The following is a 57,671-nucleotide window of genomic DNA, read 5'->3' on the forward strand; positions in this document are numbered from 1 at the left end:
CTGTGCGATACCAAAGAGGTGGATACAGCAGTTAGTGCTGCTCAAGATGCTTTTGAAAGTTTCAGAAAAACACCTGCATATGAGCGCTCACAAATACTAGATAAAGCAGCCAATCTAATTCTAAAGCGCAAAGATGAAATAGCAGCTGTGATTTGCAAAGAAGCAGGCAAAGCCTGGAAGTATTCTCTAGGGGAAGTAATAAGAGGCTACGAAACATTCAAGTTTGCAAGCTGCGAAGCCATACGCATACATGGTGAGACTGTGCCTTTGGATGCAAGCGCATCTGGGACAAACAGGGTGGGCTACTACATAAGGGTGCCAATGGGTGTGATTGCAGCTATTACACCATTTAACTTTCCCTTAAACCTCGTTGCACACAAAGTAGCACCAGCTATTGCCTCAGGCAATACAATTGTACTAAAGCCAGCTTCAACTACACCTGTTACGGCTTTGATATTAGCTGAAATTTTAGAAGAAGCAGGGTTGCCAAAAGGGGTGTTTAATGTGGTAATTGGCTCTGGCTCAAGCATAGGTGATTATCTTGTATCCCACCCAATGGTAAAGAAGGTAACATTTACAGGCTCACCTGCAGTAGGTGATTCAATCATTAGAAAAGCTGGCATAAAGAGAGTGACTCTAGAGCTTGGCAACAACTCAGCTACAATAATAGAAAAAGATGCTATAATAGATAAAGCTATCCCGCGATGCATTGCAAGTGCTTTTTCAAACTCAGGCCAGGTATGCATATCACTGCAGCGCATATATGTGCACAAGGATATAGCAGATGAGTTTAGCCAAAAATTCAAGCAAGCAACGCAAGCTTTAAAAGTAGGAAACCCTCTAGATCAAGACACAGAGCTTGGACCTATGATTGATGGAAAAGAAGCGCTAAGGGCAAAGTCTTGGATAGATGAAGCAGTCTCTCAAGGTGCAACGCTTGTATGTGGTGGAAAAGTCGAAGGCAGAACTTTATACCCCACAGTGCTGAAAAATACAACAAAAGACATGAAGGTGATGTGCATGGAAGTATTTGCCCCAATAGTATCTATTGTAGAGTATAATAGCTTTGAAGAAGCAATAAAGCATGTAAATGATTCAGACTACGGGCTTCAAGCAGGCATATACACAAACGATATAAGAAAAATACACTATGCTATAGATAACCTTGATGTAGGCGGTGTAATGATAAATGATACTTCAATATTTAGAGTAGATAATATGCCATATGGCGGCAATAAACTCTCTGGTATTGGCAGAGAAGGTGTGCGCTTTGCAATTGATGAGATGACAAATATAAAGATGGTAATGATAAATTTAGGATAAGTAAAGTGGAATAGATGAGAAGAAATGAATTTGAAGTTACAGATAAGACTAAAATAGAGAAAGTGCTTAATGAGTGTCCATTTTGTACGATTTCGTTCGTTGATTTTAACAATGAGCCATATGCAGCAACCGTGAATTTTGTTTATTACAGGGAACATATCTATTTTCATAGTGCAAATTATGGAAAGAAAGCTGATATTATCAAAATACGACCTTTGGTTTACTTTACAACATTTAAGGCTTATTCTTCAATTCCTTCATATTTTAAGAGCAAAAATATGGCTTGCTTTGCTGGACAACTCTTTGCTTCTGTTCATATAAAAGGAACAGTTAAAACAATACAAGATAACGATTTTAAATCAGAAATACTTATAGCTTTTATGAATAAATTCCAGCCAGAAGGTGGGTTTGAGCTTATTTATCCAGACAATGATTTGTATCAAGAAATGTTCAAAAAGGTTTCGGTATTAGAGATTGATATGATTGATATTAGTGCAAAATTCAGGTTCAATCAACATGAACCATACGAAGCCAAATTAAGTCTGTTGAAAAATTTAGAAAAAAGAGGAAAAGCAATAGATATTGAAACAGTCAAATTTATTCGGGAAAATAATTTGTATTGATTGGCCAAACAAAAATTTTAAAAGTTTTTAATAAGGAGGAAACAATAATGGCTTTTAAAAATGATGTATCATGGTCTAGCTCCTACACCCAGCTCTTAGACCAAAGCGGTATTAAAGAGTCCTATCTTTCATACTTCAGTGATGACTACAAGCTAAACATTGAGCCACAAGAAGCATTAATTGATACACAGGCAATTTTGGATGTAATCGCAAACCAAAAAAAGCAGGTAAGGTTTTTTAAGCAAAACGAAGAGATATTTTTTAAGGTTTACGCATTCTGCAAAATACCATTATACGAAGTACTGCCCATATTAAAGAACTTAGGCTTAAATGCACTCTATGAAGATTTCTTTGAACTAAACATTAAAGATAAAACGGTGCTTATCCAAAGGTACAACATAGAAAAGAGCTTTGAGTTTGATATTGAAAAAAACGCCCATCTTGTAGAAGAAAACTTTCTTGCAGTAATTGATAAAGTTGTAGAAAACGATGAGCTAAACTCACTTACTACAAAAGAGCTGCTTGACTATAAACAAATAGACTTGCTCAGAACCCTTGGCAACTATCTAATGCAGGTAGACTTTAGCGTCAAAAGAATCTCAATGCTTGGCTCACTTGTGAAGTACTCACACCTATCAAAACTCTTTATTGAAGCATTTGACCAGAAGTTTAACCCAACCATACAACAGCGCAACACAAAAGAAGTATTTGATAGGGTCTCAAAAGAGTTGGAAACAATAAACAACATACAAGACTATAAAATATTGAGCTCTATATTTAACATAATTGATTCAGCAATAAGGACAAACTTCTACAAACAAAAAACCTACCATTACATCTCGCTAAAAATAGACTCTTCTAAAATCTCAAAGATGCCTCTTCCAAGGCCGATGTATGAGATATACGTCCACTCTTTTTTAATGGAAGGCTGTCACTTAAGAGGGGGCAAAGTAGCAAGGGGCGGTATCAGGTGGAGCGACAGAAAAGACGACTTCAGGCTAGAAATCCTAGAGCTTATGAAAACGCAAATGGTAAAAAATGCGGTAATTGTGCCTGTAGGCTCAAAGGGCGGGTTTATCATAAAAAACACAAATGGCCAAGATATTCAAGAAAAAGCTATTGAGTCCTACAAGACACTCATTAGAGGTATGCTTGATATTACGGATAACTACTCAGGCTCAAAAGAGCAGCTAAGGCCAAATGATGCGGTGTGCTACGACGACTTTGACCCTTACTTGGTTGTAGCAGCAGACAAAGGCACGGCAAAGTTTTCAGATACAGCAAATGATATAGCGCAAAATGAGTACAGCTTCTGGTTAAAAGACGCTTTTGCCTCTGGCGGAAAGTTTGGCTACGATCACAAAGAACTTGGTATTACTTCAAAAGGCTCCCTTGTATGCACAAAAAGGCACTTTAGTGAACTAGGCGTCAAGCTTAACTCCACACCCATAAGCGTGGTTGGTGTTGGCGATATGGGCGGTGATGTGTTTGGCAATGCCATGATTGAGCTAAAAAACATACAACTAAAGGCTGCTTTTAACGATAAAGAAATATTCGTTGACCCAAACCCAGATATTGAAGCTTCGTATAAAGAAAGAAAAAGACTATTTGACAATGCCCTAACCTGGACTTTTTACAACAAAGATACACTCTCAAAAGGCGGCTTTGTATGCAAAAGGGATGAAAGAACCATTGTCCTTTCATCTGAAGCAAAAGTGTTTCTAAAAACCAGCCAAGACACAGTCTCATCAGAAGAGCTCATAAAAATGATCTTTAAAACAAATGCAGATCTTTTGTGGATGGGTGGGGTTGGCACTTATGTAAAAGCAAGCGATGAAACAAACGAAGATGCAGGCGATAAAACAAACGACAATGTACGCATAAATGCCAATGAAGTAAAAGCAAAAGTCGTAGGCGAAGGTGCAAACCTGGGCTTTACACAGAAAGCGCGCATTGAGTATGCACTGCTTGGTGGTAAAATTAACACAGACTCTTTAGATAACTCAGCAGGCGTGGATCTATCAGATCAGGAAGTAAACCTTAAAATTCTCTTAAACGACCTAATGGAATCTAAGACAATCAAAGACTTAGATGAGCGCAACAATACCTTAAAAAAACTAACCCCAGAGGTTATCCAAAGGGTGCTAGATCACAACTACATGCAAAGCTTAGCTGTATCGCTTGATGAGATAAGATCTAAAAAAGAGCCAGAGATATTCTATGAGCTTGTTGAGTTTTTTAAACAAAAAAAGCTATTTAGCGAATCTGAGTACTACTTTCCAAACAAGATAACACTGGCTTCCCGCATTGACTCTGGTGTTGGCTATACCAAACCAGAGCTTTCTATCATGCTGTCTTTGCTTAAGATATTTATCTTCACAAACCTCCTAAAAGAAACAAACTTTGACAAGTACCTTATAGATAAATACGCACTGCTTTATTTTCCGCCTTCTACAAGAGAAATTTACAAAGAACACATTCAAAGGCACCTTTTGAAGAAAGAAATAGGCTCAACCTACATTACAAACCTCATTGTAAACAGCAACGGCGTAGGCTCTCTAATTAAGATAAACATGCTTACAGGCCAGCCTTTTACCTCTATAATAAAAACGCTTATATTTATATACGATCTCTTAGATGTACAAAGCATAAGAAACGAAATATTCTCGCATGAGGGTAAAATCAATCAAGCAGTCATCTACCAAACAATCATTGATATGTTTTATGCAGTAGAAAGGCTTGCAACAAATCAACTGTACCTCTTTGGCGATTCAATCATAGAGTATGTCTACAAGCAAGAAATTTTGGGCTACATGGGCTACTATATAGACAATGCTATAAAAGAAGGCGTATTTAAATCAAAATATGAAGAAAAAACAAAAGAACTCTCTGCGTACTTTTCAAAAGAACTGTCTGAGAAAATTGCACAAATCTACTTTATAGATGATTTTATACTAGCCTACTATATAACCAGAAAAACGGATAAAAACTTCATCCAATCTGTCCAAACAATAGAAAAAGTAAACGAAACCTTTGGGTTCCAAAAAGTAATAAACTACATAAGCTCAATAAGGATTGTAAACGAGTGGGACCGATTTGCTCAATTTTCTATGATAAAAAAGTACACTATGTCTTTAGTAAAAATCACTATAAAAATACTTAATGACTTTTCAGGCAATACTGAGGCACTAATTGCTGCCAAAAAAACACTCTTTGACAGCTACATAAGTCAGCTAAATGACATATCCAAACTTGCTGCAAACAATTTGCACCCTATAGTGCTGCTGTATGATAAACTGGAAAGTTTGGTGTGAGGGGATTGAAAAATCTTTTTATTATGATACAATTCTTCATTGAGTAAAAATTCATTATATGTGTGAGGTTTTGATAAAAGCGTCATTTCTTTAGCAGCTATTTGTTGTGCTTCTTTTTTGGCTTATGGGTGCCCCACAGCACCTAAAAAGCCACTTACGAAAAAACCAGCACTACCAAAACAAAAAAGTCTAGAAATTTACCTAAAAAGATGTATATTTAATATAGTATGGTTGAGTTTATTCTATTTATTTTTGTAATGAGCTGTATAGGTTGTTTGATTATAATGGGTATAATCTACATATTTGTTGGCTTTTCCAAACTTATTAAGAAATTACTTTTTATCGCAGACATTCGCAAATTAAAAATTATTCATAAAGTTGGCAAGATTTTTTGCATTAAGAATTTAAATTTCAACAAAAGGCCTTTTCGCAGACACAGTTTATAGAGAAGATATTCAAACAGAAGATGGATACTTTAAATGGTTTAAAAACCATTTAAAATAGAGGTTATAATATTCGCTAAACTGTTGATATTTTGATTTTGTTTAATTGCTTGCTTCTAATCTCAATCTTAAGTCAAACATGGTAGATAGTTTTATCGTTCCTCCCACGTTTTTTGCTTTGATTAACGTATATATAATTGAATTTATTAAACTATGTTTCTTTTTTCTTCTTTTTTCTTCTTTTTTCTTCTTTTTTCTTCTTTCTTTTTCATTCTGTCAAAGCAGTCTTTCACTAATCAATAGGTCCACAAGGTAAACCATAAATCACCTTATAGTTTTTTAAAAAAATGATTTTCTAAAATTCTATTTTTTAAGGGTTTTATTTTATATTGACAAAATTGGTAAAATATAGTATAAGGGCTTCGTGTTTGAGCCCCGATAGCTCAGAAGGATAGAGCACAGGATTCCTAATCCTGGTGCCGCAGGTTCGATTCCTGCTCGGGGCACCAAATTTGAATCTTTTTTACCATCAAAAACATTATTAGTAATGTATGGGGAATATATCTTTAGATTTACTAAACACATATTCTAGATAAAAGTATAATTGTTATGACTGAATATATTCGTAGGTTTTTATTATTAGCGATCAAAAATTATTTTTAATTTAGTCAAACTCAGGGTTATCTTGTATCTTGTATTTTATTTGAATTTGGTTAAAAAAAAGATAAAATATATATAAGTCGAGGCTTTAGGTAGCTAAAGCGCGGGGGACCCAATTTAATATGGGGCGAATTCCTCAGTTTGAGGATAAGGCACTCATAAGCTCGAGCCCGTCAGCTAACCTCGTAGACTTTTATGAGGGTGCAAAATTAAACATTTCTACATGCCCCTCTAAGCAAAAAAGGAGGGTTTTATGTTTTTATCTTCATCATTTTCCCTGTTTGTGGTCAATTTTATAGGCTCTTGTTTTCACTTAATAAATATAGAAGTAAAACAGCGCAGATTTTGTTTTTTAAACGCTAAAATTAAGACTTAAAATATATAAGATAATGAATAATAGAGGTGATTTATGCAAATTGCTGACATTGTTGAGTTTGTAGTTTTCGTAGTTTTATTAACAGCTCTAGTAAAGCCTCTTGGTAATTATATAACTAAAGTATTTGAAGGCGAAAAGACATTTTTATCTCCAGTTTTTCAACCAATAGAAAATTTAATTTACAAAGTATCTGGAATAGATCCTTCTCATGAAATGGACTGGAAAGAATTTGCTATTTCAATGCTTATTTTTAATGCTATAGGTTTTGTGGTTTTGTTTTCAATCTTAATTTTTCAACAATTTTTACCTTTAAATCCCCAACATTTTAAAGGTTTTAATTTAGATTTAGCATTTAACACAGCTGTAAGTTTTATAACAAATACAGACTGGCAAGCTTATTCTGGAGAATCAACTGCAAGCTATTTTTCTCAGATGTTAGGACTTGCTGTGCAAAATTTTCTTTGTGCTGCTTATGGGATTGTTATATTACTAACTGTAATTAGGGGTTTTGCAAGAAAACAAACTTCTAATTTAGGTAATTTTTGGGTAGATTCCACAAGAACTACACTTTATATTTTACTGCCTTTATCAATTATTGCTGCAATTGTTTTGATGAGCCAGGGCGTAATACAAAGTTTTAGCCATTATAAAACAGCCCAATTAATTGAAGCCTACACCAATGGGGCAAACATTGTAAAAACACAAACTCTGCCAATGGGTCCAGTTGCTTCGCAAGAAGCCATAAAGCTACTTGGGACAAACGGCGATGGATTTTTTAACGCAAGCTCAGCACATCCTTTTGAAAACCCTACACCTTTTACAAATTTTTTTGAAGCTTTTTTAATTATTTTAATCCCTGCAGCCCTTACATATGCATTTGGAAAGATGGTAAAAAATAAAAAGCAAGGTTGGGCCATCTATTTTGCAATGTTATTTATGTTTGTTGTGTTTTTAGGGATTCAGTATGCAGCTAATATTGGGCAAGATCCTCTTGTGTCTGCCCTGGGTGTATCTGGTCATTATATTGAAGGTCAAGAAGTAAGGTTTGGTGTAGGTGGCACCACGTTGTTTTCAACTACAACTACAGCAACTTCATGTGGTGCAGTTGATGCTATGCACGACTCGCTTTTGCCTATTGGAGGAATGATCCCAATGCTTTTGATCCTGCTTAGCGAAGTAGTTTTTGGAGGTGTGGGATCTGGCCTTTATACAATGATAGCTTTTATCATCATAGCGGTATTTGTGGCTGGTTTGATGATTGGGAGAACGCCAGAGTTTTTAGGTAAAAAAATAGAAGTAAATGAGATGTGGATGGCAGTTATTGTAGCTTTAACATCTGGGATAATAGTGTTAATTTTTACTGCCATTGCCTTAGTTACAAAATCCGGTGTAAGTTCAATATTAAACCCAGGCCCACATGGACTTTCAGAAATACTTTATGCTTATGCTTCAACAGCAAATAACAACGGAAGCGCCTTTGCTGGATTAAATGCAAATACAGCGTTTTATAATATAACTACTGCGCTAGCTATGCTAATTGGCAGGTTTGTGCCAGCAGTAGCTATTATTTATATGAGTGGGCGTTTAGCACAAAAAAAATACACACCACCAAATGTGGGTACTCTGCCAACAGAAAAGTTGCCATTCATTTTATGGTTAATCCTTGTGATAATTATTGTGGGTGCATTGACATTTTTTTCTGCTCTAGCATTAGGTCCATTTTTGGAAAATATTTTAATGCTTAGGGGTGTATAGTATGGAAGTAGAGAGGACTTCATTATATAGCTCTGATTTATTTAAAACAGCTGCTATTAATGCAATAAAAAAATTGAATCCAAAAAGTTTAAAATCAAACCCTGTAATGTTAGCTGTAGAAATTGGAAGCATATTAACTACAATAGAGTTTATAATGGAATTAATTGGAATAAAAGGTGGGTCTGTATGGTTTACTGGATGGGTGTCGTTATGGCTGTGGTTTACTGTAATTTTTTCAAATTTTGCCGAAAGTTTATCTGAAAGCCGAGGAAAGGCGCGTGCAGAAACTCTGAAAAAGACAAAAACTGAAATCATTGCTCACAAATTAAAAGAAGCAAAGCTTGATGCACAATATGAAGACATGTCTTCCACACAGCTTGAAAAAGGTGATTTTGTGCTTGTAAAAGAAAATGAGTTGATCCCAAGCGACGGTGAAATTGTTTTAGGTGCTGCCCTTGTCAATGAATCTGCCGTAACAGGCGAATCTGCACCGGTTATAAGAGAAGCAGGTGGCGATAGAAGCGCTGTTACTGGTGGCACTAAGGTAGTTGCAAACTCTATTGTGGTAAAAATAACTACAAACCCTGGAGAGACATTTTTAGATAGAATGATTTCTATGGTTGAAGGTGCAAAGCGCAGAAAAACACCAAACGAAGTGGCACTCGGAGTACTGCTTATTTCTTTGACAATTGTATTTTTGCTGGTAGTTATAAATTTAAGAGCCTTGTCTGTATATTCGCTAAATTCTATCGGTCATGGTGAGCCTGTTTCATTTGTAATACTGATTGCATTGTTTGTGTGTTTAGCGCCAACTACCATCGCTGCGCTTTTGCCTGCAATTGGTATAGCTGGTATGGATAGGCTTTTTAGAAAGAATGTCGTTGCGCTTTCTGGTAAGGCAGTAGAAGCAGCTGGGGATGTAAATGTACTGTTGCTTGACAAAACTGGTACTATAACATTGGGCAACAGACAGGCTTCAGAATTTATACCCGTTGATAACCATACTGAAGAAGAGTGCGCAAAAGCAGCCCTGTATTCATCCATAGGGGATGAAACTCCAGAAGGCAGAAGTATAATAGTACTGGCAAAAAGAAAATATAGCCTTAGGGCTAAAACGCTCACAACTGGTACTAAAACTATACCTTTTAGTGCTCAAACAAAAATGAGCGGGGCTGATATTGATGGTCATGAATACAGAAAAGGTTCCTTTGAAGCTATGAAAGATTATATAGTGCAAAATGGTGGCCAAGTGCACAAAGAACTCGAAGAAATTGTAGAAAAGACTGCAAAACAGGGTGCAACACCATTTGTTGTATCGGTTGATAATAATATTTTTGGTGTGGCAGTCTTAAAAGATATTTTAAAAAAAGGTATTAAAGAGCGTTTTGCTCAGCTTAGAAAAATGGGTATCAAAACTGTCATGATAACAGGAGATAACCCTCTAACAGCAGCAACTATTGCAGCAGAAGCTGGAGTGGATGATTTTTTAGCCGAAGCCAAACCGGAAGACAAATTAGGGTTAGTAAGAGAGTATCAGTCTCAAGGATTAATGGTTGCCATGACAGGTGATGGTACAAATGACGCCCCCGCTTTAGCTCAAGCCGATGTGGCTGTGGCCATGAATACTGGCACTCAAGCAGCAAGAGAAGCTGCAAATGTGATTGATCTTGATTCAAACCCAACTAAACTTTTAGATATCGTAGATATTGGTAAGCGCATTTTAATGACAAGAGGAGCTCTTACGACATTCAGCATATCCAATGATATTGCAAAATATTTTGTTATTATACCAGCAGCTGTGGTATCAATATACCCGCAATTAAATGTGCTCAATATATTGCATCTTGCAAATCCATATTTAGCAATTCTCTCAGCTGTAATATTTAATGCCGTAATTATACCTATACTTACGCCACTAGCTTTAAAAGGTGTGTGGTATAAACCAATGCCTGCAGAAAAATTGCTTATATATAATTTATTGATTTATGGCGGTGGTGGTTTAATTTTACCATTTATTGCAATCAAATTAATATATGTACTTCTAAGTGTATTCATTTGAGAGGTTTGACATGAAAAATATTAAACAAGGATTCATAGTATTTGTGTTTTTATTTATAATAACAGGCGTTATGTATCCTATGATAATAACATTAATTGGTCAAATTGCCTTTAATAAACAGGTAAACGGTAGCTTGATTTATAACAATAACCATATACCAATTGCATCAGAACTTATTGGACAACCATTTCAAAGCCCAAATTTTTTCTGGCCAAGACCATCTTCAACTCCAGATTTTCCATACAATGCTTTAGCTAGTGGAGGTTCAAACCTTGGTCCAACAAATACTGAACTAATAAAGCGTGTGCAAGAAAGAATAAAATACTTAAGAGAAAATGATTTAAAAGGTCGGGTACCCTCTTGTCTAGTTTTAGGATCAGGCAGTGGCCTTGATCCAGATATTACACCTTCTGCAGCGCTTGCTCAAATACCAAGAATTTCTAAGTATACGCATATACCTAAAAATGTATTGACTGAATTAGTTGAAAAACATATTAAAAAAAGACAATTAGGATTTTTAGGCTCAGATAGTGTAAACGTTGTTGAATTAAATTTAGCACTAATTGGGGCAAAAAAACAATATGGCAGAAGATGATATAAAAAGACCTTCTCCAGAAGAATTATTAGAAGTTGCCAGCAAGGAAACAGATACGCAAAAAAAAGGCAAGCTTACGATATATTTAGGTTATGCTCCAGGTGTTGGAAAAACATATGCTATGCTGTATGATGCGCATTTAAGAAAAAAAGAAGGTGTGGATGTTGTAGCAGGCTACGCAGAAACACACAATAGACAAGAAACAGAAAAACTACTCAAAGGACTAGAAGTAATAGAACCTTTAATTGTTGACTATAAAGGACTTAAACTGAAAGAGGTTAATTTTGAAAAAATTTTAAAACGCAAACCTCAGCTTGTAATAATTGATGAGCTTGCCCACTCAAACCCCCCAGATTTTAAAAACGCAAAGCGCTATCAGGATGTTGAAGAAATTTTAAATGCTGGTATTGATGTCTATACAGCATTGAACGTTCAACACATAGAAAGTCTTAATGACTTGGTATTCCAGATTACAAATACCGCTATAAAAGAAACAGTGCCGGATAAATTTATAGAACTAGCAAGCGAAATTAAATTATTAGATTTAACTCCAGAAGAATTATTGAAAAGGCTCAGTGACGGCAAAGTGTACGTAAAAGATATGGCCCAGGCTGCTGTCAAAAAATACTTTAGATCGGGAAACTTACTTGCTCTTAGACAAATTGCACTAAGAGTGGTCGCTGACAGTGTAGATGATAAAATGCGCACATACATGAAGCAACATGCTATAGCAGGGCCCTGGTCCGTTAAAGAAAAGGTTCTTGTAGGTATATTTGCAAGCCCTTATGCAGAACAGCTTGTAAGAGCCACATACAGGTTTGCTACAGAAATAGAGGCCCAATGGATTGCAATTCATATTGAAACTCAAAGAAACCAAAACTTTACAGAACAAGAAGAAGCCTGGTTAAATAAAGCGTTTGATTTAACAAGGAGTCTAGGTGGACAAATTGTATGGATAAAAGGTGATGATGTAACAACAGAAATGATAAATTATGCAAAATCTCAAAATGTTACCAAAATTGTTATTGGTAAACCAAGAAAATTTAGTATCTTTTCGCCGTCAATTCCAGAAAAATTAATAATGCAAACCGAATTTATAGATGTTTACCTTATCACACCAAAAGAAAAAAAAGCTCAGGAATTTTTGAAAAAGAAAAAATACAGTTTTCAAAAAATCAAACAGTATTTTTACTCCACAGCAAATATAATCTTAGCCACAATTTTAGGTTTAGCTTTAAAAAATCACTTAAGCCATTCAAGTTTAATGGCAATATTTTTGGCTGCGCTTTTTAGCAATGCTCTTATGTTTGGAATTTCTCCAGTGATTGCATCTATAGTATTGAGTGTATTGATATTTGATTTTTTCTTTATACCTCCAGAGTATACTTTTTATATTTTTAACTTCAATTATTTAATTTCGTTTTTGGTTTATGCTGTAGTTATAGTTTCTGTTTCAACTCTTGCTACAAAACTTAAAACCAAAATGAAACTTTTAAAAGAAATCCAACTTAGAGAATCAAGCCTTTATGAGTTAAGTAATAACCTTGTAATGGCCAGCACAAAAGAGCAAGTGTTATCTATCCTGATAAACCGCATAAAAAAACTATTTAATACTGAATCGGCAATATTTGTTGCAGATGAAAACAATAAATTAAAATTAGGGGCAAAAACTAAAACTTTTGATATAAACTCTGAATCTCAAGGTATAGCAAGCTGGTGTTTTATTAATAAGAAAAATGCAGGTTTTGGTACAGAAACTATAGCCAACGCAAGCGCACTCTATATACCTATGATTACAACAAACGCTATATTTGGAGTAATAGCGATAGAATTAAAACAGATAAACAAGCATTTAACAATTGATGAAAGGGTTGCACTAGATGCCATATCGCACCTTGGGGCAATAGCTCTTGAGAGGCTAAAACTAATGCGCTGTAGTTAAGTTTGTAGTTTGAATTTTATTTTTATTAATAATTTTTGAGAGCTTTTCGTGTATATTCGGTATATTTATTACAAAAATGTCTTTGTATTGCTTTTGCAGTTTGTCCTGTGAGCTTTTTAGTAAAAAAATTAAAATTTTGTGATTATTTTCCTCTGCAAAATCTGCAATTGCCTCACAAAGTTTCATTTTAGTTAATACTCCGTAATTTTTACCCATTACAATCGCGCTTAAGTTTGTCTTGCTATTAGACAAGCTCCAAGTGCCCCAGTAAAGCTTGACAATTCATGAGTGGCAATAGGCGAATTAATTTGATTTTCTAAGACTTTCAAAACCCCTATATTTTTAGCTACTCCACCTGTTAAAACAACTTTTGGTTTACCACCGACTCTTTTATACATACTTGCAATGCGTTTTGCAATAGACTCGCAAAGGCCAGCTATGATATTAGCTCTATCTTCTGACTTTGCAACCAATGAAATTACTTCTGACTCTGCAAATACGGTGCATATACTGCTTATATTGGCAGGTTTTTTTGACTGTAGGGCGAAATTGCCAAACTCCCCAATATCACACATTAAAGCTTTTGCCATAACATCTAAAAATCTACCAGTACCTGCAGCACATTTATCATTCATAACAAAATTTACAACATTTCCGCTATCATTTAAGACTATAACTTTACTGTCCTGGCCGCCAATATCTATAACAGTACTTACATCATTAATCAAAAAATGTACGCCTTTTGCATGACAAATAATTTCAGAAATAGCTTTTTTGGCAAAATCTATGCTTTCTCTACCATACCCGCAAGAAACTACATTTTTTATATCAGCTTCTTTTAAATTGTTTTTTTCTAAAATCTCTCTGTATATGGCTGTTGCAACCTGTTTTGAGCTGTATCCTACATTTGCAATCAGTTTATCTATTATATTTTTTCTTGGATCCATAAGCACAATTTTTGCAGTAGTTGAACCAATATCAATACCAATATACATTTTCAATTCCTTAATTGACTTATAACTTCCATAAATGAACTAATGCGGTTTTCCACTTGGGCCTGGGCAAATTTTCTCTCATCTGCCATGTCTGCTTCGATAAACAGCGTAGGAATGCCTCTTTTTTCCTGTATGATGCGCGCAATATCGTATTGACCAAAAGAATACGGTTTACAACTGCGATTTGAGTGCAAAACTACACCGTCAATAGAATATTTGTCGATGAGCTTAATAGCTGACTCTGCCATTTTATCCGTTCCAATATTTAAATAAACACGGGCGTAAGCTTCACCCATAGTTTCTAAGAAATTATTTTCATCGACATAATCTACCACACTACACCAGCTTTGTGTGTAAGTATCCGCAACTAATGCTCCGCCATATTTAGCAAATGTATTTGAAAGCCATCTCATCTTGTACCAAATTGGCAAATTATCCCATAAAAGCCTATATTTTTCATTTTCTACAGCGGGAATTTTATTTTTTATACGCTCTTTTAATTCCTCCAGCAAGGTTTGATAATAATCAACAACTATCTTCTTGCCTCTTAGTGTTACAATCAATGCTAAATGTATAAAAGCATCAAATGCGGTTAAAGGACTAGGCTTTTGCATTGCGCAATCTAAAACCTCCTGCCAGATTTTCATTGCTTTAACAGATAATTTACCAACTTCTTGCATTTTGTCGTAATCAAGTTTTTTCTTTGTTACTTGTTCTAAAAATCCTATGTATTCTTTGGTTTGAGACTTTAAATACTTCTTTGCAGAATCATCTAAATCTACATGACAAAACGGTGTATCGTATATAAAAAGTGGCACATTAAATTTTCTTGCCTGAATTTCGTACCATTTTTGTACCGTTGCGCATATGTTATTGCAACAAATTAACATATCAGGTTTTGGTAAACCACCTATAGGGCTTTGGCGTGTAATGGATGAAGTTATATCAAGTTTTGCGTAGGAACATACATCACTGGAGTATCCTAATCCTTCTGCGTATTCTGACAATTTAGCACCTATTTTTGATGCTCCAATCATAGCTCCATGATTTTCCGGGTATACTGGTATAATGCCAATTGCAATAAGCGGCTCCACAGGTCCACCGCTTGTAATCCATGCTATTTTTTTTCCAAAATATTTTGCATACTTTGCGCCTAAATAGTATTTTTTCATAATTTTTTTCATTTTGTCTACCGATTTTATTCTATTTTCCATTTTAATCCCCTAACATCTCAATAAAAGTTTCAAGTCTTGTTTTTGTTTGCTCATCAAAAACGTTTTGGTTTTCAATTTCTATCAAAATACTAGGAATACCGACCTTTTCTAATGTTTTTTTTTGATCGGGGTAATCAAACGAATGTGGTTCGCAAAACTTGATAAATAAAAATATTACACCATTAGCATTATGATTTTCTATTATTTTTTTAAGATAATCAAGTCTGTATGAAGGATTTACGTATTTAGTAGGACAAATTGGTCTTTTTATAAATCTATCGGCTAAAGCATTGATGGGTTTTCCAGTTTGCTCAACTAACTGTTCAAAAAACCTTGTGCCACTGCACAAATCATCCCATACGATTGATGCATTTTTATTTTCTATTGTACCAAAAATATCAGGATGCACACATATACTACCAGATAGAATAATACGTTTTGTTTTATTAGCTGGTGCAAGAGTAATGTTTTTAATAATAGATGAGCTTATATCTATGAATTCCAACGGATCCATAATAAAGGAAGCTTTAACTATTTTTGATAAATCAGCATAAGTTATAGCAAAAGGGCAGGTTGATTTAATATTATAAAGATCCAGCAAGTTTTTTCTTAGATTATTGTAAATCTGGATAGATTCATTTAATTTACCGGTGCTTATTTTAATGTTTTGCTCGCGCTCAAGTTTTGTTTTAAAATCTTCTAAAATATCTACAAAATACTCTTTTGATGATTGAGTGTTGAACTTTACAGGTAAAATTAAATCAAAATGTTTAAAGCTGAGTCTCATCCTAAATATGTCCGATAACTTTTGCATTGAGTCACAAGTATGCAAAAACAAAAAAGCATTTAAAAAATCAAGTTTTTTGGACAAGCTATCTTCAAGTAGCGTTCTTACTATAGCACAGGCGTAAGATTGCAGATGTATGTCAGATAGAGATATGTTACTGGATAGGCCTATAATTCTTGCTGGGTGAAAACCACCTGCATGTATAATCTCAAGCGGGGCATAAGTACAGCTATAGCCCATAATTTTTCTTGATTTTGATAAATTACTTAAATATTCATATGGGTTTTGTACGATAGAATCAATTTTTCCCATTATTTTTTTCATTCTCTTTTTCCTCTAATAATTTGCAGTCTATTTTACCAATTTTAGTACGTGGCAGCTGAGTAAATTCAATATCATAAGGCACACTCCATACATTTAAGTGTTTTTTACATAAAGCTATTAGCTCCTTTTTTAAAGATTCTGTATCGTTTATTTGATGCTTTAACTCAATAAAGGCTTTAATTCTATGCATTTTATAAGGATCTTTTACGCCAATTGCGCAGGAAAACTTAACATTTTCATGTAAGGTTAAAACGCTTTCTATTTCTGTTGGATAAACATTCATGCCAGAAACTTTTATCATTCTTTTTAGCCTTTGTTTAAAGTAAAAAAATCCATCTTCATCCATATAACCTAAATCTCCTGTATGTAACCATATTTTACCATCATTATGAGTTTTTAGTACATTTTTTGTTTCTAGTTCATTGTTTAGATAGCCCTTCATAACACACGGACCGCTAACACAGATTTCACCAATCTCGTTTGGTTTTAAGTTTTCAAGCGAGGCAGGATCAATTATCTTCATTTGCATATCAGGAAAAGGAATGCCTATTGAGTTTGACTTATATTTATCAAGAGGTATAGCCGCAATTGCTGTAACTGACTCAGTCAAGCCGTAGCCCTCTCTTAATTTAGCCGATGAGCCGCTTTTTTCTACTAAAGCATCAAAATCTTTCTTTATATGCTCTGGTAGCATATCAGCACCAGAAAAAGCTCCATTTAAAAAACTAAAATTGATTTTTCTAAAATCTTTGTTATCAAGCAAAGCTTTATACAAAGTAGGAACACCCACCAAAAATGTAGGTTTTTCTTTTTTTATCAGTTTAATTACATTATTTAAATCAAAATTCGGCACTAAAATTGCCTGTGCACCACCCATTAAAACGGCATTAATGCATACACTGAGCCCAAAACCATGGAAAATAGGCAGTATCGCAAGTATTTTATCACTTTTACTTAAATTTGCCCATGTGCTTACTTGTATAGCATTTGCTATCAAGTTGTAATTGGACAGCTCTATGCCTTTTGGTTTGCCCGTTGTGCCACCGCTGTACAAAATGACTGCTGTGTCGGAATATTCTTGTTTTGGTTTTATATCAATATTTAAATTTTTTTGTTTAATGGCACTTTCAAATGTGGTATTTGTATTAGCAATTTTTTTGGATTTTTTAAATACGTTATAGGCGATTTTTAGAAAAAACGGCATAAAAGTAGAAATATTTGTCTGCATAATAGTTTTTAATGGTGTTTTATTGTTTATAGGCAAAACCTTATTTGCAAATATATCAAGCGTTATAGCAAATGTTGAATTACTTATGTTTATATAATTTGTAATCTCATCCTCACTGGACAAAGGATGAATAAAACTTGCAATGGCGCCAATTTTGTTTATCGCATAAAAAGCTATTACAGCTTGGGGGCAAGTTGGCAATATAATGCTAATTCTATTATTTTTATCAATCCCAACTCCTTTTAAATAGAAGGCAAATTTATCAATGTAGTATAACAGTTGTTTATATGTAATAACTCTACCAAAATAACTAAAAGCGACACTATCTTTATGCGTTAAACATGAGCTTTGTATTGCTTCATACAAACTAATTTGTGGATAATTTAGACTTTTTGGTATACTACCGTAATGTTTTAACCAAATTGACATATAAATCCCCTTATCATTCTATCTGAAGCATTGTAAATGTGTTTTTTTGCTTGGATTTTGAAATATATAGCACCTCATTGGTTGTTAATTGCTTTATTGTTTAATGTAATGTTTTAATATCATCAATCACCACTATATTTAAAAAAATGCAAAGCACCTACATTAAAACCACTAATATTAACCTTTATTCTTGCAACAGCCAAAGCACTAAACAAAGCAATTATTATCGAAAACACCACATTTAGCACAAACACAAGCCTTGGAAATTTCAAAGCAATACTTTTAAATTTGTTAGTACTATCAATAACGTTAATGTTAAACTTTCTTGTTAAAAAAAAGAATAAAATAACGTATATGGCAGGCAAAAAACTCAGTTCGTAAAATGGAATAATTTTGTAAAAAGACACAATACCAATCAAAAACAACCAAACAGGCCATATTATAAATGATGCCACAAACATTGATAGTGCAATAAATATTGACTTCAAGCAAATTCCCCAAGTATAAAGTTAAGCTATTTGTGCTTTACTTCAAAAACACACTCATTAAAACCCTGGGTTATACACTGAGTCTTTTTTGGCTCCCAACTTCCTCCTAAAAATTCCTCAAGCATGCCAGCAATGGTTCCGCCAAGTGGCAAACATGTAGGTTTTTTACTTTCTATTCCTTCTGCAAAAACAGAGTGTTCTAATTTCAAGCTTGCCACTGATTCTTTTAAAGTAAATTCTTTAACTATGCATTGCTTTGATTCTTCAAAATAAGCTATTATGCATTCTCTTGCATCATCAATGCTTAAATTTTCCCCAATAAGTTCCTTTATATGGCTTGCTGCCTTTTTGCCCGCTTTTTTACCGCTTAAAATAAACATACCGCCAAGACCAAAACCAGCCAATTTTATCAACTGTGAAAAAAAATCCCTAAAAACATTTTTTGGTAAAATAAAGCCCTCTTGTTCAACGTACTGAGCTGTTTTTATCCTAATATCTTCTTTTTGCATAACCCCCTCCAAACAATGTAGAAGAAGTTTTAACTTCTTCTACATAAATCGATTGATTAAAATTTGTAGCCTACTTGAGCCCAAATACTATGATCTGTGCTATTTTTTTTGTCAAATGTGCTTGAATAGTTAATATTTGCAGATAACTTATTTGATATAAGCGCATCTACTCCTACTTTTACAACTCCCCAGTTTCTAGAATAATCTGGATATTTACTTGTTAGAGCTATAGAAGGCTCGTCTTGAAAATAGCTGTCAAATTCTCCGCCTGCACCGTTTAACTTGGATTTCATTTCTACAGAAACACTTGGAATGATCGTCATAGCCCCTAAACTTGCTTCATAATTAACTTTTAGTCCCACTGTGCCAAGCAATAAAGACAAGTTTTGCCTATCTACTGACATATTTAGTGCAGGATCCCCAGTTAAATCATATGAGTGTATACTAGTGTTTGTTGCGCTAATTCCAATACTTGGTATAAAGCTGAAATTATTCAACTTAAATATGTAACCACCGTTTGCGCTTAAGTTTAAATAGTTGCCTTTTACGCTTGAATTACTAATGCTGCTTATAACGCCTGGGTGTGATATTTTTGTAAAATCAGCTAGGCCGTAGTCAAGTTGAGCATTTAAGAAGAAATTATTGAGTTTATACAAACTGTATAAAGCAAGCTGATAAACATTTGCTTCTAATGTGCCAGCAGAATCATTTAAACTTGCATAGTTGTTTCCGTAACCAATTGATGCTCCAATCAAAAGATTTGGGTTTATCCAATAATCTGCACCTAAGGCAAAGGTGCTTATATTGTAGTTAAACCCTATTGTGGAGTCAGAATCATCTCTCCAACCTGAATTATAATTTCCTGTAATATAGAAGTTAGGTCCACCATTTTGATCGTTTAAATTTGTAATAGCTTGATTAGATGAATTATCTCCAATAAAAGTCTCAATTCTATTGTTAATTAGCGAGCTAAAAGCGTCCGCGTTTGCTTCAATTAGTCTTGCTGGGACAGTTAAAGAATAAAAATTTTTGACTGCGCTTGACACATATTGGGCAATTATGCTGTGTGTATAGGCAGTTGGATGCACGCCATCCCAAAATAAATAATAAGAGTAGTTAGGGTCTCCATTTAGATAGGCTTGCATACCTTCTTCGTTTATATTTACTATGCCGTAGGCTCCTGGATTACTGACCAGTTCCTTAAACAACACTTCACCATTGAGGGTTATAATATTTAGACCCGTTTGATTGTGAACGCTAGAGAGTGCTTGTTGTAAATAAGTATTATAAAGTTGAGTGTATCCAGCTGCTAAAGCTTGAGCCTGAGCTCCCCCTTGTATTGCAGAAGGCGTATCTTGTATCGGTGGAAGAGTCAAAACAACTACTTGTTTTGCCCCAAGCATAGACATTTCAGTTATGCCTTGAGCCACCTGAGGCACTGCGGTTTGCACGGCATTACCAATTAATATACTCATAGCTTTACTTACATCACCGGTTTGCGTGTAAACTGAATTTATTTGACTTAGCATGGTAGGAGAGATTCCAGAATTGATAACGTCTGATAATGTTGATTGGCCGGCTATATATTGTTGAAGAGTTGCCGCTTGATTTGCTGTTACAAAAAAATTATTTGCACCTATCCAGACACCAGCTAAATCGCTTGATTTAAATCTACCACCTGATGCTGCAAATTGTTGAATTTCAGTCAAAAAACTTGGCAACTGGGGAGTAGTAAACAATGGTGCAAAACTACTCCAAGCCGTGTTTTCAAGGTTATTAAATGTTCCAGGTTGTCCGTTTAAACCCTCAGCGCTCAAGGGTCCAGTAAAAGCTCCCCCAACGGAAAAATCGTTTGATGGTATAAAACTAAAGTTTGATACTATAGGGAAATCCTCTGCCCAAACAGGACCATTTGAAAATCTATTGCCTACATATGGCAATGGTGGTAATGGATAACCTGTTAGTTTTGGTATATTACCATTATCACTTAAACTATCCCCAAAAACATACCAATTTCCAAAAGCTTGTGCGTACTTAACATTAGCTAATATTAGAAAAATAAGCAAAAACACTATTAATTTGCTTTTATTTTTCAACATTTTCGTCACCTTTTAAAACACATACGTAACGTTTAAACCATATCCCCAAATGTGCGCTTTAGCATTAATATCTGTAGATTGTTGAGGCAATATACCAGGTATAGCATATGCAGCATTTAAGTTCTGAGAATTAGTTACGTTTCGGTTTCCTGCTGTGGTTGAATAAAACACATCTGTGTCAATTTTCCAGTGTTTAAAGTTTAGACCAACACCACCTGTAAACACATATTTATTAGCATCAGGCCACTGAGCATCAAATGTAGATGATGGAATTGGTGTAGGATCATAATAAAAACCGCCACGCAAAGCTAGCATTTCAATGGGTTTATACTCAATACCAAATTTGATTGTATTTGTATCACTCCAGTTTCTTGGAAAATACTCACTTGATTTAAGTCCAAATAATGGCTGACTAAAGTTTACGGTATACCCGCCAACCACACTCCACCTTGTCCACAGCCAATCAACTTCAAATCGTAACTTATCAGAAGGTTTTATGTTAACACCCAATTGAAACTGATCTGGTGCATCAACATAGGTTGAAGCGCTTAGCTGCTGGTTTAAAATACTTGCAGTAAGTGGGTTTGTGTATTGCACCTGCGCTGTTCCTGTTAGATGTGTGTGAGTCATGCTCCTGTATGTGGCGCCAAGCGTGAGCCAATCTGTAGGCTTATACATTACACCTAAATTCCAAGAAAAATTATGGTCATCAGCCAAGTTTGTTTTTACTGCAGCATTGCTTGTTAAAGGCAAACCAGTTTGGGCGCTTTCTTGTGCAGTTGCAAGCGGCACGCCAAATGCATATCTTTGAACACCGCTTTGTGTTGTACCAATATTTATAGTAGCGCCAACAAAGAGATTATCTGTAATTTTGTACCCAGCGCCAAAGGCAAATACCTCTCTATAATACCACGATTTATAAGAATCATATGAAAGTGGATTTAATGGACTGTTTGTAAAACTAATAGACAACCCATAGGGCACATAAACTCCAAAACCTAATGTGAGTTTTTTACTAACAGGCAAGGCTATGCCAAAATTTGGGATAGTCATTGTTGCGGAATTGTCTGTAAAAGACCCAAAAGATGTACCACCGGGGCTTACTCCAATTGGAGAGTTAGGGTTTGGTGTAGGGTAAACACCAAGAGGTTCTACACTCATACTGTTTACAGTTAAAAATGGTTTTACGTTTTCAAAGCCTAATGTAACTTCTGGCTTGTTTATTTGGGCAAGTCCTGCTGGGTTGTAGTATAAGGCAAACGGGTCATCTGCCCACGCTGCATAAGCACCACCCAAAGAAGTAGCTTTTGCTCCTATTCCGTATGTGTCAACATTGCCAGCAAATGCTCTTGATGACAGCAATAACCCAACTGCTGCAAGGATTGCAACTTTAGATAACCTTTTCATAAAACCCCCTATTAGATAAAATTTTAATTAAACTTATACAAAAAAATTTAATAAAAGTCAATAGTAACTTAATTATTCTAAATTAAACTATATCTTAAAAAATAATATTGACATTTACGTAAAAGATTGGTATATTTTATTAACATTGAAACGGGGAGGGAATTTATGGAGAGTTGGCCTTTTAAGTCGCTGCCAGATATGGTGAGGCAAAATGCGCTTGTCTTTAAAGACAAAATTGCAATAGCGTACAAAAAAGGTAATGGTGTAACAAAATTCACTTATGAAGATTTTTACAGGTTTACTTTGATGGTATCAAGGGGGTTGAGAAAATTAGGCGTAAATACAAAAGACAAAGTTGCAATTTTATCTGAAACTAGGCCTATGTGGTCTTTGGCAGATTTTGGTGTAATGAATTTAGGCGCTGTAGTAGTGCCAATTTACCATACAAACACTCCAGAGCAGGTAGCATACATTATAAATCACTCAGAATCAAAAGTTGTTTTTGTTTCTGACAAGACTCAGTACCTAAAACTGCTTGAAGTAAGAGACCAAATACCTACCGTAGAATTTGTTATAGCCCACGATAGGTTTTTAGGTGACAAAAAACTTCCGCTAATAACATTTTATCAGGTATCAGAAATATCGGAGCCACTCACTCAAAATGAACAAAATGAAATTGAGTCATTTATCAACAGTATAGACATTAGCGACACTTTCACAATAATTTATACATCTGGCACCACTGCTGAACCAAAAGGCGTGGAGCTTACACACAAAAACCTCATATCAAATATCTATTATATTAATAAAAAGGCCAAAGATTTAATCGATTCAAACGATATCTTTCTGACTTTTTTGCCTTTTAGCCATATTTTAGGAAAGGCTGATAGCTATTATTTGCCACTTGCTTATGGTGCTCAAATTGCTTTTGCAGAAAGCATTGAAAAAATTGCAGATAATATTTTGGAGTTTAAACCAACTATTATAGTTACTGTCCCAAGGCTTTTAGAAAAAATTTACTCTAAAATTTTAGATAGCGTTCATCATGCGAGTAATTTTAAAAAAAATCTATTCCATTCAGCGTTAACTGTAGCAAAACAATATGTAGATGCAAAATATGTAAATAAAAATCTCAGCTCAACATTAGAATTTAAATATAAGTTATATGACAAATTAATTTTTTCAAAAGTGCGCGAAAAATTAGGTTTAGTAAATTTTAAAACATTCGTTTCTGGAGGTGCACCTTTGGAAATAGAAGTAAATAAATTTTTTTGGGGACTTGGTATAAAAGTATTAGAGGGTTTTGGTTTAACTGAAACTTCACCCGTAGTGTGCGTAAACACCTTTGACCAAATAAAATTTGGCTCTGTTGGAACGTTAATAAACGAAACACAAGTAAAAGTAGCACCAGATGGTGAGTTGCTATTTAAAGGCCCACAAATCACAAAAGGCTATTACAATGCACCAGACTTAAATAAAGAAGCCTTTGACGAAGAAGGTTTTTTTAAAACTGGTGATATAGGTAAAGTCGATGAAGAGGGTTTTATACACATAACAGACAGGAAAAAAGAACTCATTGTTACAGCAGGTGGCAAAAATATTGCGCCAGCTCCTATTGAAAATGCGCTCAAACTCTCAAAGTATATATCAAATGCGTATGTTTATGGTGATAGAAAGCCGTATTTAGTTGCACTGTTTACAATGAATATTGAGCGAGTATTGGAGTTTGCTAAAGAAAATCACTTGCATTACTTTGATATAGCAGACCTTGCAAAAAATCAAAAGATTCTGGATCTATTTAAATCTGAAGTTGAAGTGGTAAATAAAACACTACCACGCTACGAAACCATAAAAAAGTTTTCCATTTTAGCTAGCGATTTTAGTATAGAAAGCGGTGAGCTAACTCCAACACTAAAACTAAAGAGAAGGATTATTTATAAAAAATATATGGACAAAATAGAATGTTTATACACAGAAGATGGCAGTTGTTTTAGTTGTTAAAAGGAGGTTTTTTTAGATGTATTACAAAAGGAGGTTTTGGAATGAGAGAAATTAATAAAGTCGCCGTCTTAGGCGCAGGTGTTATGGGTTCTACGATTGCTGCTCATCTGGCAAATGCTGGCATAGAAACACTATTACTTGATCTGCCAAGCGATGATGATCCAAACAAAATCGCAAATGTAGGTCTAAGTGCTACCTTAAAAGCAAAACCAGCTGCTTTTTATTTGCCAGAATACTCATCATTTATAAAAGTGGGTAATTTTAGGGATGATTTAGCAAAAGTTAAAGATTATGATTGGGTAATTGAAGTCGTCGTTGAAAGAATGGATATTAAAAAGGCGCTGCTAAACCAACTTATACCGCACTTAAACCCAAATAGTGTTTTTTCAAGTAACACAAGTGGCCTATCAATAAATGAAATGTCTGAAGTTTTGCCAGAAAATTTAAGAAAAAATTTTTTAATTACACACTTTTTTAACCCACCTAGATATATGAGGCTGTTAGAAATTGTACCATCAAAGTATTCTGATCCTCAAATAGTTAAAGAAATGGCAGAATTTATCTCACATAGGCTTGGCAAAGGCATAGTATATGCTAAAGATACGCCAAATTTTGTTGCAAATAGAATTGGTGTATATTCTATATTTAATGGTATAAAGCACATGCTTGAGATGGGCTTGACTGTTGAAGAAGTTGATGCTATAGCAGGACCAGCTACAGCTAGGGCAAAAAGTGCAGCATTTAGAACCTCTGATTTAGTTGGCACAGACACTATGGTGCATGTTGCAAACAATACTTATGATTTGCTTAAAGACGATGACGAGCGAGAAATTTTCAAAGTACCAGAATTTTTAAACTACATGGTAGAAAAAAAATTGCTTGGAAACAAAACAAAACAAGGTTTCTATAAAAGAGAAAAAGTAGATGGTAAAAATGTAAATTACTATTTTGACCACAACAAAAAAGAGTATGTACTTTCTCAAAAACCAAAATTTGCATCAATTGAAATGGGAAAGCAAATTGACGATAAAGTTAAGGCACTAAAAGCATTAATTACAGCTAACGATAAAGCGGCACAATATGCATGGAAAAATATACGTGATACTATCATATATGCAGCAAAACGCATACCAGAGATTGCAGATGATGTAGTTAATATTGACAATGGAATGAAGTGGGGATTTAACTGGGAGCTTGGACCATTTGAGATGCTTGATGCTATCGGCGTTAAGTACTTTGTAGACAGATGCGAGAAAGAGTCAATAAAATTCCCAGAATGGTTAAAAGGTATAGATCGCATATACAAAATCGAAAATGGTAAAAAATATTACTATGATTGCGTTGGCAAAACATACAAAGAATTAGATCTACCAAAAACACAAATTAGCTTAGAATTGCTAAAATCGGCAAACAAAGTTGTAGATAAAAATTCTGGAGCAAGTTTAATAGATTTAGGCGATGGCGTATTTTGTCTTGAATTTCATACAAAGATGAACGCAATTGGCGCTGAAATTGTAACAATGATAAATAAATCACTTGCAAGGGCTCAAAGCGATGGTATTGGTCTTGTCATTGCAAATCAGGGAAAACTATTTTCAGCTGGAGCAAATTTAATGCTCATTGCAAGTCTCATTGCAGAAGGTGATTTTGCACAAGTATCACAGGCTGTAAAAACATTTCAGAAAGCCTCAATGAGTATAAAATATGCAAAAGCGCCAGTTGTTGCCGCACCATTTAATCTAACATTAGGTGGTGGATGCGAAATCAGTTTACACTCAGATGCAATAGTAGCCCACGCAGAAACATACATGGGGCTTGTAGAAGTAGGTGTTGGTCTGATACCAGGTGGTGGTGGTACTAAAGAAATGGCACTTAGGGCAATAGAAGAAGCTGCTCTATACAGCACAGATGCGTCTGCTTTCACGTTTAAAGCATTCCAAAATATTGCCATGGCAAAAGTTTCCATGAGTGCCGATGAACTATTCCAATTAGGCTATTTAAGGCGCGGAGATTCCATAACAATGAATATCGATAATTTGATTTTTGATGCAAAACAAAAGGTCATTGCACTATCTGCAAATTACAGACCGCAAAAACCAAAAGAAAACTTAAGCGCACCAGGAAGAAGCGTTGCTGCAAGCGTAAAAGCACAGTTATGGAATATGAAAATGGGTGGTTATATAACCGAATACGAAGAATATCTAGGCGGACTTATTGCCAATGTAATGACAGGCGGTGATGTGCCAGCAGGTACATTAATATCCGAAGAGTATCTGCTAGATTTAGAACGTGAAGCATTTTTGAAAGCCTGTGGCAACAAAAAAACGCTTGAGCGCATACAGCATATGTTAAAAACCGGCAAACCATTAAGGAATTAAGGAGGAAAATATGAAAAGTGCATATATTTTAACAGCTTATAGAACAGCAGGTTGCAAGGCAAAAAAAGGCAAATTCAAAGACACAAGGCCAGATGATTTAGCTGCAGCTGCCATCAGAGGACTTATTGACAGAACTGGCATTGAAGAAGGCTATATCCAAGATGTAATATTGGGTTGCGCATTCCCAGAAGCAGAGCAGGGTATGAATGTAGCACGTATTGCTGCACATAAAGCGGGCCTTTCTTACGAGATTCCAGCTCAAACCGTTAATAGATTTTGCTCATCTGGGTTGCAGGCAATAGCTACAGCAGCAGAACGTATTATGGCTGGCTTTGCAGATTGCATAATAGCAGGCGGTGTTGAAAGTATGACAATGGTACCAATGGGTGGAAATAAATACAGTGCAAACCCATCTTTAGTGGAAAGTTGGCCTCAAGTTTATGCTGCGATGGGTATAACAGCAGAACTTGTTGCAGAAAAGTTTAATATCTCAAGGGGAGATCAGGATATTTTTGGCTACAATAGCAACATGAAAGCTGCTGCTGCCATAGAAAAATTTAAAAAAGAAATAATTCCAGTAGAGATTGAAAAAGTTTCGATAGTAGACGGCAAACTCAAAAAAGAAAAAGAAATCGTGGATATTGATGATGGTGTGAGATCTGATACTACTCTTGAGGGTTTACAAAAACTAAAACCTGCTTTTAAAGTAAACGGCACTGCAACAGCAGGCAACTCTTCACAAATGACAGATGGTGCTGCAGCTGTATTTGTAGTATCAGAAGATTTTCTTAAAAAAATAAATAAAGAGCCAATGGCCAGGTTTGTGGGATACGGTGTAAAAGGTGTACCGCCAGAAATTATGGGTATTGGACCAACAGCAGCGATACCAGAAGTTTTAAGGTTAACGGGTTTATCATTAAACGATATAGGTCTAATCGAGTTAAATGAAGCTTTTGCTTCGCAATCAATTTACTGCATAAGAAAACTTGGGCTTGATGAGTCAATTGTCAATGTTAATGGTGGTGCAATAGCGCTAGGTCACCCACTTGGCTGTACTGGTGCAAAATTAACCACCACGATTTTGCATGAAATGAATCGTAGAAATAATATAAAATATGGTCTTGTGTCTATGTGCATTGGCGGCGGAATGGGTGCAGCTGGTATTTTTGAAAAAATATAAATTTTAGGAGGATAAAAAATGAAAGGCGGAGAGTTTATTGTAAAAGAAACTGATAAAAACGATGTAACAATACCAGAGGAAATAACTGAAGAACAAAAGCAAATGGCAGAAACAGCTGAATCTTTTGTTGTAAATGAAATTTTGCCAGATATCGATGAAATAGATAAACATAACCTGGATTTGTTAAAAAAACATCTAAAAGAAGCATCTGAGCTAGGTTTTTTGGGCATCTACGCACCAGAGGAGTACGATGGCGTTGATTTAGATACAAAAACCACCGTGGCAATCGCAGACAAAATGGGTGCTGCAGGCTCGTTTGCAGTAGCCTTTGCAGCACATGCTGGTATAGGTAGTTTGCCTTTGATTTACTTTGGTACAAAAGAACAAAAGGATAAATACTTAAGAAAGATTGCAACAGGTGAGTGGATTGCGGCATACTGTCTAACCGAACCAGATGCTGGCACTGATGCTATGAATATTACCACAAACGCAACTCTATCAGAAGATGGTAAATACTACATCCTTAATGGCTCAAAAACTTACATAACAAACGGTGGTATTGCAAATTTATTTACCGTTTTTGCAAAAATCAACAAAACTGATTATGCTGCTTTTTTAATTGAACGCACATTTGAAGGCGTAAGCATTGGTAGAGAAGAAGATAAAATGGGCATAAGAGGTTCATCTACCACACCTGTTATGTTTGACAATGTAAAAGTGCCTGCGGAAAACCTGCTAGGAGAGGTTGGAAAAGGTTACAAAATTGCATTTAGTGTGCTTGATGAGGGAAGGTTTTTGCTTTCTGCTGCTGCAATCGGTGGCGCTAAAATGGCACTTCAAGAAGCAATCAAGTACGGAAACCAAAGAAAACAATTTAAACTTCCAATCACTAAATTTGGTGCTATAAAAGAAAAAACTGCAGATATGATAACAAACATTTTTGCAGGAGAATCACTAAATTACAGACTTGCAGATCTTTATGATAAAGAAATTGCAAAAATTGACCATAATGATCCACAATACTATTTAAAAAAACAAAAGGCGCTTGAAGAGTACAGCATAGAATGCTCGATATCAAAAGTATTTGGAAGTGAAGCGCTTGATTTTGTCGTTGATGAGACCGTCCAAATATTTGGTGGTTATGGCTTTATTAAAGATTATCCTGCAGAAAGGTTTTATAGAGATGCAAGGATTAATAGAATTTTTGAAGGCACAAACGAAATAAACAGACTCCTAGTGCCAGGCATAATGCTTAAAAAAGCAATGAAAAATGAGCTACCACTACAGCAAGGCGCAATGGCCGCATTTGAAGCATTAATTACACCTTCGTTTGATGAAATTGATGAATCAAAAAAATATGCTGCTGAAAAAAACTTAATTAAAAACCTAAAAACATTGTATTTAGCACTAAGTGGCATGGCAGTTCAAAAATATTTAGACAGTATAAAAAAAGAAGAAGAAATATTGTTTGCTCTAGCTGATACAGCAATAAATATTTTTGCACTAGAAAGTGCTGTTTTGAGGGCTGATAAAGCTCAAGACATAGTAAACCCCAATAAATTGCCACTTTACGATGCAGTAATAAAAACTGTAGCTTTTGAGTGTACAAACAACATCGAAGAAGCTGCAAAAAAGGCTGCTTTTTACATTGGTGGTGATGCGCTACAAAGCGTATTAAGCGGAATAAGAAGATTTACAAGGTACGATGCTAACGATTTATTGGAAGCGAAAAGGTTGATAGCAAATATTGCAATTGAACAAGAAAAGTACATATTTTAATTAAAGGGGACTTTTAGTCTCCTTCTTGGAGTTTTTATGTACAATGTTATTTTAAGCGAAAGTCAAAAAAAGATTTTTGAAGAAGCCGGTGAGTTTGTAAAAAGTGTAGACAAAAAACTACTAATAGACATGGATGCGGATTTAATTGAGTACCCAAAACAAGCCGTAAAAAGACTTGGTGAGTTAAACTTGCTTGGCATAAGGTTTGAAAAACAATTAGGTGGAAGGAATTTAAGCTGGCAAGAAGAAGTTGTATTAATAGAAGAAATTGGCATGCTGGGTTCAGCGGTTTCTTGTGCAAGCGTTTTGCCTTCAATTGTAGGTGAGGCTATATCAAAATTTGGAAGCAACTATCAAAAAGAAAAATATCTAAAACCTACATTAAAAGGGGATCTTATTTGTGCAGAAGGTCTAACTGAACCAAGAGGGGGCTCAGATTTTTTTGGTGCAACAACAGTAGCAAAAAAAGACGGCAGCAAATGGGTTTTAAATGGCCAAAAAAGGTTTATTGTGGGCGCAAAAGGTGCCGATTATTTTTTGATTTACGCCAAAACAAATTTTGACAATGATTATAAAAAAAATATGAGCGCATTTTTAGTTGACAAAGAATCTATAAACGTAGAAAATTTATACGAGCTTATGGGCGCAAGAGGTGCTGGTACAGGCAGGATTGTTTTAAAAGATGCAATAGTAAATGAAGAAAATTTGGTTGGCAAAGAAGGCGAAGGATCCAAAATATTTTACCAAATGATGATACCAGAGCGTTTAACTACAGCAGCTGGAGCTTTGGGTATTGCAAAAGCAAGCTTAGAAATTGCGCTTAAATACTCAAAAAATAGAAAAGCGTTTGCTCAGCCCATAAAAAATTTTGAAGCAGTGAGTTTTAAAATTGCGCAATCCAGTGCTCAGCTTGATGCAGCAAGGGCGCTTGCGCACACAGCGGCTAAAGCTGTGGATGAATCTATAGAAGCAAGCATTCAGCGTAGGCTTGTTAGTGAAGCCAAGAGGTTTTCAACACAAAGTGCATGGGAGATTGTTAATAATGCGATGCAGATTATGGGTGGTATTGGCTATACTAATGTTTATCCTATTGAAAGATACCTCAGAGACGCCAGATTGATGATGATATGGACTGGCACAAACGAGATAATGGATTTAATAGTCCAGCACGAATTATACAAAGAGATTGATAAAAAACACATAAAACGAGATATAGAAAATGACGCCAAATCGTCAGACAAAATAGAAGAAAAGGTATTTGAGTAAATGGATAAACATACGCTTGATACGCCTTATCCTGTTGGTCCTGTACACTTCTATACCTGCGAGGTCAAAGGGGATATTATTATGTTTGATACAGGACCTTACACTTTTTTAGCGCTTGACTACGTTAAAAAAAACATAAATTTAAACAAACTAAAATATGTATTTATTACACATACCCACGCAGACCACTATGGTCTTGAAAATTTTCTCTCAAGAAACAGCCAGGCAAAAATATTTATGTCAAAAATAGATCACCTTAAATTTAAAATTTTAGAGGGCCGTATAGAAATTTCAAAAAAAATTCTCATTGAGTGCGGATTTAACGAACACTATATCGAACAAATCAAGCTTATACTTTTAAATTTTGTTAATAGCGTACCAGCACCTATAAATTATAATATATTAGAAGAATCAAAATTTGATGTTGATTTATCTTATTTATCGTGTCCAGGGCACTCAAAAAGCGATATAGTGTACTTGTTTGATGGATATGCAATCACGGGCGATATTTTATTGCATAATATTTTTCAAACACCACTTTTGGATGTTGATTACGATAAAAAAGATCGCTTCAACAATTATGAAGCTTACTGCAATACACTCTTAAAATTATCTCTTTTGGAAAAATACACAATTTTACCAGGCCATAGACAACACACCTCTATAGAAGAAATAGTTAGTTTTTATGTTACAAAAATTATTGAAAGGGCAAGCTTAATTCAAAACTATTCACAAGAATCAATTTTTAATATTATAAAAAAAGCGATTCCGTATGCTTTGAATGATCCATTTACTGCCTACATCAAAGCCTCAGAAATACTCTTTTTTTTAGACTTTTTATCTAAGCCTTACATTTTAAGAGAAAGCTTGGAGAAAATAAACATTATGGATAGACACATTTCAGTTATGTTTGATAGGCTATTTTCAAATAAAGCTTTGTCAAAAAAATTAAATTAAACTTGAAATTAAACTTTTTGCATATATAATACAATTGGTATTTAATATTTGGAGGGTAGTTTTGAATAAAGTATTGTTGGTTATATTTGATGGTTTTGGTGTGAACCAAAATAGAGCTTACAATGCTATTGCCTTAGCAAAAACACCTAATTTAGATTACTATTTTGCCAATAACCCACACACAGTCATCGAGGCTTCAGGTATTGCGTGTGGTCTTCCAGATGGCCAATTTGGTAACTCAGAAGTAGGGCATCTTACACTTGGATCCGGTAGAATATTAAAGCAGGATCTACTTAGAATTTCAGAAGCTTTTGAAAATGGCAGTATAAATGAAAACCCTAAATGGCAAAAAATTATAAAAGAAAATATAAATAAACGCCTTCATCTTATTGGTTTGATTTCTGATGGGGGCGTGCACTCACACATTGAGCATATTATTGCTCTTATTAAATTATTAGTAAAAAACAATATTGAACCAGTTTTACACATGATAACAGACGGCAGAGACACCCCACCAACAAGCGCTCCTCTTTATTTAGATATTTTAGAAAAGCTCTTTAAAAAATTACAAAAAGGCACAATTGCAACCGTTAGCGGTAGGTATTATGCAATGGATAGAGCGCAAAACTATGATAGAGTAGAAAAAGCATACAAAGCTATTGTAAATAATGAAGGAATATCGGCAAAAAATGCTAAAATTGCTATAGAGCAAGCCTACACAAAAGGCGAAACAGACGAATTTATAACGCCTACTTTTATTGGGGATGTTTTGCCTATTCAAAAAGACGAAGCAGTGTTGTTTTTTGATTTTCGAGCCGATAGAATGCGTCAGATTGTAAGTGCTTTTGGTAGTCCAGATTTTAAATATTTTAAACGTGATAATGTTTTTAAAGTGTATTGCATGGTAGAGTACGATGAAAAGTTTGACTTTGATGTATTGTTTAAGCCAAATTTTCCCAAAAATGTATTAGCAGAAGTTATAAGCAAAGCGGGATTCAAACAATTTCACTGTGCAGAAAAAGAAAAGTACGCCCACGTGACTTATTTTTTCAATGGAGGTAAAGAAGAGCCTTTTGATAAAGAAGATAGAATCATAGTGCCCTCACCGAACGTATCCACATACGACTTAGCACCAAAGATGAGCGCTCAAGAAGTAGCAGATCAAACAATTCAAGCTATTAAAAAACATTATGATTTTATTGTGGTAAACTTTGCAAATGGGGACATGGTAGGTCATACTGCCGTGCAGAAAGCTTGTATTGTAGCAGTTGAAACGCTTGATGTTCAGTTTAACCGTTTAGTAAAAACTGCTTTAGACGAAGGCTATAAGATATTGCTTACAGCAGACCATGGCAATTGCGATGAAATGGTAGATCCAATAACAGGAGAGCCTCATACACAACACACAATATACCCTGTGCCATTCTTAATTATCGGCGATAAATCAAGCTTAAGAACGCAAGGCGGCATATGCGACATTGCCCCAACGGTTTTGGATTTATTAAACCTGAAAAAACCTCAGGAAATGACGGGAAAAAGTTTGTTACTAAAACCTACTTATTATGTTTAGGAGGCAAAAATGGATGTAAAGGTTCCACTTGATGTGCCATACGAGAAAAGACAATCATACATTAGAAACTTTAATGTTATGACACATGAAACAGGCAGGTTAGCGCTATTTGCTGGAGATCAAAAAATAGAGCATATGAATGGTGATTTTTTTGGACCAAATATCCCAATAGATGATAGCTCTCCCGAGCATCTTTTTAAAATTGCCCAAAATGCAAAAATTGGTGCTTTTGCTTCTCAAGTTGGCCTTCTTGTTAGATATGGTGTAGATTACCCAAAGATACCATACGTTGTAAAAATTAATTCTAAAACAAATTTAGTAAAAAAAGACTTCAAAGACCCTTTAAGCACAGCTATGGTTGATATTGAGCAAATTGATAGATTAAAAAAGCAATCTGGTTTAAATATTGTTGGTGTCGGCTATACCATTTACACGGGAAGTGAGTTTGAGTACATAATGCTAAGGGAAGCGGCACAAATTATCTTCGAAGCTCACCAGTTAGGCTTGATCGCGATCATTTGGTCTTATCCTAGAGGAAAAAGCGTAATAGATGAGTATGACCCTCACTTAGTAGCAGGCGCTTGCGGTGTAGCTGCGTGCCTAGGTGCTGATTTTGTTAAAGTAAATTTTCCAAAAAAAGAAGGCGTTAATATATTTGAAGCTTTTAAAGAAGCTGTGCTAGCAGCAGGTAGAACGCGTGTAATGTGCGCAGGTGGCTCATCAAAAGAACCAAAAGCATTCTTAGAAGAACTTTACAATCAAGTACATATAAGTGGTGTTCAAGGAGCAGCAACAGGCAGAAATATACATCAAAAACCACTCAAAGAAGCTATTAACTTTGCAAATGCAATATACGCAGTTTTAGTCGAAAATAAAACCGTTGAAGAAACTTACAAAACTTATCAAGAGGGTTAGTCTATGTTGAATCTCCCCCTAAACAAGACAAAAATTGTTTGCACTATTGGGCCTGCATCATCAAGCAGTGCTGTTATGGAAAAGATGATGCAAAATGGTATGAATATTGCCCGCATTAATTTTGCACACGGGACTTTTTCTGAGCATGAGACTGTAATAAACCGCTTAAGACAAACAGCTGCTTCATTAAATAGGCGTCTTGTAATTTTGGGTGACTTACCAGGACCAAAAATCAGAGTTGGCAATATTGAACCCATAGAGCTGAAAGAAAATGACAGGGTAATTTTATCAGCTCAAGCAGAAGGCAGTGAAATACCTGTGAGTTTAGAAAACTTCTCAAACTACCTTAAAGTAGGGGACACAATCTACCTAAATGATGGCTTTATACAGTTAAAGGTAGAAGACATTAAAGGAAAAAAAGTGCACTGCATTTGTCTAATAGGCGGAAAACTCTCATCACACAAGGGCATAAATTTGCCAGGAGCGGATTTACCCCTAAAAGCCATAGGTGATTTTGAAAAACAATGCATTGGTTTTGCAAAAGATATTGGCATTGATGCGATAAGCGTATCATTTGCCCAAAACAGGCAAGATATATTAGATGCTAAAGCCTACTGCGAACAAATTGGCTACAATCCATTTATTATTGCTAAGATTGAGCGCTTTAAAGCTATTGAAAATATTAATGAAATACTAGAAGAATCAAATGGTATCATGGTAGCAAGAGGTGATTTAGGCGTAGAAACACCTATTGAATCCATAGCAATCCTCCAAAAGCAGCTTATACAAAAAGCCAATATGTTAGGAAAACCAGTCATCACTGCCACCCAGATGCTTGAGTCTATGGTAGAAAACATAAGACCCACACGCGCAGAAGCAACAGATGTGGCAAACGCAATACTTGACGGTACAGACTGCGTAATGCTATCAGAAGAGTCTGCTATTGGCAAGTATCCCGATATAGCTGTTTTGATGTTATCAAAAATTGCCCAACACACAGAACACAAACGCTACATATACCCTATCTACGAAACACTCTCAAAAGTGCTATCTTCTAAAACTATATCTTTAGAAGATACTATGGCTGTAAATGTATTTACAACTGTAAAAAATCTAAATCCGCTCTTGCTTGTAACACCTACAACTAGCGGTGCAACCGTACGCCGCATGAGCAGGTTTAAGCTACCCATATGGATACTTGGTGTAAGTCATAATAAAAATGTAACACAAAACTTAGAGTTTTCCTATGGTGTATACCCAATATATGAAGAAGAGTTGCCGCAAGATTGGAAAAGCTATATCCAATCACTTATTGGCAAACAAGACTCTTTTTTTGTACTAGTAAGGGGACCTTCTAGGAAAAACCCAGATGCAAATAACTCATTGGAGATTGTAAGGCTGGGGGTAGGGCTACCTATATAAATTTAGAAAGGATGGCCAAAATCATTAAAAAAATATGCTGTAGCTTATTTTAAACTTTGTTGTTGTAGGCTTTAGCGTATCATCAAACTCTTGAACGCTAAAAAATACGCGTGTTAAGTATTTATCGTGATCAGGGCTATTTTGAAGCAGCACTAACGGGCTTCCATAAGCCCTGTCGATAAACAGCTTAGCTATAGTTGATTTTCCAATACCAAAAGATAAATGGCCGTTTGTAACTCCAAGCCCGCCGTTTGAACTTTGAAGTATTGATATTGGCAGGTGGTGCAGGATGGATGTGTTTTTTCCAATAAAAAATTTTTCTTTATAGTAGCCCCCATTTTTGCAGGCATACCAAAATTTACTGTTTTTATTCACAGGTAGTAATGTAAATGCACTCATTCTTATTGAAGCTTTTGTTGGCTTTGAAAGCTCTAAAGTATCATAAACCACTATCTTTTTTGAATCAAAATCAACAACCCAAAGTTTTTCTTCAATTGTCCAATCAGACAGGTAGTTTGTACCTTTTATAAAAAATTTATTCTCACCTATCTTTTTAACTTCTACGCTGCGCGCTTCGCTTAAGTTTGTAAGCCTGCCAAATTGACATGATTCTATTGTTGTTGTGCCTGTGTAGTAATCAGCACCGTGTGATATATAGTCTAGCTCGCCGTGATTAACGCTTCCAAATAAAAGCTTTTTTTTGTTTTTGTACACACTTTCAAGCGCAAGACCTTTTGTAATTAAAAATGTAGCACTGTACTGTTTGCTTTTAATTGTAATTTTTCCAACTTGCTTATCAAAATCAATTGGTTTAGCATCTAAAAAATCACCTATTTTGTATTCACAGTTATATTTTTTTAAATAGCCTACAGCATCCTGCCACTTATTTAAAGTAGTATGTGTTCTGTAATCGCTTCCCCAAAATTTTAACAAATTTTTCCATAAATTATTATCCGCTTTAGCCTTTATATTTTCATAGCAATTGTGACTCAAGGTATTAATGTAATGCCCACCAAGACCTGCAACACTCCACCTGCTTAGCGAATATTTTGGTTGCTTTTTTACAATTATAGGTTGGCTTGGGTGAGTCAAATCAAGCACTACATTTTTATTTACAAATTGCAAGATTTCGCTAGGTAACAAAAACTCACCGTAGTTTTTTAGCGCCAATATAATTTTTTTAATATTTTCCCACTCATTTGAGACTATAGTGTTTTCTGTGTGAAAACGACCAGGCCTAAAGTTGAAAATCTCTACATCAGAGGAATATATGGGCAAATACTTATAACCTTTGTTTATAAAACGCTCAATCATAGATAAATAGTTTTCCAGCGTGTTTAGTGCGGTAGCTGTGCGCTGAAATTGTTGAAAAAGAATCGAGCTAGTCCAGATAACTGGCATCTGCGACTTTACGCCTTTTGCAATAGCAGGTGCAAATCCAAACGATTCATCCCAAGATGAGGCATTAATAGAGTAGGGGTTATTCCACTCCATACATATACAATCGTAAAATTTCTTGTAAACATCAACCATTGATTTTGAAAAAACCTGTTCGTTTAAAAAAGCAACAGAAGGTTTTATGCCTAAAACGCGCTTATAAACTTTTAATCCTAATTGTTGATTCTTTACATTTACTAAATATGGCACAATGGGCCCTATAATTTGCTGATAGCCACTGCCAATAAGTTCAACTAAACCGCTTTTTATTAAAACTTTAAGCTCATCTACAAACAAGGGTGAGTACTCAATGAGCTTTTCAAGCGTGTAGCCGCTAAGTTCAATTCCAGTTTTTGTATTTGTTGATTTTATTGTCTCAAGCAAAGGAAAGTAGCTTTTGTTTATCACCTGGGTTAGCTGCTCTTCTTCTATCGACGAAAACGCTAAATTGTAGTGAAAAATAAGGTAAAATTTAGCTTTTTTCATCGGCAAAACTCTCAATGTACCTCTCAAAACTGTTCAAATTATCATTATTTGGGTACATTTTTTTAAGGTTATAAAATGCTCTCATAAGTATCTGTGGTTTTTTGTTGTATAGTCTTTCGTAGTCTATAATAGTTTTTGCAATGCGCTCATAAAATTTTTCATAAGTATTTACAGCAATATCTTTTAAATAATGCTCAATGTGGTGATTTTTAAACCTATTAAGCGTTTTAATGTAAAAATCTTCTACAAAACATTTGTCATAATCTATGGTGGGCAATATTTCGCTGTAGAACATCTCATCAATTAAACTAGCATAGTTTTTATCCATAAAACATTCATAAACAGTGCTTTTGCTTTCTAAAAAGGTTGTTACAGCTAAAAAAGTATGAATGCCATTTAGCACTCTTATCTTTATTTGAGCTATTTTGTCGATGTCTTGCGTAAAATAAATATTTAAATTTTTCTTACTAAATAGATTTTCCAGCAAACTATTTTTGCTTGAGTAAAATGCGTAATATTTTTCCCTTTCAATATTTAAGTTGCTTTCTTTAATTACAATGCAATCAACTAAAGTATTTACAAACTCGCATGTTTTTAAAATCCAAGCTTTAAAGTTGTTATCAAAATACTCCTTTACTAGCTTTAAAACACTTTTCTTCAGAAAATCTCCATTATTTAAAACAAGCTCTAAAGGAATAATAACCGTAGTTTGGTTATTTTGTAGCTTGAACTTTTCAAACAAAAACGATGTTAATATAAAAGGGTAGCTTTCGCCTTCATTGTCTTTTGATAGTATGCCTTTTTCTGTTGTATTTGAAACAATAAAGTTTGCATTGTGAGCTAATTTAAGCACAGTTTTTGTATCTTTTACAAAAAAAATATCTTTTATTACCTCTATTGTATCGGTTTGTGTGGAGTCTATATCTTTTAAAATGACATTATATTTGCAATTATTATTCTTTAAGTCAATATATTGTTGCTTTGGCGTAAAATAAGCTGCAAAAACCTCCACTTCTGCATCAACTTTTGAGAGTATCCAATCAAAATAGCCCTTTATAAACTTGCCAGTACCAAATTGCAAAAAAGTTACTTTATTAGCCATTTGTATTTTTCTTGTGTATTGGGCATCAACTTTTTTGAATCGCCAACTAAAACCCATAAATAATAAAGCTCATACCCAGGTATGACGCACACTGGGTGATAACCTTTTGGTATAAGTACGATATCATTTGACTCAACAACAAGTGCTTCATCAAGTACTTTATCTTCCGTGTAAATTCTCTGCAAACCAAAACCATCGTCTGGGTTTAGCTTAAATAGGTATATTTCTTCCATTTTTACTTCTTTAGCGGTATTTTCATCGTGCTTGTGCGGTGGAAAACTTGACCACTCACCCTTAAAATTTATAGTTTCACCGACAACAAGCTTTAAAGATGGGCTATTTTCATCCAAAATATCATAAACTTTTCTTTTAAAACCTTCGTTTCCTCTTAATTGCTCCTTGATATTAGAAGGTAAAATTATGGATAATTTTGAATCATTAGAAACCATAGTTTTACATACAGCAATTTCGCTTTCTTTATTTGCAAATAGCGATATTTTGGTATTGCGCGGAACATAAATAGCACTCGCTTTTTCTTCAAATACATTTTTTCTTTGTAGTAAGTACTTTTCCCCCCAAAATACCTCTACTGCGCCAGATAGCAAAATTACAGCTGTTTCGCAGCGCTCATCAAAAACCTCAAATTGGCCAGAAATCTTTAAATGCGATAAATAAATATTTTTAACAGCACCGCTTGCATCGTAAGAGTGCTTTATTTTAAGCTGCATTGCCCCTCCTTATTTTATTTTGAAGCTAATTTTATTTTTTGCTAATTTAAAAGCATTATCAGCTTCTTGATAGTTATCGAGGCTTGCTATCACATAGCACACCCTGTGAGCGCAGTGCCTATAATCATCTATTGTATCACCTTCTTTTATAGTTAAAAATATTTTATGGATACCTTTAATTTTTAGTGTTTCTTCTATGCCCTCAATTTTTTCTACATACCCAGGCTTTGGAAAAATTGCCCTACACAAAGCAACTTTGTTCATTTTAGCCGTGTATGTATCTAAAGATGGTTCATCGCTAATTGTTAATTGCATAACAAACTTTATAGGGTTCATCCCACTTGATAGAGGCGTTGTGTATTGAGAGTGAAAGCCACCCGATAGCCTTGCAGCCATTTCCAAAATCATTATTTTAGAATCGCTTTTTCTAATGATCATATCTGCCTTTGCGGGTGCATTATCAATTTTTAAGGCAACAGCAGCATTATATACAATCTTGTACATTTCTTCTTCTGTTTTACTGTCTAAAACAGCTGGATTTACGTGGCCCGTCTCAATTGGCAATGGCAACAAATCATACTCCCTTTTTGCTATGCCAAACCTGTACTGTCTGGAATTGAACATTACAGTTTCGACACTATACTCAAAACCTTCCACGTACTCTTCAATTAGAGCGCTTTGTGCAGATGAATATCTAAAAGCTTCTTCTAAAGCAAATTCTAAGTTTGAAATGCTTTCTAACTTTTGTGTACCTCTTGATGCTGAGCTATCAACAGCCTTTACCATGCAAGGAAGGCCAACCTTTTCAATCGCTTTTTTTGCCTCTTTAAGCGTTCTTACCTCTAAAGCATGTGGTGTAGGAATATTGTTGCTTAACCAAAGCTGTTTGCTTAACCACTTATTGTTTGACGATTTAGCAGAAAAACTGCTAACACCAATAAGCCCAAGCGCTTCATTAATAGCTGCTGCCGTTGTTGCATTGTCTGCTGCTGCAAATACGCCTTTTATATTGTATTTATTTTTGTTATTAACTGCAAATTCAACGAGCGTCTTTTTATCCTTTGTGTCAATTGCTAATTTTAAATCAGCATACCTAAAGCCTACAGCTTCTTCATCTCTATCAACGACAATTACATAAAGACCCAAATCTTTGGCTGTAAGTATAGCCGGCACTTGCATAATACCAGCACCCAATATAATTATAGATCTCATAAGATTATCTCTTTGCATAAAGAACCGTGTCACCAAAACCATATGTATGATGTCCAATATATAGTTTATAATCCTTTACCCATTCTTTTAACAATATGGGTATTTGGTACAAATGCTCTGGCTTGTGGTATATGCATATTTGCAGTTTTGGTTTGTAGTTACAAATAATTTCTTTTGCGCCAAGCAAAGCGTTTAATTCAGCACCTTCTATATCCATTTTTATTAGTGTTGGCTTTTCTTTGTCTTTGAAAAATTCATCTAAGCTTATTGTGTCAATTGTCTGGTTAGCCTGTATAATATTGCTTGCAATTGAACTTCCCATATTAGCTTCTGCATTAAAATACAATTTATCGGCTTTGTCCCAAAGGCCATACTTGTAGGCCTCTATATTCTGGTATATTTTTGTATTTTCTATAAGTTTAGCATAATTTTGATCATCTGGCTCAAATGCGTAAATTTTTTTGTAAGTAATATTTTCTTTGATAATTTCTTCTATGGTATCGCCAGTATATGCCCCTGCATCTACAATACAATCGCCATTTTCTGGCTTTACTTGACTATGAGAGTATTGCTGATAAGAAACCATTGGCATTGGCGGGAAAAGTGGGTTTAACCCACCATAAAATACTCTACCTTTTAAAATTCTATAGTATATAGCTTTTGAAACTTCATCATCTAATAAATCAAATACTTTTAAATAATTATCAAAGTCATTTTTTAATTTTAATAAAAAGTTGCTTTGCGTATTTTCTAATTCCATTTTACTTTCTAATGAAACTATAAAAGAATCAATCGCCCCTATTAGACCAAAATCTACTTCTAGTTGTTGTTTAATTTCTCTCCACCATACAGAAGCTATTAAAACCTTATTCTCAAACATTAAAATCTCGCTTGGATGTTTTACAGTTTTGCCCAAAAACTTTGTACCCTTTTTATTTATATCATTATCTACAAAATACATTACATTTTTACCCAATTTATCTAAATACTCTTTTGTTTTAGCCCCACTACCGCCTGCGCCAAATATCACAAAATTGTCATATTTATCTATAAAGTCAGTAGGTGAGTCTAGCAGGTCAAAATACTCATTACTACCTACATCAATAATTTCTTTTAGCCTTTGCTTCCACATATTATCCTCTCCTATACAATTAACTTCATTGTTATTTTAAAATTATCTTGATTGTGATTAATTTTTTCCAAATTTTCCGTAGCATCTCTATAGTAATTGTTTAAATTATAAGCCTTTTTAATTAGCTCTACACCGTCTTCTTTTCTACCTGTTTTAATAAACGCTGTGCCTAAATTGTTGTACACACATGCAAGGTTTACATCGTGTTTAATTAAGTTGTTTTTTATTAAAAAGTTAAATTTCTCTATCGCTCCAGCGTAGTTTTTTTCTTCTAAAGCAAAAGCGCCAAGGCAGAATACCGCATCCACATTAAATAAATTTTTTTCTAAGGCAAGTTGAAACAACCCTTTTGCTTTATCGATAAGACCATTGCGGAGGTAAAAAATACCATCGATAGAATATTTTTCAACTTCTTTAATATCTTCACTATTTGCAATAGAAAAATCTGTTTTTCTAAGTGTTAAGTTTGGATTATAGTAAGGATCGCCTTCTGCTAGCATACTGTGCCATTTGCTTTTGAATTTTTCAGCTTCTATATTAAACCTAACAAATCTTTCTGGTATATTTTTATATCCTAAAGACTTTGATTCAAAGTGATACGCTTTAGCATGCGGCGTAAAAACCACCAAATACTTTTTCTGTCTAACCTTCAAGCAGTAATCTATATCATTAAAAGCTACTGTGTATCCTTCATCAAAACCACCAACTTCATTAAAAATAGTTTTTTTTGTCATAAGGAGAGCACCAGTAACAGCAGACAAATTATGCACAATTTTCAGTCTCATAAAATATCCATTTGCATTATATGGAAAATACCTAAAAGCATGTTCTGCAATTTTATTTATACCAATAATAACACCTGCGTGCTGTATAGTGTTATCTGGATAATACAGCTTTGCGCCTACAATACCTACATCGTCTCTTTGTATAAACATAAGCATTTCTTCAAGCCAATCTTTATTTATAATCTCAATATCATTATTTAAAAAAAGTAGCACATCTCCTTTTGCAAACTTTGCAGCAAAATTATTTATACCTGCATAATTAAATGGTTTTTCCCACTCTAAAATATTGATAAAGCTGTATGTAGCCTTCAAATAATCATAGTAATTAAATATAGACTTTTCTGTACTGTTATTCTCCACAATAATAATTTCGTAATTTTTATATGTAGATTTGAGTATAGAATTTATGCATTTTTCTAAATCATTTTTATGGTCTTTATTTGGTATAATAATAGATACCTTTGGTAAACTAGAAATTTCGTAGTAAATTCTATAAAAACCAAGCACATCTGTGTCAACTATCTCTCCTTTTAAACCTATTCTTTCTAAATGCTCCCTTAGAGCTTTTTTGGCTGATTCAAATGCATAGGGTTTAGCATTAGAATTTCTAGATGTTGATTCTTGAGTTGAGCGCCAATGATATAGAATTTTTGGTATGTGGACAATTCTTTTGGCTTGTTCTGTGCATCGCAAAATTAGATCATAATCTTGAGAGCCTTCAAAGCCTTCTCTAAAATAACCTACTTTATCTAAAAGATCTTTTTTAATAACACATAAATGGGAAATATAATTATAACTTCTTAACATATCTGGGCTAAAATCAGGTTTAAAATGTTGGTCATATAGTTTTTTTCCATCTTCTGAAATTTTATCTTCGTCTGAATATAAAAAATCTGCATCAGAAAATTGATTTATGATTCTAACTACTTCATACAAAGCATCACAAGACAATACATCATCATGATCTAATAGAACAATATAGTCTCCTGTAGACATTATTATAGCTTCATTTGAATTTCCAGCTATACCTTTGTTCTCACTTAAAAACTTTACTTTTATCCTATTATCCGATTGTGCATATTTTTTCAATACCTCTTTTGTGTTATTATTGCTTGCACCATCTGCTATGCAAAGCTCCCAATTAGCATATGTTTGGTTCAAAACAGATTGTGTCATTTCTGTTAAAAAATTTTCTAGTGTATTCCATGTAGGAACCAGTATTGAAACTTTTGGTTTAATTTTAAATTGATTACCTACCGCTTTATTTTCTTGCATAAATTACTATCTCTCTGCCCAGATTCAAATTAGCCAATGATTTATAGATATTTCTTTTTAGGTCATTTAAGCCCGCAAGCGCTAAATTTTTTTCAAAAGTTTTTCTTTTTGTGTGGCAAATACGGCCTAAATTATCATTACCCACATAATTATCGCCCATAAGTAAAAATATATCAATAGGAAAGGATGCTTCTTTTAATATAATTGTAAAACCAACTTTTTGGAGTAAGTTTTCTAAAGACGAAAAATCAAAATAATTAATGTGGTGAGGGGGTGCTACCCACCACGGTTTAAAATTACATGCCTTTGTCAAACTTATTTGAAATGGGTTATAATCATTTGGCACTACAATACAAATTACGCCACCTGGCTTTAGTGTTTTTTTTATAGAAAAAATAGTATTTTCAGGGTCTGATACATGTTCCAACACTTCGCTTAAATGCACTACGTCAAACTCATTAGCTAACTTTTTAGATAAATTCTCATCAAAGAAGCCTTCTATTACATCTAAGCCTATTGATTTACAATGGTTTATGGACTGAATAGAGGGATCTATGCCTAAAGTTGTCCATCCTCGATTTTTACCATAAAGCAAAAAATATCCTCCACCACAGCCAATATCTAAAATATTACCCCTAAAGCCTGATATTTCTTCAAAGCTATCATATCTGTCTTTAAATACTAAATCGTACCAATCTTTATCTTCTAAAAATCTTTCATTAAAAAAATTGTCTACTTTTTGATAATATTTGCTTTTATACATCTCATTTAATTCTTCAAAGCTTGGAATAGGTATAATATGCTTGAAACCGCAAGCTTTGCAATCAATTACATCAAACTCGCCTATACTATCTAATACTTCCCCGTAACATTTTTGCCATTGTTTAACACTCACCTAAAACCTCTTGTGCAATGCGCAAAGCACCAAAGCCATCAACAGAGGATTTAGCGCTTTGCGCCATTCTATATCTTAAATCGGCATTTTCTGCCAATTTTAAAGCCGCTTTTGTGATAACTTTTTGACTAAGATTATCGTATTCGCCTAAATTAATTGCAAAACCTTTTTCTTCTAAGCTAGAAGCCGATAGGCTGTGATCTTTGCTTATGCACACATAAACTGCAGGCACACCCAACACAGCTAACTCGTAAGCGCTTGTGCCAAAAGAACAAACTGCAAAATCGCAAGAGTGCATAATTTCAGCCATATTATCAACATTTTCAAATATCTTGTATTCATAGTTTGCCTGTTTTAAAACTGCTTCGAGCTTTCTTTTGCAAGAAAATAGTGCGCCAATTACAATTACAGCTTCAAATCCAACCTTTAAATCACCTAGAGCCTTTGCAATTATAGGTGTTATGCATTTTGGGTCGCTTCCACCAGCGTTTACAAATACTTTTAGTTTTTTGTTTGGCTTTTTTGGTTTGTTTTTATACTCTAAAAACTGCTTTCGCAAAATTACCCACTCAAAGCCAGAGTAAAGCTTTCCCCTAAAGCCTTCCCAATTTAGCTGCTTGACCTGAAAAATAGGCGGGTAAAAGGCAAAATCACACGCAAGCCTCTTATTTGTTGGATCATCTATAGTAACAATTTTGACATTAAACTTTTGCTTTATCTGGCCAAGCGTAAATTCATCTAAATCATCCCTTACATCTAAAATCAATATATCTGCCTTGAATTTTTCTATTATACCACTAAGCCATTGTTTGTAGTTTTTGGTGTATTTTTTATAAATAGCGTATTTTTCTTTTTGAATGAGGTTTATTGCAAAAGCGTTTTTGTTTACAGCAAAAGCAATTTGGCAGCCTTGTTTTTGAAACTCACAGGCAAGCGCTAAGCACCTAACCAAATGACCAAAACCAATAGACCATGACGCATCGCATCTAAACAACACATTTTTCATGCAATAATTTATAGCAAAAAGTATTCTTTAGGGGTTATCTTGCCAGAAAAACTTGCCTATTTTTTTAGCGTTTTTCCACATTAGTGTGTATTTTGTTTGCAATTCAATATTAAGTGGCTTGTGGTGGACATCTTTATTTATGTTAATTAGCTCTGGTTCTTTTTTTAATAAATTTACAATATCTTGCAAATACATAAAATGTTCAGGGTCGTATAGTTTCTCGTATATAGTTTTATATAATTTATAATCTTTTTGCTCATCTAGAGTAAGTCTGCAGTTTTGCAAGATAAGCGACTCTTTTGGGCAAACTTCCACTATGCGCAATTTATCTGGGTTTTGCGTAATAAAAACAGCCCCAACATGCTCTTTATTTTGATCGTCAGAAGTATTTTTAAATATGTGCTCAAGCACGCTGGCTTTAACAACGCCTGCCCCCTCAAACGCACAGCCCATATTTTCGCAGTAAACTACATCACCGTCAAATAAGTTTAGCGCTTTTATTTGATTGTCTATCCAAATAGGGCAAATATGAGGACAATCTGCGGTTATTCTTACCACATACTGTGGCTTTTTTTCGTAGATTATATCCATAAAACGTTTCAAAACATTGTCAAGGCTTCCTCTATAGTAGTTTATATTATTTGCCTTTAAAAAGTCTACAAGCTCATCGTCGCTTTTGTCTGTAGATGCAGCTACAATTGCTTCATCTACATACTTGCATTGCTTGGCTCTATTGTAAACGTGCCAAACTACAGGTTTACCCGCCAATGGAAGCATCACTTTGCCAGGCAGTCTTGTAGATGACATTCTAGCTTGTATTATCGCTATTGCTTTTTGCATAGACTTTTTCTTAGACCCTTAAGCGGTCTTAATCCATCTATTGGGTCTGCCCTCCATAAGCGTTCTTTAAATTCACTATCCTGTGGCTCTTTTTTGCCGCTGCCATTAGCCAAAAACGCATCCTGTACGCTTTTTATGAGCGCTTTTACTTGGTCTGGCAAAAAGCAATGTCCCATTTGGTATTCTTTGCCTTTTCCGTCTAAATCCATATGAAACTCAACCATCGAAACGTTATATTTGTGTATAGCTCTATGAATTACACCAAAATTTACAGTATGGTCAGACCAACCAAATTTAATATTTTTTGGTAAAGCTTGCCTCATGGTTTCTATTGAGCGTAAATTGCAATCTTTTGGTAGGGTAGGGTAGTTTGAAGTGCAGTGCAATAGCGTTAAGTCGCTACAATCATTTTCAAATACAGTCTCTACAGCGTATCTAACCTCATCAAGTGTAGCCATACCGGTAGATACTATCATAGGCTTTTTTGTCTGTGCACACGATTTTAGCAAATCTTGCCATAAAATCTCATACGACGCTATCTTAAAGGCGTCCACATACGGCTCTAAAATCCCAACCGCATCAAGGTAAAAAGGCGTACATATAAATTTCATATTGTTGCGTTTGCAAGCTTTCGCAATTTCTGGTATAAAACTTGGGTTTAGCTCCCATTGCTTTCTTTCTCGCAATTCTTTAAAGCAATCAAGCGCTTCCTTAGCAAATAATTCATCTATTTTAAACAGTTGAAACTTAACACCACTGCACCCTATTTTTGAAGCAGTATCAATAAACTCAACGCACCTGTTTAAGTCATTATTGTGGTTGCTTGAAACCTCAACGATAAATTCTACCATTAATAATTTTCTCCACTATAAAAATATTAAAAAATCAAAAAACTATTCTTTGCTTAAAATTACTTTTTGAAGTTTTTTAAAGCTTTCTGTGCCAGCAAATTTAAGCCAGTAAAATACAATAGACTCAGATGGTATAACTTTTGCACCTATTGAATTATAAAAATCTACTGCTGTATTGTAAAATTCTTCTTCTCTTGATGTAACTGCATCTTTTGCTATTATTACATTGTAGCCTTTTTCAATTAAATCTATAGTTGTGGATAAAACGCAAATGTGAGACTCGATACCACACAGCACAACCGTCGTTTTGCTTGAATCTACAATAAAAGTTTTAATCTCGGGTATCTCTAAAGCAGAAAAGCTCATTTTATCAAATCGCTGAGTATCAGCCAATAAGCTCTTTAATGGCTCTATAGTCTCACCTAAACCTTTTGGGTACTGCTCTGTGTAAAAAATGGGCACATCTAATTCTTTTGACGCTTTTATCAAAAGCGAGATATTTTTAGTTGTATTATCAAGTTTTTTCATCACCTTGGCCAATTTGTCTTGCATATCAATTACACACAAAACACAATTTTCCCTACTTAAAAAACTCATTTTTAACCTCCTTGTTTAAGATACTTCATTATTTTTTTTGAATTCTTTTGAAAATTAGTAAAATTTTGCAACAAAGTGCTCTTTTTTTGCTCAATCAATGCCATAATTTGTGCATTTTGGTCTATTAATTCTTTTATTTGGTCTAAATATTGTCCTGTAAATTCTGTATTGTAAATTACTTCAAATAGCTTATTGCGCTCGTTTAGCGCTTGCATAAGCTCATCGCCTCTATAGTTTTCATTATTTAATAAATTAACCATTTTTAATCCATTATCTTTTAAACGGCTGAATAATTGTTCCATACTGTTTTCTTCCTATTTTTATTATAACTTTATTTGGTATATTTTCAAGTGATGCACAAAAAATTAATCAAAAATTAATTATTATTAATTCAACTTTTATCAATCAAAATTACAAGCTTATTACCAAAGCGCTTAAGCCGGTAATTAAACCTTTGTTTATTTAAATAATCTACAATATTCTTTTTTTGGCTTATTATAGTAATATTGTGTTTTTCAAGTAAAAGATTTAAATCGGATTTTTTTATAAATTTTTCATTTTTGTTTTTCAGCAAAGTCATACCGTAAAATAAATCTCCATCGTCAAAATCATCCAGCAATAGGCTATCTTTGCCTAAATAAAATACACTTGATGAGGTGCGCCAAAATGGCCTGTATTGAATAAAAACAGTATTAGGCTTCATTGTTTCTTTTAACCACAGACTTGCGTATTTAGAGGTAAAATCGTTAACATTTAGCGAAAAGTATAAAAAAATAGATAGCATAACAACAATATTTGATAAAGCAATACTTTCAACTAAGTATTTTTTCTTATAAAACGCAATAAAGTACAAAACAAAAATAATAAAAGATAATAATATTAGGGGTAATTTTTCAACATAAGTATTGTTTATAAACATTATATAGTGTAGTTTAACCAGAATACTTCCTATAAATAATGCTAAACCAGCAAAAAATAAAATGTAATAAAATAAGTTTAGTTTTTCATTCATAATCGTATAAGTTGCAAAAAAAGCAATAGGAAATATAGCTGGCAAAAGATAATAGTTTGCCTTTCCACTTGAAAGTGAAAAAAATATAAATATTGCAAAAAACCACAATAGTATGTACAAATAAAAATCATCTTTATAAAGCTTCATTTTAAAAATCTTATAAATACCATAAAATAACAAGACAGACCATGGGAAGCCGCACACAAGTAGCCTAATTACATAAAAATAGATTGGTCCTGTAATTGTGTCGTTGGGGTACATATGTCCAAAAAAGCGCAAAACCTGATTGTTTATAAAGTAATAGTAAAAAAAAGATGGCACTTTAATGCTAACAGCAACAAACCATATTGATAATATAGCAAATGTTAAAACTCCAAATAATAAATGCAAATCTTTTAGTTTAATTTTCTTTATAACAATAAAAGGAACTAAAATTAAACAAGATAAAACGAAAGCCACAAGCCCTTTTGTAAATATTGCTACAGCCAAAAAAACATAAAACAACCTGTAATATTTATCGCTATATTTATATCCCATATAAAAACTAAACATTGCTAAACTAAAAAAAAGTGTTAAAACCATATCAAACATAAGCATACTGACTGATGTATCAAAACAAATCTGGCTTACAAGTACTAAAGATACAAAAGTAGCAAAAAACTTATTAAATATCTTCTTGCTAAATAAGTAAGAAAAAACAATTAAAAGCACACCTGATAATATCACCGGTACTCTAGCAGAAAATTCTGATATGCCAAATAATTTAAGAGATAATGCACTTAACCAGTATAAAAGGGGAGGCTGTTCTAAATATACAACGCCATCTAAATGAGGTATTAAAAAATTTGACGTTTTAACCATATTTAGAGCTATATCTGCGTATAGGCCTTCATTATTGTCCGATAAAGGTCTAAAAGCAAATAATACAATGAGTACAATATAAATTAAAACCAGCACAAAGTTTATTTTTCCATCTTTAAAAAACGCTTTTAACATAAATTTGCATTATCATACACAAACTGTCAAGAAAATTTCAAATAGATTTCATATTATTAATAAAAAGAACACTTGCTAAAAATTCTTTTTTTTATTATAATTTTATATATATGGACTTTACTGGTATTTCACAAATAAAACTACAGCTGGATTTAATAAACTTAAAAAATTTACAGGATTTACTTAAAATTGGTGAAGTTGCAAATGCAAAAGTACTCGAAGTTAACGGCAATGTTGCAACAGTAAACATAAAAGGCAGCATTGTTAAAGCTTTTTCAAGCTCTGTGCTTCAAAGCAACAGCACAGTTAAATTACTTGTAACAAAATTAGAGCCTTTTGTTGAGCTAAAAATTTTAAACACTAACTCAAAAGAGATTTTTAATTTAAAAAACATAGATACACTAGCGCAGAGAATCTTTTCAGATGTAACAAAATTTTCGCTTGAAAATGTTGATGAGAAAACTTTCACTAACTACATTAAAACATCCTTTGAAAACATTACAAATGCCTTTGCAAACAGCAATATACCATTAAACGAAAATGTATTTATTGCAATACCCTACTATATAAACACTCAAAAATTCAACCTTTATATAAAATCCAAGAAAAAGTTTACTAAACAACAAAAACAAAGGCAAATGATAACAGTTTTTAGCGAAACGCCCATTGGTTTACTTAAAATAAACATAATAAAAATCGATTTAATATGGGCTAACCTTTGGGTTTATGAAAAAAGCGCTTACAATCTGCTTATAACCCACAAAGAAGAATTTAAAAATTACACAAAGATACCCATAAGAATTATTCTACAAGAAGACAAACCTATTTTGGAAAAAGTACAATCCATAAACTACATAGATATTGTTATATAGTATTAGTTTAATAGTTCCCTGTATATGCCATAAAGCTTTAATAAGTAATTGTTTATGTCAAATTGTTGCAGTAGACTGTTTGTATTGTTTGACAATGTATCGTACAGCTTTGGGTTTACTATAATTTTTCTTATCTGATTATAAATATTTTCAGCATCAGTATTGCAAACCAATGTGCATTTTCTTGCCACTTCAATACTTGGCACGTTTTTTGAAACAACACTAGGCAATCCCGTTGCAATAGCTTCTATGTGAGAGTTACCAAAACCTTCATAGTGTGAAAGCAAAACAAACAAATCTGATTTATATAAATAAAAAGACACATCTTTTTGATAGCCACTAAATACTACATTTATACCTAGCGATTTAGCAAGATTTTCTAAATTGGATCTTTCTTTGCCATCTCCTTGCGATGGCAAATGTAGTATTTTTAAATTCTTTGTGAATTTTAGCAAATGCTCTAACTAAACTATCTAAGTTTTTTTGAGACATAAGTCTTGCTGTACTTACTATATTGAAGTGATTTTTAGGGTAGACTCTTTTGATCCATTGGAAGTTATATAGATTAGTCGCATTGTACAAAACAATATGTTTCTTTTTAAACATATTCTGTATTTTTTCAACCATATTATAAACTGCTTTTGACACAGATATATAAAGGCTGGTCCTAAAAGATAAAAACCTATTCAGCGCCCTTCTGTGTAAGTGTTCTTCAATTTTTGTATCGTGAATATGCGTTACAATAGGCGTTTTAGAGTTAATCAAAGCTAATTTAGAAAAATAATCTGCACTAAAATTCATTGTATGGACAATATCTGGTTTTAATTGATTGAATGCTTCTTTTAGCTTTTTAAGCGTAGATAATTTGTAGGCTTTCAAATCTTTTGTAGAATTACATACATTTAAAATATCAATCCCAGCATCGTAAAACTCGTTTAGTTTTTCGCCAACACCAGCCACATTAACAATTTGAAATTTTAAATCAGTGTAATTTTTTTTGAGAAAAGTGCCATATCAAAAATAAGATTTTCTATACCACTATAAGGAATGCTACCTAAAACAATGGCAACTTTCAATCGAGCTGCTCTATAAATAATTTTATTCTATCAATTGATTCACTTATACCAAGTATCTCAATCATCTCAGAAAGGCCAGGCCCTGCGCTTTTACCACTAAGAGCTATTCTTATACCTTGAGCCACATTGACTACTTTTTCACCAAACTCAGTAGCTAAATCGTTAACAAGCATTTGAAAATTATCGTGCGTAAATTCGACTTTTTTAATTTTATCAATAGAAGCAACTAAAATGGCTTTTGTATTTTGATTTGTGTATTTTCTGGTGCCCTTTTCATCGTAAATTTCTGGTCTTGAGCAAAAAAATTCTATCGATTGGGCTAAATCAACCAGTGTTTCAACGCGTGGCTTCATAACTTCGATGGCTTTTTCTACATACTCTTTGTCTTGATTTTTGCAATTTTGACTTAAAAATTCAAAAGAAAGCCCATATAAATCTTTTGTCTGTGTATTTCTTATGAAATACCCATTCAGCCATAGTAATTTTTTATGATCAAAAACCGCTGGCGATTTATTCAAACCTTCTAAGTCAAAGTATTCAAGTAATTTGTCCATAGTAAAAATTTCCTCATCGCCGTGTGACCAACCAAGCCGCGCTAGATAGTTAAGCAGGCTTGCAGGCAGAAACCCTATTTGCTTGTACTCAATGACGCTTTGAGCACCATGTCTTTTTGAGAGTCTTTTTTTGTCTGGACCAAGAATCATTGGTATATGGGCAAATTGAGGTGCTTTTGCATTTAAAACACTATAAATGTATAACTGTTTTGCCGTGTTTGTAATGTGATCATCACCTCTTATGACATGCGTTATATTCATTTCTATATCATCTACAACATTTGTAAAATTGTACATAAAACTACCATCTGAGCGCTGTAGTATAAAATCATCAAATTCCTTACTTGAAAATTTCAACTCACCGTGCACGCTATCATTAAAGCTTACATCTTTTTGCGGTAAATTAATTCTTACAACATAAGGCTTATCTAAATTTTCTTTTATATTTTTACAAAACCCATCATAGTGCGGGTTTTCACCTTTTTTAATCTGATCTCTTTTAAGCTCATCAAGGCGTTCTTTTGTGCAGTAACACTTATACGCAGTGCCATTTTTTAGCATATTGTCAATGTAAGCCTGGTAAATATACGTCCTTTGGCTTTGGTAATATATCTCATCCCATTTTAAACCGCACCACAACAAAGCTTCAAGAATGGATTCTGTATATATTTGTTCAGATCGCTCAAGATCCGTATCTTCTATGCGCAAAATAAAAGCGCCATTGTTTTTTTTTGCATATAAATAATTATACAACGCAGTTCTTAAACCCCCAATATGTAAATGTCCCGTAGGTGAGGGGGCAAATCTAAGCCTTTCCATTTACTTTTTCTCCTTCGTTTGACTTGAAGTCTGCTTTTTGTTGGGATAAATCGTTACATCAACGCGTTCGTTTTTTGAGCCTTGAGCAACGGCGTATTTTTTATCAAGGTAATAAACTATCATATCAGACTTTATAACATTTTTATCGCTTTTTACATATGCATTGCCAATTAATGTAATTTTCTGATCTTTAAGTTCATAGATGCCTTCATTTGCTTTGGCTAATTTGTTTGGCTGTGTAATTACTACATTGCCAATACATACTATCTTCGAAACATCGCCAGTATTCTTATCCTTATAAACATCCATTTTATCTGCGTATAGCGTTGCATCTTTTCTTTTAGCCACAACATTGCCAATAAATGTGTATAGGCCAATATTTTCCTGTGCAATCAATTTATTAGATGTTATGTTTATAGGTATTTTTTCTTTTTTAGCGCTTTCAATAGAATTATTTGCCAATGATAAATTAACTAAAACAAAAAAACTTAAAACAATAAGTAATATATTTTTCATTATAGTTTTTCCATAATTTTTTTTCTTATTTGTTCAAGAGCTTTTTTTCTATGCGATATTTTATTTTTAATCTCGCTTCCAAGCTCAGCTAAAGTCTGATTGAAACCTGAGGGGATAAAAATGGGGTCATAACCAAAACCATTCTCACCTTTTGGTTCAAATGCGATTGTGCCTTCAAGAATTCCTTCTGCACTTATTATTTCTTTATTAATAATAGCCACCATGCAGCAAACAAAACGCGCTTTTCTATTTGCCGTATGCTTTAGCTCTTCAAGCAATTTTCCATTGTTTTGAAAATCATCGCCACCAGAATACCTTGCGGAATAAACTCCAGGTAAACCTAGCAATGCTTGCACTTCCAAACCAGAATCATCCGCCAATACAATATCACATAAATGTTCAATACTTTTTGCTTTTATCAGCGCGTTTTCGCAAAAAGTATGACCCGTTTCTTCTGGGGCGTTGTAGTCTTTTGTTAATCCTATCACATTAAAGTCGCTAAAAATTTTTTTTATTTCTTTTAATTTATGTTCATTAGAGGTCGCAATAATTATTTTAGGTGCTAAAGGCATTTCCCCAATCCTTCATAAATTTTTTTATACCCACATCGGTCAGTGGATGGTTGAACATTAATTCAAGCACATCAGGCGGAATTGTCGCAATATCAGCACCTAGCATTGCTGCTTCTACCACATGCTTGGGACTGCGAATACTTGCTACTATAATTTCGGTTTTGAAGTTGTAATTATCAAAAATTGTCTTGATTTGTTCCACAAGCTCCATACCTTCTTGCGAAATATCATCTAATCTACCAACAAACGGGCTTACATAGCTTGCGCCAGATTTTGCTGCAATAAGTGCTTGAGATGCGCTAAAAACTAGTGTCATGTTCACTTTAACATTTTCTTTGCTCAATATTTGCGTAGCTTTTACCCCTTCTTTTGTAAAAGGTATTTTTACTACCACATTTTTAGCTAGTTTTGAAAACTCCTTTGCTTCTTTGATCATTTCTATAGAATTAGAGCCAATAACTTCAACACTAACTGGCCCATCAACTATTTTTAGAATTTCTTTAATGGTGGGCAAAAACTCTTTCCCTTCTTTTGCAACAAGTGATGGGTTTGTGGTAACACCGTTAACTAAACCCAAGCTTGTAAAATAAGTGATTTTGTCTAAGTTTGCCGTGTCTAAGAAAAATTTCATGTTCGCCTCCCTACCTTATCTTCATATTGTTTTTTACACTTTTTAGAGCAAAAAAACAAATTTTTGTAACGAATTGCTTTCTTTTTCGAAAAATATATACCACAATTTTCACATTTTACCAATTCATCCAAATAAGGCTTGTTGTTGTTTTGTTTTATTCTTCTTTTTTTTCTTACAATATAGTAAATATAAACAATAAACAAAAAAAACAAAAACAGCTTAAGCATTTCTTACGAGCACTTTCTTTATGTTTTTACTATTGCGTGATTTAATTTCGAAGATAAAATTCCTGTAGGTTATTTTTTCACCTTTTTGAGGAATATAACCAAACTTGTAAAGCAAAAAACCGCCCAACGTTTCATATTCTGGAGCTTTTTCAATAGTTGCGCCTAAAGCTTCACTTAATTTTTCTATTTCTATATCTGCATCAACCAAAAGACCATCTTTTGTATTTATAATTTTTTGTTCTACTACGTCGTACTCATCTTCTATTTCGCCAAAAATCTCTTCTAAACAATCTTCTATAGTCAATATGCCACTGCAGCTGCCGTACTCATCTACAATAACCACCATTCTTAAGCCTTCTTTTTTCATTTTTGAAAATATATTTTCTATAGGCGTGTACTCTGGAAAATATACAGGCTCTTGCGCATATTTTTTAAGTGATTCGTCTGCTTTTGCATCAACTAAGTCGTAAATATTTACAATTCCCACTATATTATCGACCCTTTCCCTAAAAACAGGTATTCTTGTATAATCGTTATCTTTATTTGCTAAAGTCAAATCACCAATGGTTTGGTTTTCTTCCAGCGTAAACACTTTTTTTAAAGGAATCATAATTTCCTGTGCTTTTTTCTCTTTGAAAGTTACAATTTGGTCAATCATTTCAGCTTCTAGATCTGAAATATTTCGCTTAAAATACTTGCTTTTAACAATCATTTTTATTTCGTCTCGTGATAGCACGCTTTGTTTGAGTTTACTACTAAAGCTTTTTTGCAAAACATTTGATAAGTAAAACATAAAAACAATAATGGGGTAAAATATCACATTAAATACATACACAACAAGTATGGTTTTTCTTGTTAAAAATAATGGATAATTTCGATACAGTATTTTTGGCAAAATTTGACCAAAAATAACAGCCATTGGCCACAAAAAAATTATAGAAACAAACGGGTTATTGAAGATATTTTCGCTTAAATAAGCTCCAATATACGAAGAAATTACAAGGCTAACATTTGTGCCAACTAAAGCTGCAGAAAGTAACTTTTGAGGGTTTTTTGAATATTTTGATATGATAGATGAAATTTTTGATCTAGAATCAATGTGCTCGGGGTTAAGCGACAAAATACCAATCTCTGCTCCATCAAATATAGCTTCAAGTAATGTAAGTATGATGATGATAATAATAAACGTTAAAATCATTAACTAATTAAACCATTAACAATAATATTAATTGCCTCTTCTTCATCTAAGCCTTTTGACATTAGTATATCTAACTGGTCTTGCCTTATGCGTCCAACGCTTGCTTCATGCGTTAGTTCTGATTTTTCATTGACTACCTTCAAAATTGGTACAGTGGATACCAAAACTTCAGAGCCTTTTACAACTTCATTGCACTCAATATGGCCTTTTGAGTAGGCGCCATTTCCATAGGCTTCATTGATTACATTAGCTTGAGTAGAATCAGTTGCAAAAATAGACGACTTTGCTATGCCAGACGCATACTGGCCATTTAACCTCAAAACCTCTTGGATATCAATTTTATCGTCTTTCTTGCCGTAAATTTTGCTTTCCAAATCAGCTTTTGCATAATCATCTATATCAAAATCCATAACTACATTGATTCTACCAATACGGGTTTTTGTAGCATAAAACTTACTTTGAAAAAACGCATTTTTATCTAACTTTGCATATGTAATTGTTTCAACAAATATACCACCATTTTCATCGTGAAAATGCTCGTCTTCATAGGCTACAAATGAGTTTTTACCTATATACATCTGAGAAATCATCTTATGGTGCAACTTTTCGATTTTGGTTAGAATGCAGTGAGATTTAAACTTCACTTTAACATTTGAACCTATATTATAGTTAAACTGCAACAGTTGCTCGCCTTTTTTTTCCAAAAAACCTGTGCATAAATGGACTGGTATAGGTATTACCGTATTATCCTCTATGTCAACATCGATTATTACAACACCATCACCGCGCGTTTTTGATCTAACATCTATGCCCT

General features: G+C 34.0%; 48 protein-coding genes, 1 tRNA gene and 1 riboswitch (1 of these 50 running past the window's edge). Of the genes, 18 read left to right on the forward strand and 31 right to left on the reverse strand.

Translation table 11 applies throughout. From position 1 onward, the window contains the following. The 8 genes from DESAMIL20_RS03490 to DESAMIL20_RS03530 form a co-directional block, all read left to right on the forward strand. The coding region (locus DESAMIL20_RS03490; RefSeq protein WP_143340240.1) for an aldehyde dehydrogenase family protein at positions 1 to 1,323 on the forward strand (1,323 nt) is incomplete at its 5' end. A gap of 14 nt (positions 1,324 to 1,337) precedes the next feature. Continuing rightward, on the forward strand, positions 1,338 to 1,946 hold the full coding sequence (locus DESAMIL20_RS03495) for a pyridoxamine 5'-phosphate oxidase family protein (protein ID WP_086033434.1): 609 nt from the start codon (positions 1,338 to 1,340) through the stop codon (positions 1,944 to 1,946). A 47-nt stretch (positions 1,947 to 1,993) separates the two neighbouring features. Further along, entirely contained in the window at positions 1,994 to 5,260 is a 3,267-nt protein-coding gene (locus tag DESAMIL20_RS03500) for an NAD-glutamate dehydrogenase domain-containing protein (protein ID WP_086033435.1), read from the forward strand. Between the two features lie 875 nt (positions 5,261 to 6,135). Next, positions 6,136 to 6,212 (forward strand) — tRNA-Arg (locus DESAMIL20_RS03510). A gap of 219 nt (positions 6,213 to 6,431) precedes the next feature. Next, positions 6,432 to 6,570: riboswitch (cyclic di-AMP (ydaO/yuaA leader) on the forward strand. Positions 6,571 to 6,772: 202 nt separating this feature from the next. Beyond that, a complete protein-coding gene (gene kdpA / locus DESAMIL20_RS03515) occupies positions 6,773 to 8,494 on the forward strand; it encodes a potassium-transporting ATPase subunit KdpA (protein ID WP_086033437.1) in 1,722 nt (573 codons plus the stop codon). Between the two features lies 1 nt (position 8,495). Beyond that, entirely contained in the window at positions 8,496 to 10,553 is a 2,058-nt protein-coding gene (kdpB, locus tag DESAMIL20_RS03520; protein WP_086033438.1) for a potassium-transporting ATPase subunit KdpB, read from the forward strand. Between the two features lie 10 nt (positions 10,554 to 10,563). Continuing rightward, positions 10,564 to 11,148, forward strand: coding sequence for a potassium-transporting ATPase subunit KdpC (kdpC, locus tag DESAMIL20_RS03525; protein WP_086033439.1), 585 nt, complete (start codon positions 10,564 to 10,566; stop codon positions 11,146 to 11,148). Then, entirely contained in the window at positions 11,135 to 13,090 is a 1,956-nt protein-coding gene (locus DESAMIL20_RS03530) for a DUF4118 domain-containing protein (RefSeq protein WP_086033440.1), read from the forward strand. The genes kdpC and DESAMIL20_RS03530 overlap by 14 nt, the downstream gene beginning before the upstream one ends. Here the strand turns inward: DESAMIL20_RS03530 and DESAMIL20_RS03535 are convergent. The 9 genes from DESAMIL20_RS03535 to DESAMIL20_RS03575 all read right to left on the reverse strand — a co-directional run bounded on the left by DESAMIL20_RS03535 (position 13,073) and on the right by DESAMIL20_RS03575 (position 22,570). Continuing rightward, the gene (locus DESAMIL20_RS03535) at positions 13,073 to 13,276 is read right to left on the reverse strand and encodes a hypothetical protein (protein ID WP_143340241.1); all 204 of its coding nucleotides are present in this window, start codon (positions 13,274 to 13,276) and stop codon (positions 13,073 to 13,075) included. The two genes, DESAMIL20_RS03530 and DESAMIL20_RS03535, sit on opposite strands and share 18 nt — an antisense overlap. A 41-nt stretch (positions 13,277 to 13,317) precedes the next feature. Next, a complete protein-coding gene (locus DESAMIL20_RS03540) occupies positions 13,318 to 14,085 on the reverse strand; it encodes an acyl-CoA dehydratase activase (protein WP_086033442.1) in 768 nt (255 codons plus the stop codon). Positions 14,086 to 14,087: 2 nt separating this feature from the next. Then, on the reverse strand, positions 14,088 to 15,299 hold the full coding sequence (locus tag DESAMIL20_RS03545) for a 2-hydroxyacyl-CoA dehydratase subunit D (protein ID WP_086033443.1): 1,212 nt from the start codon (positions 15,297 to 15,299) through the stop codon (positions 14,088 to 14,090). Between the two features lies 1 nt (position 15,300). Continuing rightward, positions 15,301 to 16,410, reverse strand: coding sequence for a 2-hydroxyacyl-CoA dehydratase subunit D (locus tag DESAMIL20_RS03550; RefSeq protein ID WP_086033444.1), 1,110 nt, complete (start codon positions 16,408 to 16,410; stop codon positions 15,301 to 15,303). Beyond that, on the reverse strand, positions 16,385 to 18,067 hold the full coding sequence (locus DESAMIL20_RS03555; protein ID WP_086033445.1) for an AMP-binding protein: 1,683 nt from the start codon (positions 18,065 to 18,067) through the stop codon (positions 16,385 to 16,387). Before DESAMIL20_RS03555 ends, DESAMIL20_RS03550 begins: the two co-directional genes overlap by 26 nt. Before the next feature lie 122 nt (positions 18,068 to 18,189). Then, complete coding sequence (locus DESAMIL20_RS03560; protein WP_086033446.1) at positions 18,190 to 18,555, reverse strand: hypothetical protein; 366 nt, start codon at positions 18,553 to 18,555, stop codon at positions 18,190 to 18,192. Positions 18,556 to 18,581: 26 nt separating this feature from the next. Then, positions 18,582 to 19,064, reverse strand: a complete 483-nt coding sequence (locus DESAMIL20_RS03565) for a V4R domain-containing protein (RefSeq protein ID WP_086033447.1) — start codon at positions 19,062 to 19,064, stop codon at positions 18,582 to 18,584. 56 nt (positions 19,065 to 19,120) lie between these two features. Further along, complete coding sequence (locus DESAMIL20_RS03570; protein WP_086033448.1) at positions 19,121 to 21,163, reverse strand: autotransporter domain-containing protein; 2,043 nt, start codon at positions 21,161 to 21,163, stop codon at positions 19,121 to 19,123. 12 nt (positions 21,164 to 21,175) lie between these two features. Further along, entirely contained in the window at positions 21,176 to 22,570 is a 1,395-nt protein-coding gene (locus DESAMIL20_RS03575; RefSeq protein WP_086033449.1) for an OmpP1/FadL family transporter, read from the reverse strand. Positions 22,571 to 22,735: 165 nt separating this feature from the next. On the opposite strand from DESAMIL20_RS03575, the gene DESAMIL20_RS03580 reads away from it, so the two are divergent. From DESAMIL20_RS03580 to pyk, 9 genes are all read left to right on the forward strand, one after another. Further along, a complete protein-coding gene (locus tag DESAMIL20_RS03580) occupies positions 22,736 to 24,571 on the forward strand; it encodes an AMP-dependent synthetase/ligase (RefSeq protein ID WP_086033450.1) in 1,836 nt (611 codons plus the stop codon). Positions 24,572 to 24,612: 41 nt separating this feature from the next. Then, a complete protein-coding gene (locus tag DESAMIL20_RS03585) occupies positions 24,613 to 26,949 on the forward strand; it encodes a 3-hydroxyacyl-CoA dehydrogenase/enoyl-CoA hydratase family protein (protein WP_086033451.1) in 2,337 nt (778 codons plus the stop codon). A gap of 10 nt (positions 26,950 to 26,959) precedes the next feature. Beyond that, the gene (locus DESAMIL20_RS03590; protein WP_086033452.1) at positions 26,960 to 28,129 is read left to right on the forward strand and encodes a thiolase family protein; all 1,170 of its coding nucleotides are present in this window, start codon (positions 26,960 to 26,962) and stop codon (positions 28,127 to 28,129) included. Positions 28,130 to 28,147: 18 nt separating this feature from the next. Then, positions 28,148 to 29,908 (forward strand): acyl-CoA dehydrogenase family protein, encoded by a 1,761-nt coding sequence (locus DESAMIL20_RS03595; RefSeq protein ID WP_086033453.1) that lies wholly within the window; start codon positions 28,148 to 28,150, stop codon positions 29,906 to 29,908. A gap of 36 nt (positions 29,909 to 29,944) precedes the next feature. After that, positions 29,945 to 31,174, forward strand: a complete 1,230-nt coding sequence (locus tag DESAMIL20_RS03600) for an acyl-CoA dehydrogenase family protein (RefSeq protein WP_086033454.1) — start codon at positions 29,945 to 29,947, stop codon at positions 31,172 to 31,174. Then, positions 31,175 to 32,131, forward strand: coding sequence for an MBL fold metallo-hydrolase (locus DESAMIL20_RS03605; RefSeq protein ID WP_086033455.1), 957 nt, complete (start codon positions 31,175 to 31,177; stop codon positions 32,129 to 32,131). A 61-nt stretch (positions 32,132 to 32,192) separates the two neighbouring features. Next, positions 32,193 to 33,701: a 2,3-bisphosphoglycerate-independent phosphoglycerate mutase gene (gpmI, locus tag DESAMIL20_RS03610; protein WP_204218557.1), complete on the forward strand. Its 1,509-nt coding sequence runs from the start codon at positions 32,193 to 32,195 to the stop codon at positions 33,699 to 33,701. Positions 33,702 to 33,710: 9 nt separating this feature from the next. Beyond that, positions 33,711 to 34,616 (forward strand): beta/alpha barrel domain-containing protein, encoded by a 906-nt coding sequence (locus DESAMIL20_RS03615; protein WP_086033456.1) that lies wholly within the window; start codon positions 33,711 to 33,713, stop codon positions 34,614 to 34,616. A 3-nt stretch (positions 34,617 to 34,619) separates the two neighbouring features. Then, complete coding sequence (gene pyk / locus DESAMIL20_RS03620) at positions 34,620 to 36,038, forward strand: pyruvate kinase (protein WP_086033457.1); 1,419 nt, start codon at positions 34,620 to 34,622, stop codon at positions 36,036 to 36,038. Between the two features lie 24 nt (positions 36,039 to 36,062). Here pyk and DESAMIL20_RS03625 read toward each other — a convergent pair whose 3' ends face one another. The 13 genes from DESAMIL20_RS03625 to DESAMIL20_RS03685 all read right to left on the reverse strand — a co-directional run bounded on the left by DESAMIL20_RS03625 (position 36,063) and on the right by DESAMIL20_RS03685 (position 50,392). After that, positions 36,063 to 37,961, reverse strand: coding sequence for a polysaccharide deacetylase family protein (locus tag DESAMIL20_RS03625; RefSeq protein ID WP_086033458.1), 1,899 nt, complete (start codon positions 37,959 to 37,961; stop codon positions 36,063 to 36,065). Then, positions 37,948 to 39,063, reverse strand: a complete 1,116-nt coding sequence (locus DESAMIL20_RS03630; protein WP_158090506.1) for a mannitol dehydrogenase family protein — start codon at positions 39,061 to 39,063, stop codon at positions 37,948 to 37,950. The genes DESAMIL20_RS03625 and DESAMIL20_RS03630 overlap by 14 nt, the downstream gene beginning before the upstream one ends. Beyond that, entirely contained in the window at positions 39,048 to 39,791 is a 744-nt protein-coding gene (gene iolB, locus DESAMIL20_RS03635; RefSeq protein WP_086033460.1) for a 5-deoxy-glucuronate isomerase, read from the reverse strand. Before iolB ends, DESAMIL20_RS03630 begins: the two co-directional genes overlap by 16 nt. A gap of 9 nt (positions 39,792 to 39,800) precedes the next feature. Beyond that, positions 39,801 to 41,003, reverse strand: a complete 1,203-nt coding sequence (locus DESAMIL20_RS03640) for an ATP-grasp domain-containing protein (protein WP_158090507.1) — start codon at positions 41,001 to 41,003, stop codon at positions 39,801 to 39,803. A 4-nt stretch (positions 41,004 to 41,007) separates the two neighbouring features. Next, positions 41,008 to 42,135, reverse strand: coding sequence for an FkbM family methyltransferase (locus tag DESAMIL20_RS03645; RefSeq protein ID WP_086033462.1), 1,128 nt, complete (start codon positions 42,133 to 42,135; stop codon positions 41,008 to 41,010). A gap of 11 nt (positions 42,136 to 42,146) precedes the next feature. Then, complete coding sequence (locus DESAMIL20_RS03650; protein WP_086033463.1) at positions 42,147 to 44,195, reverse strand: glycosyltransferase family 2 protein; 2,049 nt, start codon at positions 44,193 to 44,195, stop codon at positions 42,147 to 42,149. After that, positions 44,182 to 45,090, reverse strand: a complete 909-nt coding sequence (locus tag DESAMIL20_RS03655) for a class I SAM-dependent methyltransferase (RefSeq protein WP_086033464.1) — start codon at positions 45,088 to 45,090, stop codon at positions 44,182 to 44,184. Before DESAMIL20_RS03655 ends, DESAMIL20_RS03650 begins: the two co-directional genes overlap by 14 nt. Further along, complete coding sequence (gene pseG, locus DESAMIL20_RS03660) at positions 45,080 to 46,096, reverse strand: UDP-2,4-diacetamido-2,4,6-trideoxy-beta-L-altropyranose hydrolase (protein WP_086033465.1); 1,017 nt, start codon at positions 46,094 to 46,096, stop codon at positions 45,080 to 45,082. Before pseG ends, DESAMIL20_RS03655 begins: the two co-directional genes overlap by 11 nt. Positions 46,097 to 46,123: 27 nt before the next feature. Continuing rightward, positions 46,124 to 46,936 carry a cytidylyltransferase domain-containing protein gene (locus tag DESAMIL20_RS03665; protein ID WP_086033466.1) on the reverse strand — a complete coding sequence of 271 codons (813 nt, stop codon included), beginning with the start codon at positions 46,934 to 46,936 and terminating at the stop codon, positions 46,124 to 46,126. Next, positions 46,921 to 47,787, reverse strand: coding sequence for an N-acetylneuraminate synthase family protein (locus DESAMIL20_RS03670; protein WP_086033467.1), 867 nt, complete (start codon positions 47,785 to 47,787; stop codon positions 46,921 to 46,923). The genes DESAMIL20_RS03665 and DESAMIL20_RS03670 overlap by 16 nt, the downstream gene beginning before the upstream one ends. A gap of 42 nt (positions 47,788 to 47,829) precedes the next feature. After that, positions 47,830 to 48,384, reverse strand: coding sequence for an isochorismatase family protein (locus DESAMIL20_RS03675; RefSeq protein ID WP_086033468.1), 555 nt, complete (start codon positions 48,382 to 48,384; stop codon positions 47,830 to 47,832). A gap of 2 nt (positions 48,385 to 48,386) precedes the next feature. Beyond that, the gene (fliT, locus tag DESAMIL20_RS03680) at positions 48,387 to 48,686 is read right to left on the reverse strand and encodes a flagellar protein FliT (protein ID WP_086033469.1); all 300 of its coding nucleotides are present in this window, start codon (positions 48,684 to 48,686) and stop codon (positions 48,387 to 48,389) included. An 89-nt stretch (positions 48,687 to 48,775) separates the two neighbouring features. Continuing rightward, a complete protein-coding gene (locus DESAMIL20_RS03685) occupies positions 48,776 to 50,392 on the reverse strand; it encodes an ArnT family glycosyltransferase (protein ID WP_086033470.1) in 1,617 nt (538 codons plus the stop codon). A gap of 110 nt (positions 50,393 to 50,502) precedes the next feature. On the opposite strand from DESAMIL20_RS03685, the gene DESAMIL20_RS03690 reads away from it, so the two are divergent. After that, a complete protein-coding gene (locus DESAMIL20_RS03690) occupies positions 50,503 to 51,264 on the forward strand; it encodes a hypothetical protein (RefSeq protein ID WP_086033471.1) in 762 nt (253 codons plus the stop codon). A gap of 2 nt (positions 51,265 to 51,266) precedes the next feature. On the opposite strand, the gene DESAMIL20_RS03695 is transcribed toward DESAMIL20_RS03690, so the two are convergent. From DESAMIL20_RS03695 to DESAMIL20_RS03735, 9 genes are all read right to left on the reverse strand, one after another. Continuing rightward, positions 51,267 to 51,683 carry a glycosyltransferase gene (locus tag DESAMIL20_RS03695; protein ID WP_158090508.1) on the reverse strand — a complete coding sequence of 139 codons (417 nt, stop codon included), beginning with the start codon at positions 51,681 to 51,683 and terminating at the stop codon, positions 51,267 to 51,269. Then, the gene (locus DESAMIL20_RS03700) at positions 51,631 to 52,224 is read right to left on the reverse strand and encodes a glycosyltransferase (protein WP_158090509.1); all 594 of its coding nucleotides are present in this window, start codon (positions 52,222 to 52,224) and stop codon (positions 51,631 to 51,633) included. The genes DESAMIL20_RS03695 and DESAMIL20_RS03700 overlap by 53 nt, the downstream gene beginning before the upstream one ends. A 112-nt stretch (positions 52,225 to 52,336) precedes the next feature. Next, positions 52,337 to 53,713 carry a glutamate--tRNA ligase gene (gene gltX, locus DESAMIL20_RS03705; protein WP_086033474.1) on the reverse strand — a complete coding sequence of 459 codons (1,377 nt, stop codon included), beginning with the start codon at positions 53,711 to 53,713 and terminating at the stop codon, positions 52,337 to 52,339. Beyond that, a complete protein-coding gene (gene lptA, locus DESAMIL20_RS03710) occupies positions 53,714 to 54,229 on the reverse strand; it encodes a lipopolysaccharide transport periplasmic protein LptA (protein ID WP_086033475.1) in 516 nt (171 codons plus the stop codon). Then, entirely contained in the window at positions 54,229 to 54,801 is a 573-nt protein-coding gene (rdgB, locus tag DESAMIL20_RS03715) for an RdgB/HAM1 family non-canonical purine NTP pyrophosphatase (protein ID WP_086033476.1), read from the reverse strand. Before rdgB ends, lptA begins: the two co-directional genes overlap by 1 nt. Continuing rightward, positions 54,785 to 55,432, reverse strand: coding sequence for a fructose-6-phosphate aldolase (gene fsa, locus DESAMIL20_RS03720; protein WP_086033477.1), 648 nt, complete (start codon positions 55,430 to 55,432; stop codon positions 54,785 to 54,787). Before fsa ends, rdgB begins: the two co-directional genes overlap by 17 nt. Then, on the reverse strand, positions 55,429 to 55,659 hold the full coding sequence (locus DESAMIL20_RS10850) for a PP0621 family protein (protein WP_086033478.1): 231 nt from the start codon (positions 55,657 to 55,659) through the stop codon (positions 55,429 to 55,431). Before DESAMIL20_RS10850 ends, fsa begins: the two co-directional genes overlap by 4 nt. Next, entirely contained in the window at positions 55,652 to 56,857 is a 1,206-nt protein-coding gene (locus tag DESAMIL20_RS03730; RefSeq protein WP_086033479.1) for a hemolysin family protein, read from the reverse strand. The genes DESAMIL20_RS10850 and DESAMIL20_RS03730 overlap by 8 nt, the downstream gene beginning before the upstream one ends. Further along, positions 56,857 to 57,671, reverse strand: partial view of a SufB/SufD family protein gene (locus tag DESAMIL20_RS03735; protein WP_239393386.1) — the 3' portion only. 148 nt of this gene lie beyond the right edge of the window; the window shows 815 of its 963 coding nt (coding positions 149-963); its start codon lies off the right edge, out of view — the gene reads right to left on this strand; the stop codon is at positions 56,857 to 56,859. Before DESAMIL20_RS03735 ends, DESAMIL20_RS03730 begins: the two co-directional genes overlap by 1 nt.

It is taken from the genome of Desulfurella amilsii (assembly GCF_002119425.1).
Classification (GTDB): domain Bacteria; phylum Campylobacterota_A; class Desulfurellia; order Desulfurellales; family Desulfurellaceae; genus Desulfurella; species Desulfurella amilsii.

Excerpts from the sequence above, each read along its gene's own strand:
- DESAMIL20_RS03495 (WP_086033434.1), top strand. The coding sequence starts at position 1,338 with ATGAGAAGAAATGAATTTGAAGTTACAGATAAGACTAAAATAGAGAAA.
- DESAMIL20_RS03500 (WP_086033435.1), top strand. The coding sequence starts at position 1,994 with ATGGCTTTTAAAAATGATGTATCATGGTCTAGCTCCTACACCCAGCTC.
- kdpA (WP_086033437.1), top strand. The coding sequence starts at position 6,773 with ATGCAAATTGCTGACATTGTTGAGTTTGTAGTTTTCGTAGTTTTATTA.
- kdpB (WP_086033438.1), top strand. The coding sequence starts at position 8,496 with ATGGAAGTAGAGAGGACTTCATTATATAGCTCTGATTTATTTAAAACA.
- kdpC (WP_086033439.1), top strand. The coding sequence starts at position 10,564 with ATGAAAAATATTAAACAAGGATTCATAGTATTTGTGTTTTTATTTATA.
- DESAMIL20_RS03530 (WP_086033440.1), top strand. The coding sequence starts at position 11,135 with ATGGCAGAAGATGATATAAAAAGACCTTCTCCAGAAGAATTATTAGAA.
- DESAMIL20_RS03535 (WP_143340241.1), bottom strand. The coding sequence starts at position 13,276 with ATGAAACTTTGTGAGGCAATTGCAGATTTTGCAGAGGAAAATAATCAC.
- DESAMIL20_RS03540 (WP_086033442.1), bottom strand. The coding sequence starts at position 14,085 with ATGTATATTGGTATTGATATTGGTTCAACTACTGCAAAAATTGTGCTT.
- DESAMIL20_RS03545 (WP_086033443.1), bottom strand. The coding sequence starts at position 15,299 with ATGGAAAATAGAATAAAATCGGTAGACAAAATGAAAAAAATTATGAAA.
- DESAMIL20_RS03550 (WP_086033444.1), bottom strand. The coding sequence starts at position 16,410 with ATGAAAAAAATAATGGGAAAAATTGATTCTATCGTACAAAACCCATAT.
- DESAMIL20_RS03555 (WP_086033445.1), bottom strand. The coding sequence starts at position 18,067 with ATGTCAATTTGGTTAAAACATTACGGTAGTATACCAAAAAGTCTAAAT.
- DESAMIL20_RS03565 (WP_086033447.1), bottom strand. The coding sequence starts at position 19,064 with ATGCAAAAAGAAGATATTAGGATAAAAACAGCTCAGTACGTTGAACAA.
- DESAMIL20_RS03570 (WP_086033448.1), bottom strand. The coding sequence starts at position 21,163 with ATGTTGAAAAATAAAAGCAAATTAATAGTGTTTTTGCTTATTTTTCTA.
- DESAMIL20_RS03575 (WP_086033449.1), bottom strand. The coding sequence starts at position 22,570 with ATGAAAAGGTTATCTAAAGTTGCAATCCTTGCAGCAGTTGGGTTATTG.
- DESAMIL20_RS03580 (WP_086033450.1), top strand. The coding sequence starts at position 22,736 with ATGGAGAGTTGGCCTTTTAAGTCGCTGCCAGATATGGTGAGGCAAAAT.
- DESAMIL20_RS03585 (WP_086033451.1), top strand. The coding sequence starts at position 24,613 with ATGAGAGAAATTAATAAAGTCGCCGTCTTAGGCGCAGGTGTTATGGGT.
- DESAMIL20_RS03590 (WP_086033452.1), top strand. The coding sequence starts at position 26,960 with ATGAAAAGTGCATATATTTTAACAGCTTATAGAACAGCAGGTTGCAAG.
- DESAMIL20_RS03595 (WP_086033453.1), top strand. The coding sequence starts at position 28,148 with ATGAAAGGCGGAGAGTTTATTGTAAAAGAAACTGATAAAAACGATGTA.
- DESAMIL20_RS03600 (WP_086033454.1), top strand. The coding sequence starts at position 29,945 with ATGTACAATGTTATTTTAAGCGAAAGTCAAAAAAAGATTTTTGAAGAA.
- DESAMIL20_RS03605 (WP_086033455.1), top strand. The coding sequence starts at position 31,175 with ATGGATAAACATACGCTTGATACGCCTTATCCTGTTGGTCCTGTACAC.
- DESAMIL20_RS03615 (WP_086033456.1), top strand. The coding sequence starts at position 33,711 with ATGGATGTAAAGGTTCCACTTGATGTGCCATACGAGAAAAGACAATCA.
- pyk (WP_086033457.1), top strand. The coding sequence starts at position 34,620 with ATGTTGAATCTCCCCCTAAACAAGACAAAAATTGTTTGCACTATTGGG.
- DESAMIL20_RS03625 (WP_086033458.1), bottom strand. The coding sequence starts at position 37,961 with ATGAAAAAAGCTAAATTTTACCTTATTTTTCACTACAATTTAGCGTTT.
- DESAMIL20_RS03630 (WP_158090506.1), bottom strand. The coding sequence starts at position 39,063 with ATGGCTAATAAAGTAACTTTTTTGCAATTTGGTACTGGCAAGTTTATA.
- iolB (WP_086033460.1), bottom strand. The coding sequence starts at position 39,791 with ATGCAGCTTAAAATAAAGCACTCTTACGATGCAAGCGGTGCTGTTAAA.
- DESAMIL20_RS03640 (WP_158090507.1), bottom strand. The coding sequence starts at position 41,003 with ATGAGATCTATAATTATATTGGGTGCTGGTATTATGCAAGTGCCGGCT.
- DESAMIL20_RS03645 (WP_086033462.1), bottom strand. The coding sequence starts at position 42,135 with ATGTGGAAGCAAAGGCTAAAAGAAATTATTGATGTAGGTAGTAATGAG.
- DESAMIL20_RS03650 (WP_086033463.1), bottom strand. The coding sequence starts at position 44,195 with ATGCAAGAAAATAAAGCGGTAGGTAATCAATTTAAAATTAAACCAAAA.
- pseG (WP_086033465.1), bottom strand. The coding sequence starts at position 46,096 with ATGAAAAATGTGTTGTTTAGATGCGATGCGTCATGGTCTATTGGTTTT.
- DESAMIL20_RS03665 (WP_086033466.1), bottom strand. The coding sequence starts at position 46,936 with ATGCAAAAAGCAATAGCGATAATACAAGCTAGAATGTCATCTACAAGA.
- DESAMIL20_RS03670 (WP_086033467.1), bottom strand. The coding sequence starts at position 47,787 with ATGGTAGAATTTATCGTTGAGGTTTCAAGCAACCACAATAATGACTTA.
- DESAMIL20_RS03675 (WP_086033468.1), bottom strand. The coding sequence starts at position 48,384 with ATGAGTTTTTTAAGTAGGGAAAATTGTGTTTTGTGTGTAATTGATATG.
- fliT (WP_086033469.1), bottom strand. The coding sequence starts at position 48,686 with ATGGAACAATTATTCAGCCGTTTAAAAGATAATGGATTAAAAATGGTT.
- DESAMIL20_RS03685 (WP_086033470.1), bottom strand. The coding sequence starts at position 50,392 with ATGTTAAAAGCGTTTTTTAAAGATGGAAAAATAAACTTTGTGCTGGTT.
- DESAMIL20_RS03690 (WP_086033471.1), top strand. The coding sequence starts at position 50,503 with ATGGACTTTACTGGTATTTCACAAATAAAACTACAGCTGGATTTAATA.
- gltX (WP_086033474.1), bottom strand. The coding sequence starts at position 53,713 with ATGGAAAGGCTTAGATTTGCCCCCTCACCTACGGGACATTTACATATT.
- lptA (WP_086033475.1), bottom strand. The coding sequence starts at position 54,229 with ATGAAAAATATATTACTTATTGTTTTAAGTTTTTTTGTTTTAGTTAAT.
- rdgB (WP_086033476.1), bottom strand. The coding sequence starts at position 54,801 with ATGCCTTTAGCACCTAAAATAATTATTGCGACCTCTAATGAACATAAA.
- fsa (WP_086033477.1), bottom strand. The coding sequence starts at position 55,432 with ATGAAATTTTTCTTAGACACGGCAAACTTAGACAAAATCACTTATTTT.
- DESAMIL20_RS10850 (WP_086033478.1), bottom strand. The coding sequence starts at position 55,659 with ATGCTTAAGCTGTTTTTGTTTTTTTTGTTTATTGTTTATATTTACTAT.
- DESAMIL20_RS03730 (WP_086033479.1), bottom strand. The coding sequence starts at position 56,857 with ATGATTTTAACGTTTATTATTATCATCATCATACTTACATTACTTGAA.